55 protein-coding genes and 1 pseudogene (1 of these 56 cut by a window edge) are annotated in these 55,360 nt (G+C 73.2%); 22 read left to right on the forward strand and 34 right to left on the reverse strand.

Going from position 1 to position 55,360, the window contains the following annotated elements; all coding sequences use genetic code 11:
- The 3 genes from ACIO5D_RS18570 to ACIO5D_RS18580 form a co-directional block, all read right to left on the reverse strand.
- Positions 1-167: ATP-binding cassette domain-containing protein (locus ACIO5D_RS18570; protein ID WP_400796656.1), on the reverse strand; the 167-nt coding region annotated here is incomplete at its 3' end.
- Positions 168-357: 190 nt separating this feature from the next.
- Positions 358-2,526 carry a restriction endonuclease gene (locus ACIO5D_RS18575; protein WP_400796390.1) on the reverse strand — a complete coding sequence of 723 codons (2,169 nt, stop codon included), beginning with the start codon at positions 2,524-2,526 and terminating at the stop codon, positions 358-360.
- Between the two features lie 166 nt (positions 2,527-2,692).
- Entirely contained in the window at positions 2,693-3,364 is a 672-nt protein-coding gene (locus tag ACIO5D_RS18580; RefSeq protein WP_400796392.1) for a hypothetical protein, read from the reverse strand.
- Between the two features lie 179 nt (positions 3,365-3,543).
- On the opposite strand from ACIO5D_RS18580, the gene ACIO5D_RS18585 reads away from it, so the two are divergent.
- Positions 3,544-4,539: a hypothetical protein gene (locus ACIO5D_RS18585; RefSeq protein WP_400796395.1), complete on the forward strand. Its 996-nt coding sequence runs from the start codon at positions 3,544-3,546 to the stop codon at positions 4,537-4,539.
- 66 nt (positions 4,540-4,605) lie between these two features.
- Here ACIO5D_RS18585 and ACIO5D_RS18590 read toward each other — a convergent pair whose 3' ends face one another.
- Positions 4,606-4,917, reverse strand: coding sequence for a hypothetical protein (locus ACIO5D_RS18590; RefSeq protein ID WP_363612672.1), 312 nt, complete (start codon positions 4,915-4,917; stop codon positions 4,606-4,608).
- Between the two features lie 330 nt (positions 4,918-5,247).
- Complete coding sequence (locus tag ACIO5D_RS18595; protein WP_363612674.1) at positions 5,248-6,225, reverse strand: formylglycine-generating enzyme family protein; 978 nt, start codon at positions 6,223-6,225, stop codon at positions 5,248-5,250.
- Positions 6,226-6,319: 94 nt separating this feature from the next.
- Between ACIO5D_RS18595 and ACIO5D_RS18600 the strand changes: the two genes are divergently transcribed.
- Entirely contained in the window at positions 6,320-6,955 is a 636-nt protein-coding gene (locus tag ACIO5D_RS18600; RefSeq protein ID WP_400796399.1) for a PadR family transcriptional regulator, read from the forward strand.
- On the forward strand, positions 6,952-8,775 hold the full coding sequence (locus ACIO5D_RS18605) for a sulfatase (protein WP_400796402.1): 1,824 nt from the start codon (positions 6,952-6,954) through the stop codon (positions 8,773-8,775). The genes ACIO5D_RS18600 and ACIO5D_RS18605 overlap by 4 nt, the downstream gene beginning before the upstream one ends.
- A gap of 50 nt (positions 8,776-8,825) precedes the next feature.
- Here ACIO5D_RS18605 and ACIO5D_RS18610 read toward each other — a convergent pair whose 3' ends face one another.
- The 3 genes from ACIO5D_RS18610 to ACIO5D_RS18620 are packed head-to-tail and all read right to left on the reverse strand — an operon-like array spanning position 8,826 to position 12,207.
- Positions 8,826-9,563, reverse strand: coding sequence for a succinate dehydrogenase/fumarate reductase iron-sulfur subunit (locus tag ACIO5D_RS18610; protein WP_400796405.1), 738 nt, complete (start codon positions 9,561-9,563; stop codon positions 8,826-8,828).
- Positions 9,560-11,506: a fumarate reductase/succinate dehydrogenase flavoprotein subunit gene (locus ACIO5D_RS18615; protein ID WP_363612682.1), complete on the reverse strand. Its 1,947-nt coding sequence runs from the start codon at positions 11,504-11,506 to the stop codon at positions 9,560-9,562. The genes ACIO5D_RS18610 and ACIO5D_RS18615 overlap by 4 nt, the downstream gene beginning before the upstream one ends.
- Positions 11,503-12,207, reverse strand: a complete 705-nt coding sequence (locus ACIO5D_RS18620) for a succinate dehydrogenase cytochrome b subunit (RefSeq protein WP_363612684.1) — start codon at positions 12,205-12,207, stop codon at positions 11,503-11,505. The genes ACIO5D_RS18615 and ACIO5D_RS18620 overlap by 4 nt, the downstream gene beginning before the upstream one ends.
- A 96-nt stretch (positions 12,208-12,303) precedes the next feature.
- On the opposite strand from ACIO5D_RS18620, the gene ACIO5D_RS18625 reads away from it, so the two are divergent.
- On the forward strand, positions 12,304-13,242 hold the full coding sequence (locus tag ACIO5D_RS18625; protein ID WP_400796408.1) for a LysR family transcriptional regulator: 939 nt from the start codon (positions 12,304-12,306) through the stop codon (positions 13,240-13,242).
- A 75-nt stretch (positions 13,243-13,317) separates the two neighbouring features.
- Here ACIO5D_RS18625 and ACIO5D_RS18630 read toward each other — a convergent pair whose 3' ends face one another.
- The 4 genes from ACIO5D_RS18630 to ACIO5D_RS18645 form a co-directional block, all read right to left on the reverse strand.
- On the reverse strand, positions 13,318-13,806 hold the full coding sequence (locus ACIO5D_RS18630; RefSeq protein WP_363612688.1) for a glutathione peroxidase: 489 nt from the start codon (positions 13,804-13,806) through the stop codon (positions 13,318-13,320).
- 171 nt (positions 13,807-13,977) lie between these two features.
- Positions 13,978-14,997: an acetamidase/formamidase family protein gene (locus ACIO5D_RS18635; protein WP_400652775.1), complete on the reverse strand. Its 1,020-nt coding sequence runs from the start codon at positions 14,995-14,997 to the stop codon at positions 13,978-13,980.
- Positions 14,994-16,445, reverse strand: a complete 1,452-nt coding sequence (locus tag ACIO5D_RS18640; RefSeq protein ID WP_400652777.1) for an APC family permease — start codon at positions 16,443-16,445, stop codon at positions 14,994-14,996. The genes ACIO5D_RS18635 and ACIO5D_RS18640 overlap by 4 nt, the downstream gene beginning before the upstream one ends.
- Before the next feature lie 161 nt (positions 16,446-16,606).
- On the reverse strand, positions 16,607-17,719 hold the full coding sequence (locus ACIO5D_RS18645; protein ID WP_400796411.1) for an ABC transporter substrate-binding protein: 1,113 nt from the start codon (positions 17,717-17,719) through the stop codon (positions 16,607-16,609).
- Between the two features lie 59 nt (positions 17,720-17,778).
- Here ACIO5D_RS18645 and ACIO5D_RS18650 point away from each other — a divergent pair, with 59 nt between their 5' ends.
- Positions 17,779-18,240 carry a MarR family transcriptional regulator gene (locus ACIO5D_RS18650; protein ID WP_363612696.1) on the forward strand — a complete coding sequence of 154 codons (462 nt, stop codon included), beginning with the start codon at positions 17,779-17,781 and terminating at the stop codon, positions 18,238-18,240.
- Between the two features lie 64 nt (positions 18,241-18,304).
- Here the strand turns inward: ACIO5D_RS18650 and ACIO5D_RS18655 are convergent, their stop codons facing one another.
- Positions 18,305-18,793: a pyridoxamine 5'-phosphate oxidase family protein gene (locus tag ACIO5D_RS18655; protein ID WP_363612698.1), complete on the reverse strand. Its 489-nt coding sequence runs from the start codon at positions 18,791-18,793 to the stop codon at positions 18,305-18,307.
- 974 nt (positions 18,794-19,767) lie between these two features.
- Between ACIO5D_RS18655 and ACIO5D_RS18660 the strand changes: the two genes are divergently transcribed.
- Positions 19,768-21,288 carry a SulP family inorganic anion transporter gene (locus ACIO5D_RS18660; protein WP_400653037.1) on the forward strand — a complete coding sequence of 507 codons (1,521 nt, stop codon included), beginning with the start codon at positions 19,768-19,770 and terminating at the stop codon, positions 21,286-21,288.
- A gap of 158 nt (positions 21,289-21,446) precedes the next feature.
- Here ACIO5D_RS18660 and ACIO5D_RS18665 read toward each other — a convergent pair whose 3' ends face one another.
- Positions 21,447-21,935 carry a DoxX family protein gene (locus ACIO5D_RS18665; protein WP_400796414.1) on the reverse strand — a complete coding sequence of 163 codons (489 nt, stop codon included), beginning with the start codon at positions 21,933-21,935 and terminating at the stop codon, positions 21,447-21,449.
- Positions 21,936-22,191: 256 nt separating this feature from the next.
- On the opposite strand from ACIO5D_RS18665, the gene ACIO5D_RS18670 reads away from it, so the two are divergent.
- The gene (locus ACIO5D_RS18670; RefSeq protein ID WP_363612702.1) at positions 22,192-22,773 is read left to right on the forward strand and encodes a TetR family transcriptional regulator C-terminal domain-containing protein; all 582 of its coding nucleotides are present in this window, start codon (positions 22,192-22,194) and stop codon (positions 22,771-22,773) included.
- A gap of 198 nt (positions 22,774-22,971) precedes the next feature.
- Complete coding sequence (locus ACIO5D_RS18675; protein ID WP_400652783.1) at positions 22,972-23,733, forward strand: SDR family NAD(P)-dependent oxidoreductase; 762 nt, start codon at positions 22,972-22,974, stop codon at positions 23,731-23,733.
- Positions 23,734-23,831: 98 nt separating this feature from the next.
- Here ACIO5D_RS18675 and ACIO5D_RS18680 read toward each other — a convergent pair whose 3' ends face one another.
- Positions 23,832-24,101, reverse strand: coding sequence for a helix-turn-helix transcriptional regulator (locus tag ACIO5D_RS18680; RefSeq protein ID WP_363612706.1), 270 nt, complete (start codon positions 24,099-24,101; stop codon positions 23,832-23,834).
- A gap of 126 nt (positions 24,102-24,227) precedes the next feature.
- Here ACIO5D_RS18680 and map point away from each other — a divergent pair, with 126 nt between their 5' ends.
- The gene (map, locus tag ACIO5D_RS18685; RefSeq protein WP_363612762.1) at positions 24,228-24,995 is read left to right on the forward strand and encodes a type I methionyl aminopeptidase; all 768 of its coding nucleotides are present in this window, start codon (positions 24,228-24,230) and stop codon (positions 24,993-24,995) included.
- Between the two features lie 51 nt (positions 24,996-25,046).
- On the opposite strand, the gene ACIO5D_RS18690 is transcribed toward map, so the two are convergent.
- Positions 25,047-25,946: a hypothetical protein gene (locus tag ACIO5D_RS18690; protein WP_363612708.1), complete on the reverse strand. Its 900-nt coding sequence runs from the start codon at positions 25,944-25,946 to the stop codon at positions 25,047-25,049.
- Positions 25,943-26,992 (reverse strand): SPFH domain-containing protein, encoded by a 1,050-nt coding sequence (locus ACIO5D_RS18695; protein ID WP_400652788.1) that lies wholly within the window; start codon positions 26,990-26,992, stop codon positions 25,943-25,945. The genes ACIO5D_RS18690 and ACIO5D_RS18695 overlap by 4 nt, the downstream gene beginning before the upstream one ends.
- Before the next feature lie 131 nt (positions 26,993-27,123).
- Here ACIO5D_RS18695 and ACIO5D_RS18700 point away from each other — a divergent pair, with 131 nt between their 5' ends.
- From ACIO5D_RS18700 to ACIO5D_RS18710, 3 genes are all read left to right on the forward strand, one after another.
- On the forward strand, positions 27,124-28,185 hold the full coding sequence (locus ACIO5D_RS18700) for a hypothetical protein (protein WP_400796417.1): 1,062 nt from the start codon (positions 27,124-27,126) through the stop codon (positions 28,183-28,185).
- Between the two features lie 75 nt (positions 28,186-28,260).
- Complete coding sequence (locus ACIO5D_RS18705; RefSeq protein WP_400796420.1) at positions 28,261-28,764, forward strand: alpha/beta hydrolase; 504 nt, start codon at positions 28,261-28,263, stop codon at positions 28,762-28,764.
- Positions 28,765-28,821: 57 nt separating this feature from the next.
- Complete coding sequence (locus tag ACIO5D_RS18710; RefSeq protein ID WP_400796423.1) at positions 28,822-31,098, forward strand: transglycosylase domain-containing protein; 2,277 nt, start codon at positions 28,822-28,824, stop codon at positions 31,096-31,098.
- Positions 31,099-31,162: 64 nt separating this feature from the next.
- On the opposite strand, the gene ACIO5D_RS18715 is transcribed toward ACIO5D_RS18710, so the two are convergent.
- The 3 genes from ACIO5D_RS18715 to ACIO5D_RS18725 form a co-directional block, all read right to left on the reverse strand.
- The gene (locus ACIO5D_RS18715; protein WP_400796426.1) at positions 31,163-32,452 is read right to left on the reverse strand and encodes a glycerophosphodiester phosphodiesterase; all 1,290 of its coding nucleotides are present in this window, start codon (positions 32,450-32,452) and stop codon (positions 31,163-31,165) included.
- 214 nt (positions 32,453-32,666) lie between these two features.
- Positions 32,667-33,254: a hypothetical protein gene (locus ACIO5D_RS18720; RefSeq protein ID WP_400796429.1), complete on the reverse strand. Its 588-nt coding sequence runs from the start codon at positions 33,252-33,254 to the stop codon at positions 32,667-32,669.
- 32 nt (positions 33,255-33,286) lie between these two features.
- The gene (locus ACIO5D_RS18725) at positions 33,287-33,835 is read right to left on the reverse strand and encodes an RBBP9/YdeN family alpha/beta hydrolase (RefSeq protein WP_400796432.1); all 549 of its coding nucleotides are present in this window, start codon (positions 33,833-33,835) and stop codon (positions 33,287-33,289) included.
- A gap of 239 nt (positions 33,836-34,074) precedes the next feature.
- Between ACIO5D_RS18725 and ACIO5D_RS18730 the strand changes: the two genes are divergently transcribed.
- Together ACIO5D_RS18730 and ACIO5D_RS18735 are read left to right on the forward strand one after the other, a co-directional pair.
- On the forward strand, positions 34,075-34,641 hold the full coding sequence (locus tag ACIO5D_RS18730) for a DJ-1/PfpI family protein (protein ID WP_363612722.1): 567 nt from the start codon (positions 34,075-34,077) through the stop codon (positions 34,639-34,641).
- 210 nt (positions 34,642-34,851) lie between these two features.
- Complete coding sequence (locus tag ACIO5D_RS18735) at positions 34,852-36,210, forward strand: serine hydrolase domain-containing protein (protein WP_400759325.1); 1,359 nt, start codon at positions 34,852-34,854, stop codon at positions 36,208-36,210.
- Between the two features lie 43 nt (positions 36,211-36,253).
- Here the strand turns inward: ACIO5D_RS18735 and ACIO5D_RS18740 are convergent, their stop codons facing one another.
- Positions 36,254-37,510, reverse strand: a complete 1,257-nt coding sequence (locus ACIO5D_RS18740) for an MFS transporter (RefSeq protein ID WP_363612726.1) — start codon at positions 37,508-37,510, stop codon at positions 36,254-36,256.
- A gap of 197 nt (positions 37,511-37,707) precedes the next feature.
- Here ACIO5D_RS18740 and ACIO5D_RS18745 point away from each other — a divergent pair, with 197 nt between their 5' ends.
- From ACIO5D_RS18745 to ACIO5D_RS18760, 4 genes are all read left to right on the forward strand, one after another.
- A complete protein-coding gene (locus ACIO5D_RS18745) occupies positions 37,708-37,956 on the forward strand; it encodes a DUF2277 domain-containing protein (protein WP_363612728.1) in 249 nt (82 codons plus the stop codon).
- 33 nt (positions 37,957-37,989) lie between these two features.
- Positions 37,990-38,226, forward strand: coding sequence for a DUF6296 family protein (locus ACIO5D_RS18750; protein WP_363612730.1), 237 nt, complete (start codon positions 37,990-37,992; stop codon positions 38,224-38,226).
- A gap of 69 nt (positions 38,227-38,295) precedes the next feature.
- The gene (locus ACIO5D_RS18755) at positions 38,296-38,580 is read left to right on the forward strand and encodes a DUF427 domain-containing protein (RefSeq protein WP_363612732.1); all 285 of its coding nucleotides are present in this window, start codon (positions 38,296-38,298) and stop codon (positions 38,578-38,580) included.
- Positions 38,581-38,616: 36 nt separating this feature from the next.
- Positions 38,617-39,522 carry a hypothetical protein gene (locus tag ACIO5D_RS18760; RefSeq protein ID WP_400796434.1) on the forward strand — a complete coding sequence of 302 codons (906 nt, stop codon included), beginning with the start codon at positions 38,617-38,619 and terminating at the stop codon, positions 39,520-39,522.
- 73 nt (positions 39,523-39,595) lie between these two features.
- On the opposite strand, the gene ACIO5D_RS18765 is transcribed toward ACIO5D_RS18760, so the two are convergent.
- The 8 genes from ACIO5D_RS18765 to ACIO5D_RS18800 form a co-directional block, all read right to left on the reverse strand.
- A complete protein-coding gene (locus ACIO5D_RS18765) occupies positions 39,596-39,949 on the reverse strand; it encodes a hypothetical protein (protein ID WP_363612736.1) in 354 nt (117 codons plus the stop codon).
- A gap of 108 nt (positions 39,950-40,057) precedes the next feature.
- Positions 40,058-40,210 carry a hypothetical protein gene (locus tag ACIO5D_RS18770; protein WP_363612738.1) on the reverse strand — a complete coding sequence of 51 codons (153 nt, stop codon included), beginning with the start codon at positions 40,208-40,210 and terminating at the stop codon, positions 40,058-40,060.
- Between the two features lie 207 nt (positions 40,211-40,417).
- Positions 40,418-41,632, reverse strand: a complete 1,215-nt coding sequence (locus tag ACIO5D_RS18775) for a cytochrome P450 (protein ID WP_400652801.1) — start codon at positions 41,630-41,632, stop codon at positions 40,418-40,420.
- 176 nt (positions 41,633-41,808) lie between these two features.
- Positions 41,809-42,039 (reverse strand): ferredoxin, encoded by a 231-nt coding sequence (locus ACIO5D_RS18780; protein ID WP_400796436.1) that lies wholly within the window; start codon positions 42,037-42,039, stop codon positions 41,809-41,811.
- Positions 42,040-42,240: 201 nt separating this feature from the next.
- Positions 42,241-43,782 (reverse strand): ATP-dependent DNA ligase, encoded by a 1,542-nt coding sequence (locus ACIO5D_RS18785; RefSeq protein ID WP_400796440.1) that lies wholly within the window; start codon positions 43,780-43,782, stop codon positions 42,241-42,243.
- A 396-nt stretch (positions 43,783-44,178) separates the two neighbouring features.
- A complete protein-coding gene (locus ACIO5D_RS18790; RefSeq protein ID WP_400652805.1) occupies positions 44,179-44,502 on the reverse strand; it encodes a hypothetical protein in 324 nt (107 codons plus the stop codon).
- Positions 44,502-45,254, reverse strand: coding sequence for an SDR family oxidoreductase (locus tag ACIO5D_RS18795; protein WP_400652807.1), 753 nt, complete (start codon positions 45,252-45,254; stop codon positions 44,502-44,504). Before ACIO5D_RS18795 ends, ACIO5D_RS18790 begins: the two co-directional genes overlap by 1 nt.
- Positions 45,255-45,496: 242 nt before the next feature.
- Positions 45,497-46,078, reverse strand: a complete 582-nt coding sequence (locus tag ACIO5D_RS18800) for a TetR/AcrR family transcriptional regulator (RefSeq protein ID WP_400652808.1) — start codon at positions 46,076-46,078, stop codon at positions 45,497-45,499.
- Between the two features lie 516 nt (positions 46,079-46,594).
- On the opposite strand from ACIO5D_RS18800, the pseudogene ACIO5D_RS18805 reads away from it, so the two are divergent.
- A pseudogene (locus ACIO5D_RS18805) lies at positions 46,595-46,825 on the forward strand (Tn3 family transposase); the annotation flags it as partial.
- A gap of 202 nt (positions 46,826-47,027) precedes the next feature.
- Here the strand turns inward: ACIO5D_RS18805 and ACIO5D_RS18810 are convergent.
- Entirely contained in the window at positions 47,028-47,720 is a 693-nt protein-coding gene (locus ACIO5D_RS18810; RefSeq protein ID WP_400796659.1) for a TetR/AcrR family transcriptional regulator, read from the reverse strand.
- 53 nt (positions 47,721-47,773) lie between these two features.
- On the opposite strand from ACIO5D_RS18810, the gene ACIO5D_RS18815 reads away from it, so the two are divergent.
- Positions 47,774-48,892, forward strand: coding sequence for an FAD-dependent oxidoreductase (locus tag ACIO5D_RS18815; protein ID WP_400796442.1), 1,119 nt, complete (start codon positions 47,774-47,776; stop codon positions 48,890-48,892).
- Between the two features lie 98 nt (positions 48,893-48,990).
- Here ACIO5D_RS18815 and ACIO5D_RS18820 read toward each other — a convergent pair whose 3' ends face one another.
- The 3 genes from ACIO5D_RS18820 to ACIO5D_RS18830 all read right to left on the reverse strand — a co-directional run bounded on the left by ACIO5D_RS18820 (position 48,991) and on the right by ACIO5D_RS18830 (position 51,661).
- Complete coding sequence (locus tag ACIO5D_RS18820) at positions 48,991-49,530, reverse strand: winged helix-turn-helix domain-containing protein (protein WP_400796444.1); 540 nt, start codon at positions 49,528-49,530, stop codon at positions 48,991-48,993.
- An 87-nt stretch (positions 49,531-49,617) separates the two neighbouring features.
- Positions 49,618-50,958, reverse strand: a complete 1,341-nt coding sequence (locus ACIO5D_RS18825; RefSeq protein WP_363612756.1) for an RICIN domain-containing protein — start codon at positions 50,956-50,958, stop codon at positions 49,618-49,620.
- 100 nt (positions 50,959-51,058) lie between these two features.
- Entirely contained in the window at positions 51,059-51,661 is a 603-nt protein-coding gene (locus tag ACIO5D_RS18830; RefSeq protein ID WP_400796662.1) for a recombinase family protein, read from the reverse strand.
- 352 nt (positions 51,662-52,013) lie between these two features.
- Between ACIO5D_RS18830 and ACIO5D_RS18835 the strand changes: the two genes are divergently transcribed.
- The gene (locus ACIO5D_RS18835) at positions 52,014-53,264 is read left to right on the forward strand and encodes an MFS transporter (protein ID WP_400652813.1); all 1,251 of its coding nucleotides are present in this window, start codon (positions 52,014-52,016) and stop codon (positions 53,262-53,264) included.
- Positions 53,265-53,354: 90 nt separating this feature from the next.
- Here the strand turns inward: ACIO5D_RS18835 and ACIO5D_RS18840 are convergent, their stop codons facing one another.
- Entirely contained in the window at positions 53,355-54,374 is a 1,020-nt protein-coding gene (locus ACIO5D_RS18840) for a DUF4158 domain-containing protein (protein WP_400796447.1), read from the reverse strand.
- A gap of 369 nt (positions 54,375-54,743) precedes the next feature.
- Between ACIO5D_RS18840 and ACIO5D_RS18845 the strand changes: the two genes are divergently transcribed.
- A protein-coding gene (locus ACIO5D_RS18845) for a hypothetical protein (protein WP_400796449.1) crosses the window boundary here: on the forward strand, positions 54,744-55,360 show its 5' portion. The gene runs 118 nt beyond the window's last position; the window shows 617 of its 735 coding nt (coding positions 1-617); it begins with the start codon at positions 54,744-54,746; its stop codon lies beyond the right edge, outside the window.

Below are 55,360 nucleotides of genomic sequence, written 5' to 3' on the forward strand. Positions count from 1 at the left end.
GACTTGCCGGAGCCGGAGGGGCCCATGATGGCGGTGAACTCGCCCTGCGGGAAGGTGACGCTGACGTTGTCGAGGGCGACGACGCGGGTCTCCCCCTCCCCGTAGACCTTGTTCAGACCGGTGGCGCGGGCGGCCGCCCGGCCGGTACGGACGGCGGTTGCGGGCATCGTCACGGGGGGACTCCTGGGGACGGGAACGGATGATCTTCTTCCGTTCAATCCTCCCAATCGGTTCGGGCGCGATGTGTCGGTCGCGGGGACGGTGACCCCCCGCCGTCCCGGCGGGTCGGCGGGGGTCCTTCTCATCCTCAGGTATGACATCCGCCCCTGAGAGGGGTCGCGGCGTCCGCCCCGGCCGCTACTCGACCGCGACGCCCCAGTGCACCGCCAGCCCGGCCAGGCCGCCGGTCACCGCGGTGCCGGACGGCGTGAACTGCCAGGACCCGCCGGTCCGCCGGAACGAGCCCAGCAGCATCGCGCTGTCCGGCATTCCGCCGGTGGCGGCCGTCCAGCTCTCCGGCCCGGCGGCGCCCGGCCCGTACGCCGCCGTCAGGGCGAGGCCGTGCACATAGCCGAGCGGCACCGCGGGCGGCTCCTCCTCCTCGGTGGAGGCGGCGAGCACCACCTCGTCCACCCCCGGCGCCAGCCGGCCCAGCTCCAGGGTGACGCGGGCGGCCCGGGCCGGCTCGCCGGGCACCGACCGGGTGGGGTGCAGCCGGACGGCACCGTCCGGATCCTGCGGGTTGTTGAAGAAGACGAAGTGCTCGTCGCTGACCACCCGTCCGGAGGCGCAGAGGAACGCCGAGACGTCCAGCTCCACCGCGTCCCCGCCGGCGGTGCGGCTGCGCCAGGTCAGCTCCACGCTGGTCCGGTGGTCCGCCGCCGCGCCGTCGGCCGGCTCGGCGGGGGCCGCTGCCCCGGCCGCGGCCGGCCCGCCGCCGTTGGTGCGGTCCCCGCCCAGCCGGCCGCGCAGCCCCTGCTCGGCCAGCAGCTCGACCAGCTCCGGCCCGCTCACCAGCGTCAGCGGCTTGTTGCGGATGTAGTCGTACGAGCCCGGCCCGAATCCGGCCGTGGTCACCAGGATGCCCTTGATCGCACCGTGGTGGCGCACGGTGGAATCGAGGTCCCGGACGGCGGTGGGGGAGACCGTCGACCGGTAGCGCTTGGCCTGGATGACGATCCGTCCGCCGGTCACCGGGTCGAGGTCCTCGGCGACCACGTCCACCCCGGCGTCCCCGCTGCGGGCCGTGGTCATCACCCGGAAGCCGCGCAGCCGGAACAGTTCGGCGATCAGCTCCTCGAACTCGATCGGGTCCATCTCGAAGAGGTCCGGCTCGTCCTCGCCGCCCTGCCCGGCCAGACTGCCGCCGACCGTCTCCGGCAGGCGGTCCGGCCGCACCTCGTCCAGCCGCTCCGGGCGCGCCGACAGGGTGCCGCCGAGCCCCTGGAAGCACTCCACGGCCGCCACCCGGTCCAGCGCCAGCGCCGCGAACTCCGCCCGGGAGACCGTCACCGTCGACAGGAACCGCTCCGCCTCCCGGCCGGTGGCCGGGTCGATGCCCCGGACGAAGCCGTTCAGCACCACCGAGTCCAGCAGCCCGTCCCGGTCCGCCCGGAACAGCTCCGCGACCACCCGCAGCGCGCTCTGTGCCAGCACCTCCCGGTACAGCGCCTTGCGCTCGGTGGCCGGCCGGGCCACCTCCGCCTCCCGGTCGTCCGTCTTGACGTAGCGCACCCGCGAACTCGCCGGGACGATGTCCGGGCCCGGCAGCTCCCAGTTCACCACCAGCTGGCGGGTCGACACCTCCCAGGCCGCCACGAGACGGTGCGGGAACCCCTCCGGCCAGGCCGCCGAGGCGTACAGCCCGGCGGTGAAGTACTCCTGCACGGCCTCCGCCTCGCCGGAGCGCAGCCGCCGCAGCAGCTCCTCCGTCCGGGCGGCGCGGTCCTCGTCCTGCCGGCGGTGCTGGGCGACCCAGTCCAGGTACTGCTGGTGGTAGTCGGCCAGCCTCCGCTGCCGGTCCGCCTCGGCCGCCTGCGCCGCGTACCAGTCCTGCTCGAACCGGGCCCGGGCCTGCGCCACGTACTGCTCGTACTGCCGCCAGACCCCGGGGTTGCGGGCCTGGACCTGGTCCGGCGGCGGCACCTGGTAGTGCGCCTGGTCCGGCATCGGCACCGGCTCGCCGAGCCGGCCCGGCTCGAACGGCGGCTGCGCCTGCGGCGCCAGCAGCGCCTGCGGGCTGAACGCGGGCTGCCGCAGACCGGCGGGCAGCAGCCCGCGCAACTCCTCGACCCGAGCGTCCAGTTCGGCCGTCCGCCGGGCTACCTCCGCCTCCCGCGTCTGCTGGTACGCCCGCAGCGCCTCACGCTCGCCCCGGGTCGCCGCCCGCTGGGCCTCGCGCGACTCGCGCTCGCGCCGCCGCTGCTCGGCCGTCTGGGCGCGCCACTGGGCCTCCTCCCGGCGCTGCTGCTGCCGCTGCGCCTCCGCCCAGACCGCCAGCACCCCGTTGTTCCGCCGCCCCGCCACCGTCCACCCCTTCGTTCCGCACCCGGCCCCGGCGCGCCGCCTCCCGGCCGCGCCACCACCGCGCCCGCCACAATAGAACGTGGACGGGCGAACCGCCCAAGCGCCCACGGCCTGCGGCGGCCTCCGCGGGCGGGGGCGCCGTCACCGACCTCCGTGGTCAGTGCACCTACCGCCCCGCGGACGGTACTTCCGCGTACCAGCGCCAGTCGGTGCGACGCGGGCGCCCGGGCGTCCCGGCCCGGCCGGTGGCCCAGAGCAGCGTCTGCCAGGGGTCGGCGCCCTGGCCGAGGGGGACGTCCGGGAAGAGCCGGGCCAGGGTGCGCCGGCAGGGGCCGGCCGGGGGCTGCCAGGGCAGACCGAGGCCCTGGGCGACGTCGTGCACGTGGACCAGCGTCTCCACCAGGCTCATCGCCGTGAACCCGGCCGGGTCCGAGACGCCCCACGGGTGGTACGCGCGGGTCCCGGGCGCGGCGGTGCGGGCCATCGCGACCATCAGCGCACCGCTCGCCTCCAGCACCTGGAGCAGTCCGGCCGGGCCCGCGTCGCGCTCGGCGTGGACGAAGCCGTTCGGCGCGCCGGGGGCGTGGCGCACCGTCAGGAACGGCACGTAGCGGTCGAGCGGCGGGGCCCCCGGCCCGAGCTGGGCCGCGTAGGAGAGCAGATCGTCGGCCAGGTGCTCGACGGTGGCCCAGCAGTCCCACGCCAGCGCTCCGGCGGGCCGGGACCAGTCGGCGCCCTCGGGAGCGCCGCGCAGCGCGGCCGTGGCGAGGCGCAGGGTGAGCGCCAGGTCGTCGGCGGTGACGGGCCCGGGGGCCTCCGGGGCGGTTTCTTCGATCATGGCGGGACGGTACCAACGGCCGGCCGGGCCGCCGAGCGGATTTCCGGGGCGCGTGAACGGCCTGCTCACCGGCCCCGACGGCGGGGCGTCGCCCCGGTGGCGCCCGCTGTCCCGGCGGCCGCCCGGCGGGACTGTCCGGGGCAGCGGGTAACCTCGCTGTTTCGTACGGGAGGACGAGCGTGAACCCACAGCAGCGGCCGGAGCGGCCCACCGGCTGGATCTCCACCGGCCTGCACTGGAAGGACGGCCGGCCGGTGCTCAGCGCCGTCAACGGCGGCCGGGTGCACGAACGCGCCGCCGCGCCCGGCACCGAGGTCGGCTGGCTGCTCACCGGGCCGCGCCGCTGCACCGGCGCGTGGATCGCCGGCATGCCCGAGCGCACCCCCTGCCCCCACCGGGCCACCATCGACCCGGACGGCGGCGCCGTCCAGTGCGCCGCCTGCCAGAGCGTCGACCGCGGCCTCGCCCTCGCCCGGGACCAGATCCTCGACGACGGCCGCACCTACCTGCTCTACCTCGCCTGGTTCGGCGACGGCCTGCTGAAGGTCGGTCTCACGGCCGAGCAGCGCGGCACCAGCCGGCTGCTCGAACAGGGCGCCCTGGCCTACACCTTCGCCGCCCGGGGCGGACTGCCCGCCGTCCGGCGTGCCGAACTGACCGTGGCCGCCGCGGGCCTGGCCCGGGAGCGCTTCACCAGCCGGGTCAAGCTCGACCACTGGTGGCGGCACGGCGACGCGGACGGGCGCCGGGCGATCCTGTCCGACGCCCGGGGCCGGGCCCACCGGCTGCTCCACGGCCACGCGGTGGAGCTCCTGCCCGCCCGCCCGGTCACCGACCACATCGACCTGTTCGGCCTGGCCGGAGGCGCCCCCGCCGCCTACCGGCAGGTCACCGGGCTCGCCTCCGGCGCCGTCGTCGCGGGCACGCTGCGGCCGCCCATCGGCCGTCACCTCTTCCTCGACCCGCCGGAGGCCCAGGAGATCCAGGGGACCCAGGGGCGCCCGGAGACCCCGGGGGGAGCGGCGGACGCCGCCGAGAGTACGCCGTTGCTGCTGGACACCCGGCTGCTCACCGGGTGGACCCTCACCCCGGTGACCGGGCGCCGGCCCGAGGGCCTGGCCCTGCGTGCCCGGGTGCGGCCGAGGGAGGAGGACGCCCAGGAGGCGCTCTTCTGACCCGCCCCGGCCCCCGCGCGGAGAGCCCCCACGCCGAGGGCGAGGGCCCCGCTCAGAGGGCCCCGCTCAGAGCAGCTTGCTGCGTACCCCGCCAGGGCCGGACCGCGCCCGGCGGGAAAGCGGCGGCCGCGAGGGCCGGACATCCGGCCGGGCGGGCTCGGCGCTCTCCGGGGGGCACACCGCGCGGGTGGCGACCGAGGCCCGCGCGGCGGCGAGCGCCAGCCGCGCCAGCAGCCGGTCCTCGCCGATCCCCGCCGCCCGCTTCGCCTCCTGGCAGCGCGAGCACCAGAGCGGGGACGCGGGCCCGTCCGGATACGTCATGCTCTCGGGCGGCAGGTAATGGCCGCCGCACTCGACGCACTCGAAGACCAGCCTCATCCGACGATCACCGTTCCGGATCCGTGGCACCGGCCGCACGGCGACCAGAAGGTGTGGATCTCCGGCACCATGTTCCTCTCCTCGTCCAGCCCGACCGTGGCCTCGGTCTTCTCGGTCCCTCCGGACCCGCCACACCCGGAACAGGACTGAACCTCGGGCATATGCAACCCTCCGTAGCGCGGGAACCACCGTAGCGCGAATTCCGGGTGTGCAGCACCGGCGCTGACGAAGCACCACTCCTGCGGGGCGCGTGCGACCGTCCGGCGTGCGCCCCCATATCTACTGCGCACTCCGTGCACGTCCCGCGCGCGCCCCGGTGCCCCGCGCGCCTCAGCGGGTCGGGACGCCGTCGGCCACCGTCCGGAAGCCGCAGTTGCCGCTGGTGGAGTCCGGGGTGTTGCCGGTCCGCGCGGCCACCCGGTAGCGGTTGCAGTACGAGTCGTGGCACAGGTAGGAGCCGCCGCGCAGCACCCGCCGCCCCCGCCCGTCCCGGTCCTCCCGCGGTCCGCGCGGGTCGTACCGGGGCGAACGGGTGTACCAGTCGGGGTCGAAGCGGTCGGCGCACCACTCCCAGACGTTCCCGGCCACGTCGTACAGACCGAAGTCGTTGGGCGGGTAGTCGCCCACCGGCGAGGTGGCGTACCAGCCGTCCTCGCCGCTGGGGAGATCCGGGAACCGGCCCTGCCAGATCCGGCAGCGGTGCGCGCCGTCCGGGCGCAGTTCGTCGCCCCACGGGTAGCGCAGCCCGGGGTGCGGGCCGCGGGCGGCGTACTCCCACTCGGCCTCGGTGGGCAGCCGGCGCCCGGCCCAGCGGCAGTACGCCAGCGCGTCGTGGTGGCTGATGTGCACCACCGGGTGGTCGGCCAGGTCGGCGGTGTCGCTGAGCGGGCCGTACGGGTGCCGCCAGTCGGCGCCGCGCACCTCGGTCCACCAGGGCGCGGCGGGGGAGCGGCCGAGGACGTCGGCCGGTTCGGCGACGACGAACAGGTGGAAGACGGCCGAGGAGCCGGCCCGTTCGGCGTCGGTGCGGTGGCCGGTGGCCTCGGCGAAGGCGGCGAACATCGCCGTGGTGACGGGCGTCGCGTCGATCGCGAACGGCGGCAGCTCCACGGTGTGCACCGGCGTCTCGCCGTCCGCCGGGTAGCCCTCGCCGAACGCGTCGCCCATCGCGAAGGCGCCGCCGGGCAGTTCGATCTGCCGGTGCCCGGGCCGCAGTGCGGCGGGTGACGGCGGGGGCTCCGGCGGCCGGACGGGGGTGGCCGGCCGGTCCGGCAGACAGCACGCCTTCCTCGGCGGGGGTTGACTCATGGCCTCAAGCTATAGCATTTTTCACCTAGGTGACTATTCATCTAGGTGGGCGGAGCCGTCCGTCCGCCGGACGACGGAAGAGAGCGACCCGCCCGTGAAGTTCGACCATGTCCTGCTGGGCCTGCTGGCCCTCCATCCGCGCAGCGGCTGGGACCTGCGCCACTGGCTGGCGAGCGAGGGCCGCTTCGTCCGCTCCAACGTCCACCAGAGCCAGATCTACCGGCTGCTCAACCGGATGAACGAGAAGGGCTGGGTCGAGTTCGAGGTCGACCCGCGCGACGGCCGCCCGGACGCCAAGGTCTACCGCCTCACCGAGGCCGGCCGGGCCGAGCTGCTGGCCGAGGCCCGCTCGCCCTACCGGCCGACCAGCCGGTTCCAGGACCCGGACTTCATGACCCGGTTCTTCTTCGCCGGGATGCTCGCCCCCGACGTCCTGCCCGGCCTGATCGACACCGAACTCGCCTACCGCCGCCACCAGGTCGCCACCTCGCGCGGCCGCGACCGCGGCATCGCCTTCCCCGAGGGCACCCCGGAGGCCGACGCCTACCGGATCCGCCTGATCCGCGAGCTCTCCCACCAGTACGGCACCTCCGCCGTCGACGCCTGGATCGACTGGCTGGAGCGCACCCGAAGGCTGCTCCAGGACGCCCAGGGCGCCGACGGCACCCCGCTGAACCCCGTCCGCACGTCCGCGGCCCCGCCGCCCACCGAAGGAGACGACACCCGGTGAAAGCCGTCATGGTCATGTTCGACAGCCTCAACCGGCGGTTCCTGCCGCCCTACGGCTGCGACTGGACCCTCGCCCCGAACTTCAGCCGGCTCGCCGAGCGCGCCGCCACCTTCGACAACTGCTACGGCGGCAGCATGCCCTGCATGCCCGCCCGCCGCGAGATGCACACCGGGCGCTACAACTTCCTGCACCGCTCCTGGGGCCCGCTGGAGCCCTTCGACGACTCCGTCCCCGACCTGCTCGGCCGCTCCGGCGTCTACACCCACCTGGTCACCGACCACCAGCACTACTGGGAGGACGGCGGCGCCACCTACCACAACCGCTACGACAGCTACGAGTTCTTCCGCGGCCAGGAGGGCGACAAGTGGAAGGGCCACGTCGCCGACCCGGACATCCCCGAGACGCTGTCCTGGCGCGACGGCCCGATGTGGCGCCAGGACTGGGTCAACCGCCAGTACCTGGCCGACCTCGCCGACCACCCCCAGACCCGCACCTTCGACGCCGGGCTGGAGTTCATCGCCACCAACCGCGACGCCGACCGCTGGTTCCTGCAGATCGAGTGCTTCGACCCGCACGAGCCGTTCTACTCCTACGAGCAGCACAAGAAGCACTACCCGCACGACTGGGACGGCCCGCACTTCGACTGGCCGGACTACAAGCGCGTCACCGAGACCCCCGAGGCGGTCGAGCACGCCCGCAACGAGTACGCCGCGCTGCTCACCATGTGCGACGACTCCCTCGGCCGGGTCCTCGACGCCTTCGACGAGCACGGTCTCTGGGACGACACCCTGCTGATCGTCTGCACCGACCACGGGCTGCTGCTCGGCGAGCGCGGCTGGTGGGGCAAGAACATCCAGCCCTGGTACGACGAGAACATCCACACCCCGCTGTTCATCTGGGACCCGCGCACCCGCGCCACCGGCCGCCGGGCCGCCCTCGTCCAGACCATCGACCTCGGCCCCACCCTGCTGGAGTTCTTCGGCGTCCACCGCACCCCCGACATGCAGGGCCGGCCGCTCGCCGACACCGTCGCCCACGACACCCCCGTCCGGCCGCACGGCCTGTTCGGCGTCTTCGGGGGCCACGTCAGCATCACCGACGGCCGCTACGTCTACATGCGGGCCTGCAAGGACCCGTCGAACCGGCCGCTCCACGAGCACACCCTGATGCCCACCCACATGCGCGGCCACTTCAGCCCGCAGGAGCTGGCCGCCGCCACCCTCGAACCGCCGCTGCCCTTCACCAAGGGCGTCCCCGTGCTCCGGTTGCCCGCCCAGTCCTTCGGCAACCCGTACGCCTTCGGCACCCTGCTGTTCGACCTCGACACCGACCCCGGGCAGGAGAACCCGCTGGTCGACGACGAACTCGAACTCCGGCTGGCGGCCCTGCTCACCCAGGCCCTGCGGGACAGCGACGCCCCGGCGGACCAGTTCGAACGCCTCGGGCTGCCCGCCGAGGGGCCGGTCACCGCGGAGCACCTGCTCGCCCGCGCCCAGCAGCCGCAGGCCCGCGCCGCCGCCGAACCCCTCCCCGACCCGGCCGAGTTCCCCGAGACCCCGCTCTCCGTCCACACCCCGCTGCGCGTCCTGCTCCAGGACGACCGGGCGCGCGCCGCCGTCCTCGACCAGCTGCCGATGCTCGCCGCCCCCGGCCTCCGGGCGATGCTCGGCGCGCTGAGCCCGCTGCGCCTGGCGGCCATGGGCCCCTCCGTCCGCCCCGCCCAGCTGCGCCTCCTCGCGGACGCCCTCGCCGTCCCGCCCGCCGACGGGAGCGCTGACGGGGCCGCTGACGGGACCGCCGACGGGGCCGCCCGGGGCTGAGCACGCCGAGGGCCCCCGCCACCCGGTGGCGAGGGCCCTCGGCCGGCCGGTCAGCCCGTCGCGCTGCGGAGGAACTCGCGGTTCATCGCCGCGATGCTGGGCAGCGGGATGCCCTTCGGGCAGGCGGTGGCGCACTCGCCGGTGTTGGTGCAGCCGCCGAAGCCCTCGGCGTCCATCGCGGCGACCATGGACCGCACCCGGGACTTCCGCTCGGGCGCGCCCTGCGGCAGGACGTTGAGGTGGACGACCTTGGCGGAGGTGAAGAGCATCGCCGAGCCGTTGGGGCAGGCGGCGACACAGGCGCCGCAGCCGATGCACTCGGCGTGCTCGAAGGCCGTGTCGGCGGCCGCCTTGGGCACGGGGGTGGCGTGGGCGTCGGGGGCGCTGCCGGTGGGGGCGGTGATGTAGCCGCCGGAGCCGATGATGCGGTCGAACGCCGAGCGGTCCACCACGAGGTCCCTGACCACCGGGAAGGCGGAGGCCCGCCACGGCTCGATGTCGATGGTGTCGCCGTCGGTGAAGTGCCGCATGTGGAGCTGGCAGGTGGTGGTCCGCTCGGGGCCGTGGGCCTGGCCGTTGATGACCATGCCGCAGGCGCCGCAGATGCCCTCGCGGCAGTCGTGGTCGAAGGCCACCGGGGTGTCGCCCCGGGTGATCAGCTCCTCGTTGAGGGTGTCGAGCATCTCCAGGAAGGACATGTCGGGACTGATCCCGCTGACCTGGTAGGTGGTCATCGAGCCCGGTGCCTCCGGGCCCGTCTGGCGCCAGATGCGCAGGGTGAGGTTCACGCGTAGCTCCGCTGGGTGGGGTGGACGTGCTCGAAGTCGAGGTGTTCGCGGTGCAGGACGGGGGCCGTGCCGGTGCCGGTGAACTCCCAGGCGGCGGCGTAGGAGAACTCCTCGTCGCGGCGGGCCGCCTCGCCGTCCTCGGTCTGGCTCTCGACCCGGAAGTGACCGCCGCAGGACTCCGCGCGGTGCAGGGCGTCCAGGCACATCAGCTCGGCCAGCTCGAAGTAGTCGACCAGGCGGTTGGCCTTCTCCAGCGACTGGTTGAGCTCCTGCCCGGTGCCGGGGACCTTGATCCGACGCCAGAACTCCTCGCGCAGCAGCGGGATCCGGGCGAGGGCGCGGCGCAGGCCGGCCTCGTCGCGGGCCATCCCGCACTCGTCCCAGAGGAGTTCGCCCAGTTCGCGGTGGAAGGAGTCGGGCGTCCGGTCGCCGTCCACCGCCAGGATCAGGTTCAGGCGGTCCGTCACATCGGCCTCGGCCGTGGCGATTTCCGGGTGGTCGTCCGGAACGGCCGGCAGCGGGTTGCGGGCGAGGTAGTCGTTGACGGTCGGCGGGAGGACGAAGTAGCCGTCCGCGAGCCCCTGCATCAGCGCGCTGGCGCCGAGCCGGTTGGCGCCGTGGTCGGAGAAGTTGGCCTCGCCGACCGCGAACAGGCCGGGGACGGTGGTCTGCAGGTCGTAGTCGACCCAGAGCCCGCCCATGGTGTAGTGGATCGCGGGGTAGATCCGCATCGGCACCCGGTACGGGTCCTCGGCGGTGATCCGCTCGTACATCTCGAACAGGTTGCCGTACTTGGCGGCCACGGCGTCCCGGCCCAGCCGGCGGATGGCGTCACCGAAGTCCAGGTAGACGCCCTGCCCGCCGGGGCCGACACCGCGGCCCTCGTCGCAGACGTTCTTGGCGGCCCGGGAGGCGATGTCGCGCGGGACGAGGTTGCCGAACGACGGGTAGATCCGCTCCAGGTAGTAGTCGCGCTCGGCCTCGGGGATCTCGGCCGGCGGCCGGGTGTCGCCCTTGGCCGAGGGCACCCAGATCCGGCCGTCGTTGCGCAGCGACTCGCTCATCAGGGTCAGCTTCGACTGGTGCTCGCCGGAGCGCGGGATGCAGGTGGGGTGGATCTGGGTGAAGCACGGGTTGGCGAAGTAGGCGCCGCGCCGGTGGGCCCGCCAGACGGCCGTGGCGTTGGAGTTCTTGGCGTTGGTGGAGAGGTAGAAGACGTTGCCGTAGCCGCCGCTGGCCAGCACCACCGCGTCGGCGGTGTAGGTCGAGACCGCGCCGGTCACCAGGTCCCTGGCGACGATGCCGCGCGCCCGTCCGTCGATCACCAGCAGGTCGAGCATCTCGGTGCGCGGGTGCATCTCGACGTTCCCGGCCGCGATCTGGCGCGACAGCGCCTGGTAGGCGCCGAGCAGCAGCTGCTGGCCGGTCTGGCCGCGGGCGTAGAAGGTGCGGGACACCTGGACGCCGCCGAAGGAGCGGGTGTCCAGCAGGCCGCCGTACTCGCGGGCGAACGGGACGCCCTGGGCCACGCACTGGTCGATGATCTCCACCGACACCTGGGCGAGCCGGTGCACGTTGGACTCGCGGGCGCGGAAGTCGCCGCCCTTGACGGTGTCGTAGAAGAGCCGGCGGATCGAGTCGCCGTCGTTGCGGTAGTTCTTGGCGGCGTTGATGCCGCCCTGGGCGGCGATCGAGTGGGCCCGTCGGGGGGAGTCCTGGAAGCAGAACTGCACCACGTGGTAGCCCTGTTCGGCGAGGGTGGCACCGGCCGCGCCGCCGGCCAGGCCGGTGCCGACCACGATCACGGTGTGCTTGCGCCGGTTGGCCGGGTTGACCAGCTTGGCGTCGAACCGCCGCTGGTCCCAGCGCTGTTCGATCGGCCCGGCGGGGGCCCTGGTGTCGGCGATCGGCTCGCCGACGCGGTAGTCGCTGTAGGCGCTCAACTCACCACTCCGGTCATCACGGCCACGGGGACGGACAGGAAGCCGACGGTCAGCACCAGGGCCAGGCCGTTGGCGGTCAGCTTCAACGCCCGGTCCCGGCGGGCGTTGTTGGCACCGAGGGTCTGCGCGGCGCTCCAGAAGCCGTGCCGGATGTGCAGACCGACGGCCAGCATCGCGACGACGTAGATCACGCAGCTGTACCAGTTCGAGAAGGAGGCCACGATGTTCTGGTACGGGTGGCCGTGTTCGGCGGCCGGGTTCACGGTGAGCGTGGTGAGGTCCAGGATGTGCCAGACGATGAACAGCGCCAGGATCACCCCGCCCCAGCGCATCGTGCGGGTCGCGTAACTGGCCCGCCGCCGCTGGTGCACGTACTTGCTCGGCCGGGCCGCGAGGTCGCGCCGGCTGAGCTGGTACGCGGCCACGCCGTGCAGCAGGACGGCGGCGAGCAGGCCGGCCCGGGCGATCCAGAGGAACCACTCGTGGCCGAGGAAGGGCTGGCCGAGGGTGCGCAGCCACGCCGCGTAGCCGTTGATGTCGTCCGGGCCGAAGAAGACCTTGAGGTTGCCCAGCATGTGTGCGACCAGGTACAGCAGCATGACCAGTCCGCTGACGGCCATGACCGCCTTCTTGCCGACGGTCGACCGCCAGAGGGTCGCCAGGGTGGACGGATGCCGGCCCGTCCGAGTCGCGGTTGTCATGGCGACAACGGTAGGGACGGCCGGGTGGGTGCGTCCAAGACATGATGCGGCTCACGACGATAGCCGGTGCCTATCGAGTGTGCCTATCCTGGCCGGGTGCAGCTCCAGCAACTCCGCTACTTCCTCGCCGTCGCCGAGACCCGGCACTTCACCCGGGCGGCCGAGGCGGCCCATGTCGCCCAGCCCTCGCTCTCGCAGCAGATCCGCGCACTGGAGCGGGAGCTGGGTGCCGAACTGTTCCATCGCACCCGCGGCAACATCGCCCTCACCGACGCCGGCGACGCGCTGCTGCCACTCGCCCGGCGCATCCTCGCGGACACCGAGAGCGCCCGGCTGGCCGTCCAGGAGACGGTGCAGCTGCGCCGCGGCCGGGTCCGGCTGGGGGCGCCGCCGAGCCTCTGCACCAGCCTGGTGCCGGATGTCCTGCGGCTCTTCCGGGACCGCTACCCGGGGGTGGCACTGGTGGTCCGGGAGGGCGGCTCGCGGGACCTGGTCCGGACCCTGGCGGCGGGGGAACTGGACGTCGCGTTGATCATCACACCGCCGAGCGGTGAGGCGGCGCCCGCGCTGGCGGTCACCGAGCTGCTGCACGAGGAGCTGGTGCTGGTCTCCGCCGAAGCCGAAGCCGAAGCCGGGCCGCGCCGCCGGGCGCGGGTGGCGGAGCTGCGCGGGCGGCCGCTGGTGATGTTCCGCGAGGGCTACGACCTCCGGGAGGCGACGCTGGCGGCCTGCCGGGAGGCCGGGTTCGAGCCGGAGTTCGCGGTGGAGGGCGGCGAGATGGACGCGGTGCTCGGCTTCGTCCGGGCGGGGCTGGGGCCCGCCGTGCTGCCGGGCATGGTCGCGGCCCGCTCGGGGCTCGTCGTCACCCCGTTCGCCGGCCCGGGCCTCGGGCGGACCATCGCCGTCGCGCACGGCCACGAGGTCCCGCTGACCAGGGCGGCGGCCGCCCTGCGCGAGACACTGCTCTCCCATCTGCGCGGCGCGGCCCGCGACGGCGAGCTGCCGCCGGGGACGCGGCTGCTGCTGGGGCCGTGACAGGCGAGGGGCCCGGGACCACCGCGTGGTCCCGGGCCCCTCGCCCCGCCGTCGGACGGGCCGTTCGACGGGCCGTCAGGCCGGCAGCACGGCCTCGATCGCGGCGGTCACCTCGTCGGACTCCGGCTCGGTGCGCGGCCGGATCCGGGCGGCGACGGTGCCGTCCGGCGCGATGACGAACTTCTCGAAGTTCCAGGTGATGTCCCCGGCCTGGCCCTCGGCGTCGGCGCTCCGGGTCAGTTCGGCGTAGAGCGGGTGGCGGTCCTCACCGTTGACGTCGGTCTTCTCGAACAGCGGGAAGGTGACGCCGTAGGTGGTGGAGCAGAAGGTCCGGATCTCCCCGGCGCTGCCCGGCTCCTGACCGGCGAACTGGTTGGACGGGAAGCCCAGCACGGTGAAACCGCGCCCGGCGTACCGCTCCTGGAGCCGCTCCAGGCCCGCGTACTGCGGCGTCAGACCGCACTTGGAGGCGACGTTGACGATCAGCAGGGCCTTGCCCCGGTAGTCGCCCAGCGAGGCGGCCTCGCCGGACAGCGTGCGCAGCGGGATGTCGTACAGGCTCACGTAGGTCCCCTTCGGGATGGTCGGGTGTCGGGACGGGACTCGTCTCGGTACGGTAGCCGCCCCCGAGGCCGTCGCCCACGACCGGGTGGGCCCGGTCCGGGCGGTGTCCTGCCCGGTGGCCCGGTGACCACGGGCCACCGGGCAGGGCGCCCGGCGGTCCCGGCGCCGCCGTCAGCGGTGCCGCAGGTAGGCGGTGGCCGTCGCGCGCAGCCGCTCGTGCAGGCCGTCGTACGCGTGGGCGCGGCCCAGCAGGGACTTGGGCAGCTTGGCGGCCATCGTGTAGTTGGTGTCGCAGACGTTGGCCGCCGGGGCCAGCCCGGCCTGGCTGACCAGCTGGTAGGCGTCCAGCTCGTCCAGGCCCAGCAGGGCGCGCGTCCAGCCGACCAGGTCGTGCTGGCTGATCCGGAAGGCGTCCTCCAGTGGCCGCGCCGAGCCGGTGGAGATCAGGTACCGGTCGTTCTCCAGCCGGGGCCAGGCCGGTCCGCCGCCCTTGACCAGGTCGATCACCACCGTGGTGCGCATCGCCGTCTCCACCGCCGTCCCGCACACCTCGCCCTCGCCCTGGCGGGCGTGGCCGTCGCCGAGGGCCAGCAGTCCGCCGGGCACGTTGACGCCGAAGTAGGCGGTGGTGCCGGCCCGCATCTCCGGGGTGTCGAGGTTGCCGCCGTGCGCGCCCGGGGTGATCGACATCAGGGTCTCGCCGGCCGCCGGGGCGACGCCCACCGTGCCGTGCATCGGGTCCAGCGGCAGCTCGGCGGTGAAGTCGCTGTTCCGGGCCCGGAACCGGCAGACCCCGGCCGCCGTGTCCAGCTCGTAGATCCATACCCGTTCCTCCAGCGGCGGGTGCAGCAGCGCGGTGGTGTGGGTGCCGGTCAGCGCGCCGAAGTGCGGGAAGGTGCTGGAGACGCCCCAGTCCCGGGCGGGGGTGATCTCCACGAAGTGCACCGCGAGGGTGTCGCCCGGTTCGGCGCCGGCCACCGCGATCGGGCCGGTCACGGGGTTCAGGTAGGGGAAGTCGCAGACCTGGCTGGGCAGGTCGCCGAAGCCGCGTACCCGCCCGCCGAAGCAGTCCTCGGTGGTGAGTTCGACGACGGTGCCGGGCTGGACGGTCACCAGCGGCGCACGGCCGCCGAAGGTGTACGCGTACTCCTCCGGGCCGGGCGTGAGGGAGACGATGTCGGGCAGGTTCACTGGTTCTCCTTCGGGAGGGGGCCGGCGGCGGTCCTGGGAGTGGTATCGGCATCGGCGCCGGTGCCCGGGTCGGCGACCGCCAGACGCGGGCGGCGTCCGGTGGCGACCAGCCCGGTCAGCACCAGCAGGCCGAGCGCCAGCCAGACGAAGCCCAGCCGCTGGGCGGCGATGTCGGCGTTGACGACCACGTACGCCAGGATCACGAAGCCGATGGCCGGGGCGACGAGGTGGCGCCAGTAGTCGCGGCTGCGCGAGCGGATCAGGTAGTGCACCACCACCGACACGTGCAGCACCAGGAAGGTGGTCAGCGCCCCGAAGTTCACCAGGGTGCTGAGCAGTGTGATGCCGTCCTCGCGGGAGGCCGTGTAGAGGCCGAGCAGCAGCGAGACCCCGGCGGTCAGCAGGGTGGCGTTGACCGGGACGCGGTGGCGCGGGTGGACCTTGGCGAGGAAGGCGGGCAACTGCCGGTCGCGGGCCATCGCGTACAGCAGCCGCGAGGTGGCCGCCTGGGCCACCAGGGAGTTGGCGAAGCCCCAGGCGACGGCGGTGGCGGCGGCCGTCAGGGTGGCGAGCCAGCCGCCGGCGGCGGTGCGGGCCGCGTCGTAGAAGGCGGTGCCGTTCGGGTCGCCCTGGCCGATCAGTGCCTCCGGGTCTGGCACCAGGAGGGAGGCGATCCAGGTCTGGGCGATGAACAGCGACCCGGCCAGCAGCAGTGCGGCGATCATCGAGCGGCCGATCGCGCGGGCGGAGTCCCGGTTCTCCTCCGAGAGGGTGGAGATCCCGTCGAAGCCGAGGAAGCTCAGCACCGCGATCGACACCGCCCCGAACACCAGGCTCCAGGAGAAGGTGTGCGGGTTGTACAGCGGGGTGAGGTCGAAGCCCCGGCCCTTGCCGGAGGCGAGGGCGGCCAGGCCGACGGCGATGAAGACGGCCAGCACCACCAGTTCGCCGATCAGCATCGCCTTGTTGACCCGGGCGGTCATCTCGACGCCCAGGTAGTTGACGGCGGTGTTGAGCAGCACGAAGCCGACCAGCCAGAGCCAGACCGGCACCGCGGGCACCAGCGAGTTCATCGCCACGCCGGCGATCAGGTAGAGCAGGCCGGGCACCAGCACGTAGTCCAGCAGGATCATCCACCCGGACAGGAACCCGATCGGCGCCGCGATGCCCCGGCCCGCGTAGGTGTACACCGAGCCTGCCATCGGGAAGGCCCGCGACATCTGCGCGTACGAGAGGGCGGTGAACATCATCGCCACCATCCCGAGCACGTAGGCCAGGGCGACCATGCCGCCCGAGCCCTGGAAGACGCTGCCGAAGATGCCGAACGGGGCGATCGGCACCATGAACACCAGACCGTAGACCAGCAGGTCGGTGAAGCGGAGTGAGCGGCGCAGCTCCTGTCGGTAGCCGTAGTTCTCGATGTTCTGGGGCGCGGGTGCTTCGGACATGGGGGCTCTCTCCCGTGACGACCCTGGGGTGGTGGGGGAGAGAGTAGAGGCAGTTATTTCCAAATGGAAGAGTTTCGGCCCGGGTGAGGTGCCGGGCGTGGCGCCGGGCGGGCGGGCGCCCCCCGGGCCGCCGGACCCGCCGGGGCCTCCGCGGACGCCCGTCAGGACAGCACGGTGAAGCCCAGCCCCTCCGCCCGCGCCAGGTGCACCCGCTCCCGCGCCGGGCCCAGCGGTGCCCGTGCCCAGGCCCGCCGGGTCGCCGCGTCCTCCCCGTGCAGCAGCCGCAGCGCCGCCCCCGCGAGCCCGTCCGGCACCAGCTCGCCGCGCGCCGCGAGCGCCGCCAGCAGGTGCAGTCCGTCGTAGAGGCCCACCGCGTACGCGTCCAGCACCGGCGCGTACGGTCCGAACACCGCCCGGTGCTGCTCCGCCAGCCGCAGCCGCCGCTCCTCCGTGAGGTTCGCGAACGACGGCATCGACGCGTACAGCGTCCCGGTGTCGTCGCCGCCGTACGCCAGCAGGCTGTTCTCCTCCAGCGCGCCGGAGAGCCGCACCAGCCGGCGGTCCAGGCCGCTGCGGCGCAGCGCCCGGTTGAACCGCACCAGGTCCCGGCCGATCAGGCTCAGCAGCAGCGCGTCGGCCCGGGCGGCGCGGACCGCGTCGAGCAGTGGCTCCAGCGCCCGTTCCGTCGCCCCGAACGGCAGGTGACGCGCCAGCACCACCCGGGCCGGGGTGCGGGCGATCGCCGCCCCGGCCGCCCGGTGCACCGCGCGCGGCCAGATGTAGTCGTTGCCGACCAGCGCCCAGCGGCGAATCTGGTGACTGGTAGTCAACTGCTCGATGGTGGCGTGCAGTTGATGGTCCGGGGTGGCGCCGGTGCAGACCACCCCGGCCAGCCGGGTGCCGCCCTCGTGTGGCGGGGTGAACACGTACGCGGTCCGCCCGGCCGTCACCGTCTCCACAGCCCGGTGCACGTCGCTGGAGTGGCAGCCGGCCACCGCGTCCACCGCGCCCGCGGCCAGCAGCAGCGCCACTTCGCCCGCCACCGCGGCCGGCTCCGCCCCGCCGTCCACCAGCACCAGCTCCAGTGGCACCCCGCGTACCCCGCCGCCCGCGTTCACCTCGTGCGCGGCCAGCAGGGCACCGTCCAGCGCGGACGGGCCGGTCAGCCCGAGCGGCCCGGACTGCGGCACGACCAGGCCCACCCGAAGCGCCGGTGCCTCCCGGGGGGAGTGCAGCGCGTCGAGCGATTCGAACAACTTCACGTCGGCGCTCATCGCTTGCGAGTATGGTCATGGCAGCGATTCCGGCAAGCGGTGGGGAAAGAGGCAAGGCGATGACGACAGACACCTCCGCCGCCGCCGAGACCCTTTCCGCCGCTCCGGCCGGTCCTGCCGCCGGTGAGCCGCTGCTGATCGAACTCCTCACCGTCGCCCAGCGCCGTCTCGCCCGCGGCCTCGCCGCCCAGCTGGAGGCGGAGGGCTGCACCCTCGACCAGTGGCGGGTCATGCGCGCCCTCGCCGACGGCGACGGCCACTCCATGGGCGACCTCGCCCACGCCCTGCTCATCCCGCAGGCCAGCCTCAGCCGCGTGGTCGACGCCCTCGCCGACGCCGGCTGGGTCTACCGCCGCCAGGACGACCGCGACCGCCGCCGCATCACCGCCCACCTCTCCCGCCGCGGCCACACCCGGCTCACCCGCCTCGACGCGCTCGCCGCCGCCCACGACGCCGCCGTCCGCACCGCCTGCGGCTCCGCCGACCCGGGGCCCCTGCTGCGCCACCTCACCGGCGCCTGAGCGGTCACGGCCGCCCCGGGACCGACCCGGGCGCCCTCTCCGGGAGTCCTCGTGCGGACAAGCCCTACCGGTGTTCCACCGGTGGCGTGCCACTCCCGTCCAGGCGCGCGGCGACGGCGGCGAAGTCGGCGCTGTACCAGTGCTCGGGGCGCATCCGGATGGCTATGTCGGCGGTCAGCTGCTCGGTGGTGGCGGCCAGGTAGGCGCGGGCGGTGGCGGGCGGCATGTAGCGGTGGGCCAGGGCGGCGCGCTCGGCGGGATCGAGCCGGTCCTCGATCTCCACCACCGGGCCCTCCACGCTGACGTAGCGGCACGGCGGCTCCTCCTGCTGGGCACAGAGCGCGAACCGGCCGGCGGCCCTGATCCGGCGGGCCTTGGCGGAGTGGCGGCCGGTGAGGATGGTGAGTACGCCACCGGGTCGGTAGGAGTACCAGATCGGGACGGCGAGGACGCCCCGGTCCGGTTCGATGCCCTCGTCGGCGATGGCGAGGACGCCGACGTGGACGGCGGCCAGAAAGCTCTCGCGCTCGGTGGCGCTCATGCTGAAGGACATGGCGTGGGCCTCCCGGGGTGCGGAAGCCCCGCGCGCAGCGGGCGCGCGCGGGCGGCTCCTGCTACGTACCCGCACAGTCGCCGCCCCGAACGCGTACCCCGAACTCCGGCCTGACCCGGAAGCCGATGCCGAAGTTCCGCCGCGCCCGGTGGGTCGGGCCCAGGCGCGGTGTGTCGACCGGCACGTGCACAGGCGGGATCCGGTGCCGCGCGCCGGCGATCCGGGTGGGGCCGGTGCGGGGCGGCTCGGTGCGGGCTCTGTTCGTGCACCTGTCCGGCCGCCGAACTGGTGTGCCCAGCCGGAGGTCCGATCCGGGCCGGAAAGCGCGTCCGGTGTGTGGCGGGCGTGAAGGGACGGTGTGCGAGGTTGGCCCGCTCCGGCTTCCTGGGTACCGTCGGTGGCACGCCGGGCCTGTCATGGTTGCCATGTTCAACTTGGGCTTCTCCCAAGGGTGTTGCCGCATGCGAGGCAGGAGCCTCACACGCGGCGGGACCGGGGGAACCGCCCCGGGGTTGCGGCAGGGGGGGATGGGGGTCGGCCCGGGGGCGGGGGAAGCCCCGGCCGTCGTGTCCCGTTCAGGACCAGCGCGCCCGGTACGCCCTTACCCGATCGAGGGACGCCCTCCCCTGACCGCAGCCGACCCGACTCGACCCGACACGACGCCCACCGCCGCCACCCGGCCCGCCCGGTCGGCCGCCGCACCGATGTCGTCTCCGCCGTCCGGTCCACCACCGCGCCCCCTGGTCCGCCACGCCGCGACCAGCAGCAGCGCGCCCGCAGCGGCGGGCGCGCGGAAGGAACGTACCCATGACCCGCCACGCCTGCTGTCTCCCTGCCCGCCCCACCCCCGGCCTCGCCCGCACCGCCCGCCTTCGGGCGGTGGCCCGGTGAGCGCGCTGCCCCGCCGGCCCAAGAGCCCGCCGGGCCGCCCCCGCAAGAACGCCCCGCCGGGCAGCGCCCGCCCCCGCCGCTCGCTGCGCCACCGCACCCCCGTCCGCGCGCTGCGGGCCGTCCCCTGGCGGTACGACCTGCCTGCCTCGCTGGTGGTCTTCCTGGTCGCCCTGCCGCTCTGCGTCGGCGTCGCGGTGGCCTCCGGCGTCCCGGCCGAACTCGGGCTGGTCACCGGGATCGTCGGCGGCCTGGTGGTCGGCGCGCTGCCCGGCAGCAGCCTCCAGGTCAGCGGACCGGCCGCCGGGCTGACCGTCCTGGTCTACGAGGCGGTCAGGGAGTACGGCGCCGGTGCGCTCGGTGTGCTGGTGCTCGCCACCGGGCTGCTCCAACTGGCCATGGGCGCCTTACGCCTGGGCCGCTGGTTCCGCGCCATGTCCGCCTCCGTGGTGCACGGCATGCTGGCCGGCATCGGCCTGACCCTGCTCTTCGGCCAGCTGTACGCGCTCGCCGACCGCAGGGCGCCCGCGACCGGGCCCGAGAAGATCGCCGGCCTGCCCGCGCTGCTGCGCGACGCCGTCACCGGCGCGGCCACCCCGAGCGCGGTCGCCCTCGGCGTGGCGACCCTGCTGGTCCTGTCCTTCTGGAAGTACCTGCCGGCCCGGGTGGCCCAGGCCGTGCCGGCGCCGCTGGCCGCCGTCGGCCTCGCCGCCGCCGTCACGGCCGCCGCCGACCTGCCGGTGGCCCGGGTCCGGGTCTCCGGCCTGCTCGACGTGGTCCATCTGCCGGAGCGCGGGGCGCTCGGCGCACTGGCCGGCACGGCGGGCCTCGGCACCGTCCTCGCCTTCACCCTGATCGCCTCCGCCGAGACCCTGTTCAGCGCGGCCGCCGTCGACCGGATGCACCACGGCCCGCGCACCGACTACGACCGGGAGCTGACCGCCCAGGGCGTCGGCAACACGCTCTGCGGGCTGCTCGGCGCGCTCCCGATGACGGCGGTGATCGTGCGCAGCGCGGCCAACGTCCAGGCGGGCGCCCGGACCAAGGTCTCGCGCACCCTGCACGGGCTCTGGCTGCTGCTGTTCACCGCGTTCCTGCCCGGCGTGCTCGGCCTCGTCCCGCTGACGGCGCTGGCCGCCGTGCTGGTACACGCGGGTGCCAAGCTCGTCCCGGTCCGCCGGATCGTCGGGCTCTGCCGGGAGCACCGGGGGGAGGCGGTGGTCCTGGGGGTGACGGCGGTGGCGATCATCACCACGGATCTGTTCGAGGGGGTGCTGATCGGGATCGGCCTGGCGGTGGTCAAGTCGGCCTGGCAGACCTCCCACCTGCAGATCGGCGTCGAGGACCTGCCCGGGGGGCCCGGGGAGGAACCGGGGGAGCGCCCGTTGCGGGTGCGGCTGAGCGGCAATGCCACCTTCCTGCGGCTGCCCCGGCTGCTGGACACGCTGGAGAAGCTGCCGGCGGACCGCCCGGTCGAACTCGACTGGTCGGGGCTGCGCCATCTCGACCACGCCTGTGCGGTGGCGCTCGCCGCCTGGGCCGCGCAGCACCGGGCGCGCAGCTCCGCGCCGCTGGCGGTGGAGCCGCCGTTGCCCACCGTGGTCTGACGGGCGGCGACGGAGCCGAGCCGGCCGCCCTTCGGAAGATCCGTCGGGCGGCCGGGGCGGTTGGGCGTTCGTCGGTCCGGTTCGGTTCCGCCCGGTTCGGTTTCGACCGGGCGGGTTTCAGCCTGGCCGGCCGGTCAGCCGGTCAGCCGGTCAGCCGGTCAGCCGGTCGGCGTCGGCTGCGAGCCGTGCCGGGTGCGATCGGTCCCTTCCCCGGCTCGGGCTCCCCGGCGGCCGACCCGTCGGGGCAGCAGGCGGTCCAGCGCGAACGGACCCGGGCCGAGCACGGCGATCGCGAGGAACGCCCAGCAGAACATCACCGAGGCCTCGCCGCCGTTCTGGATCGGGAGCAGGGCGTGCTCCTGGTGGACGGTGAAGTAGGCGTAGGCCATGGAGCCGGAGCAGAGCAGCGCGGCGGCCCTGGTGCCGAGACCGGCCAGGACCAGTCCGCCACCGACGAGTTGGATCAGCGCGGCCCACCAGCCGGGCCACTGGCCGGCCGGGACGGAGCCGCCGCCCTTGACACCGCCGAGCACGCCGAACAGCGAGGCGGCTCCGTGGCAGGCGAAGAGCAGTCCGACGACGATCCGGAAGGCCGTCAGAACGAGGGGTCGGGCGGTGTCCACCGCGTGTCGGGGGTGTACTGACATGGGGAAGCGCCTCCTGTGGGGGGAGGAGGAATGGTGGAGCAAAGCTAGCGGTGGTCTAGTCCATTTGACAATGTGTCGTCAATTAACTGTTGCTTATGCCGGGTTGTCGCGAGCCCGGGGCGGATCGGGGTCCGAAGCGGTGCGCCGGGGCGCGCCGGTGGGTGCCGGGGAGCGTCGGATCGCGCGGGGCGCGAAGAGCGGTGAGTGGCTGCGGCCTTTCTTGACCGATCGATCTAGATAGGGATAGCGTTCAGGCATGGCGCGTACCAAGGAATTCGACCCCGACGCGGTGCTCCAGTCGGCTCTTGAGCTGTTCTGGCGGCGCGGCTACGAGGCCACCTCGATGGCCGACCTGGTCGAGGAGCTCGGGATCGCCCGTGCCAGCATCTACGCCACCTTCGGCAGCAAGTGCGAGCTCTATCTGCGCGCGCTGGAGCGCTACGGCGAGCAGAACGAGCCGGTGCTGCTGGCCGAGCTGTCCCAGCCCGGGCCGGTGCTGCCGGCCGTCCGCGCGCTGGTCCGCCGCTATGCGCGGGAGGCCGCCGAGGACGATCTCAGGCGCGGCTGTTTCGTCACCAACACGGCGGTCGAACTCGCCCCGCACGAACCGGCCGCGGCTCGCCGGGTGGAGGCGAGCCTCGGCCACCTGGAGACGGTGCTCGCCGCCGCCCTGGTTCGCGCGCAGGCGCAGGGGGAGCTGCCCGGCGGCCGTGATCCGCGGGCGCTGGCGCGGATGCTGCTGGTGCTGATGCAGGGCATGCGCGTGATCGGCAAGGTCGGCGACGGCGCGGCCCGGCTGCACGACGCGGCCGAGCTGGCGCTGGCGCTGCTGGACTGAGGGTTTCGCGGTGCCGGCCGGGGTGTGCCCGGTCGGCGTCCCGTCGCCGGTCCTCTTCGTGGACCGGCCATTTTTCTGGCTCAATACTGGACCGAACGATCAATATATCTGGGGTCTGTGCGACCTCCTGGGCGGGCGTCGCCGCCGTTCCCGGATCCGCATCCGCCCCTTCCCTAGGGTTGCCAAGGAGCACTTCTCATGACCACGCGATTCGCCGACCAGTCCGTCCTCGTCACCGGTGGCGGCAGCGGCATCGGCCGCGCCATCGCCCTCGCCTTCGCCCGGGAGGGCGCCCGGGTCGCCGTCGCGGGCCGCACCGGGAGCTCGCTCGTTGAGACGGTCGGCCTGGTCGAGCGGGAGGGCGGCAAGGCCGTCGCCCTGGTCGCCGATGTGACGAACAGTCAGGACGCCGCCCGTCTGGTCCGGGAGACCGTCGAGCACTTCGGCGGTCTGGACGTCGCCGTCAACAACGCCGGGATCCTCGGTACCCCCGCACCCGTCGCGGACCTGGAGGAGGACGAATGGCGGCGCGTCCTGGACACCAACCTGACCGGCACCTGGCTCGCCATGAAGTACGAGATAGCCCACATGCGGGCCAACGGTGGCGGCGCCATCGTCAACATCGCCTCCAACCTCGGAGTTCACCTGCGGCTGCCCGGCCTCGGTGCCTACGCCGTCTCCAAGGCGGCCATCAGCACCCTCACCCGCAGTGCGGCCCGTGACCACATCGGCGACGGCGTGCGGATCAACTCGGTCAGCCCCGGCCCGGTCGAGACCGCCATGTCCACCCGCCCCGGCGAGGGCGCCGCCGAGAAGGCCGACCGGATGAAGGTCCAGGTCCCCGTCGGCCGCTCCGGCGCCGTCGAGGAGATCGCCGCCGCCGTCCTCCATCTCGCCTCCCCCGAGGCGGGCTTCACCGTCGGCGCCGACCTCGTCCTGGACGGCGGCATCACGGCCTGAGCCCTGAGCCCTGAGCCCTGAGCCCTGAGCCCCGGCCCCGAACGGCCCCGGACGGTCGAGTGGCGGCATCCGCCGCCGTCCGGCCGTCCGGCCGTGCTCTACGCGGACAGCGCCTGCCCGTCGTCGGTGAGGGCACAGGCGGCGGCGAGTTCGTCGAGGGAGAGGTCGAGGGCGAAGGCCAGGGCGGCGATGGTGAAGAAGGCGGGAGTGGGGGCGCGGCCCGTCTCGATCTTGCGCAGGGTCTCCGCGGAGACGCCGGCGGCCGCCGCGACCTCGACCATGCTGCGCTCGCCGCGCGCCTCGCGCAGCAGCGCGCCGAAGCGCTCGCCGCGCTCGCGCTCCCAGGGTGTCAGTGGAGTCCTCACCATGGTTTCGATAGTAGGGGGTGCGGCGGGGGAGACGGAGCGAGGTGCTGGCGGGCCGGAGTGGGGAGGGCCGGGGAGCGTGATACAAATACCGGTATAAGAATTGGGTTGATGAGGGGAGTCGAAACCATGGTGGAGCTCAAGTCGGATCCGGCGCTCGCCGCGATGCGCGAGGCCGGGCGGGTGGTGGCCGACGCCCTGGCCGCCGTGGAGGGCGCGGCGGCGGTGGGCGTCAGCCTGCTGGAGCTGGACGAGGTGGCGCGCGGGGTGCTGCGCGACGCCGGGGCGACCTCGCCCTTCCTCGGGTACCGGCCGTCGTTCGCGCCGGTGCCGTTCCCCGCGGTGATCTGCGCCTCCGTCAACGACGCCGTGGTGCACGGAATCCCGGACGGCTACCGGTTGCGCGACGGCGACCTGGTCAGCATCGACTGCGGCGCGGTGCTGGACGGCTGGGCGGGCGACGCCGCCGTCAGCTTCAGCGTCGGCCTCCCGAGGCCGGGCGACCGGGAGCTGATCGACGCCACCCGGCGGGCACTGGAGGCCGGGATCGCCGCGGCCGTCGTCGGCAACCGGACCGGCGACATCGCGCACGCGATCGCCGGCGTCGCGCGCGGCGCCCGTTACGGCCTGCCGGAGGGCTTCGGCGGCCACGGGATCGGGCGGCGGATGCACGAGGACCCGCACGTGCCCAACGAGGGCCGCCCGGGCCGGGGTTACCCGCTCAGGCCCGGGCTGGTGCTCGCCATCGAGCCGATGCTCACGGCCGGCGGCCGGGACGACTACTGCACCGACCCGGACGGCTGGACGCTGCGCACCACCGACGGCAGCCGGGCCGCGCACATCGAGCACACCGTGGCGATCACCGAGGACGGCCCGCGCGTCCTGACCCTGCCGTAGGGCCGCCCCGGCGCCGGGAGCCCCGGTGCCGAGCGGCCGCAGCCGACGCCGTCACACCAGCAGCCGCAGCCGGGACGCGGCGACGCCCACCCGGATGCTCTGGCCCCAGGTCAGCTCCAGCGCGTCCGCCTCGATGCCGTCCCCGAAGGCGACCAGCCGCTCGGACTCGACCGTCAGCACCAGCTCCCGGCCGCCGTCGAGCACCCCGTGCACCCGGCTGGTGCCGGTCGCGGGGGAGGGCCACGCCTCGCGGACGAACCAGGCGAGCGCCGGCGCGACCGCCTCCGGCAGCTGGACCGGGCCGCCGCGCTCCAGCCAGGCCGAGCGGCACCAGCCGGTGGCGCCGGTCCCGGTGCCGACCAACACGCCCGACGAGGCCTGCGGCTCCGCCTCGCCGCCGCTCACCGCCAGGCGGTAGCGCGCCGTCTGGTGGCCCGGCTGCCCGAGGTACACCTCGTTCAGGGCCAGCAGCCGCTGGGTGTCGTCCGCGACCGCCTCGACCATGGTGCGCTCCTCCAGGTGCCGGGCGCCGGTGCGGCTGACGGCGGCCGGGAGCAGGGCGGAGAGCGCGGAGGCGCGGTGCCGGACCAGCACGCCGGGGTTGCGGCCGGGGTCGCCGTCCACCCCGATCACCGGCTGCCCGTCCAGGTACTTGGCGACGTTGGCGACCAGTCCGTCCTGGCCGACCACGACCACCACGTCCTCCGGCTCGAACAGGAAGCGCGGCAGGTCGGTCCGCTCCACCCGGGTGCGCCGCCAGTCCAGCGGCACGGCGGCCGCGGCCCTGCCCAGCGCCTCGGTCTGCCGGCGGTGGCGCTGTTCCACCTCCTCGGCGGACCGGCCCCGGGAGGAGAGGAAGAACGCGGCCTGGCCGGGCGTGCCGTGGTGGGCGAGCAGTTCGTCGTACTCGGTGCGGCGGTGCACCAGGACCGCCCTCGGTGCGAGGCTCACCGTCCGGCCCCGCCGCCGTTGCCCCCGCTGGGACCGCCGCCCTGGGCGCCCGCCGGTGCGCCGAGCCTGGCCAGCAGCCCGGTGAGCACGTCCGGGGTGAGGGTGACGCTGTCGATCCGGGGCAGGTGCTCCGCCAGCCGCATCAGGGCGAGCGCCCGCAGGACGCCCGGGTCGGCCTGCTGGTGGGCGGTCAGCCAGGCCGCCTCGGCGGCGGCGCGGGCGTCGCCGAGGGCGCGGGCGGCGTCGGCCTCGGCGGTGGCGAGCCGGGTGCGGCGCTCGGCCTCGGCCTCGGTGCGGACCTTGTCGGCGACCGCCTCCTCCTCCGCCTGGAGCCGGCTGTTGGCGCCCTGCTGGGCGAGCAACTGTTCCTCCCGGCGGGCCAGTTCGATCCGGTTGGCGAGTTCGTTCTCGGCGATGCCGCGCTCGTGCTCCACGGCGACGGCCCGCCGCTCGAAGGTGGCCCGGTCGGCCTCCTGCTGGACCAGTTCGCGGGCGGGGGTGCGCAGCGCGCGCTCCACCTCCGGCTCGGGGCGCAGCGCGACCACCCGGACGGCGATCACGGCGAGCCCGGTCTCGGTGATCCGGGGCTCGGCGGCGAGCCCGGCGGCCATCCGCTCGCGGACCGCGCTGACACCGTCGACCAGCGCGGTGGCGAGCGGGGTGCGGGCGAGCAGGCCGAGGGCGTGCTGCTGGGCGGTCTCGGTGAGCAGGGTGGCGAGCTGGTCGAGCGGGGCGGCGCGCCAGGCGCCGGTGTCCGGGTCGATGCCGAAGTCCACGCGGGTGGCCGCGGTGGCCGGTTCGGTGATCCGGTAGGTGAGCGTGGCCTGGACGGTGACGTCCTGGAAGTCGGAGGTGCGGGCGTGGAAGAGCATGGCGAGTTCGCGGTCGTCCACCGGCACCTCGGAGAGGGCGGCGGTGAGCGGGCGGAACCAGAAGGCCAGCCCGGTGCCCTCGTGGGCGATCTCCCCTCGGTTCAGGTGGCGGATGTGGGCGGTGGGGACGGCGCGCAGATGGCGCAGTCCGAAGCGCTTGCTGATGTCGGCCATGAGTTACTCCCTCTTTTCGTCACTAGGACGATATTGCGGAGTCCGCAATCTCGTCAAGGTGACGAAAAGGGGTGGGCGGAGCCCGAGCCCCCCGGCGCGGGCCCTCGTGGGAGGATCGCCGGGTGCTGAGGATGCGAACGGACACGGCGCGGGAGCGGTACCGGGGGGCGGTGCGCGCCTCGGCGGTGCTGCTCGCGGCCGCCTGCGCGGTCGGGGCGGGTGGCGGGCCCGCCCGCGCGGCCGACGGCGCCGGCGAGCTGTTCACCCTCACCGACCCGCGCATCACCGAGTCCAGCGGCCTCGCCGCCAGCCAGGCCCACCCGGGCGTCTACTGGACGCACAACGACAGCGACGACGGCCCCTACGTCTACGCCGTCGACAGCGAGGGCCGCACCGTCGCCACCGTCACCCTGCGCGGCGTCAAGCCGCGCGACGTCGAGGCGATCTCGCTCGGCCCCGACGGACGGCTCTGCCTCGGCGACATCGGGGACAACCTCGGCGGCACCTGGCCCGAGGTCTGGATCTACGCCTTCGCCGAACCCGCCGAGCTGCGCGACCAGACCGTGGACGCCGTCCGCTACCGGGTGCGCTACGAGGACGGGCCGCGCGACGCCGAGGCACTGATGGTCCACCCGGTGACCGGCCGGGCCTACATCGCCAGCAAGAAGCAGGGCGGCGGCGGCCTCTACCAGGGCCCCGAGAAGCTGTCGGCCACCGGCGTCAACACCTTCCGCCGGATCGGCGACGCCCCCTGGACCACGGACGGCGCCTTCTCGCCGGACGGCACCCGGCTCGTCCTGCGCGGCTACTTCTCCGCCACCCTCTACCGCTGGCAGGACGGTGCACCCGGTCAGCCCACGCCGCTCAGCGCGCCGTTGCAGCGCCAGGGCGAGTCGGTCACCTTCACCGCGGACGGCCGGGCGCTGCTCTACGGCAGCGAGGGAAAGGGCAGTCCGGTCTGGCGCTCACCGCTCGGCGACGGCCAACTCCCGGACACCGTGCAGCCGGTACCGTCCACCTCGCCGTCCTCGCCCCCTGCGACCGCACCCGCCCCGCCGCCCTCCGGGGCGCCCGCCGCCGCCTCCGCCGGCGACTCGTCCGGCGGGCCGTCGAACGGCGCCCTCGGCCTGCTGGTGGTGATCGCCGCCGTGGCCGCCGCGGCCGGCCTGCGCAGGAAACGCCGCTCCGGCTGAGGCGGTGTCGGGGCAGGGAACTCCCCACCCCGCAAAGGCCGGTTGACCGGATGGGGCGGGCGGCCCGCCGGCATCATGCCCTGTGCCTTCCGGCCGTACGCGCCCGCCGAGCCGCCGGTGCGGGGCACCGACCGGGGCCCGTCCACCATCCTGCTCGCCCGGAACCTGCGGGATCCGGCCACGCCCTACCAGGGCGCCCTCCGCCTCCGCGAGGCGTTCGGCACGCGGGCCCGGATGGTGGTCGTCGGCTCGGGCGGCCACGATGCCCACGTCGCCAACGGGAGCGCCTGCGGGGGCGCGGTGGTGACGGACTTCCTGGTCACCGGCCACCGCACCGCCGGGGACACCCGCCGCCCGGCCGTCCGGCCGGGGCCCCGGACCGGCCCGCCGTCCGTGCCCCGGGTCTCCGTCCGCCCCGCGTCACCGCGGCCGGCGCGGGGCCGGGCAGGGCGGTCGCCGCCGGAGCCGAACCGCCCGCGGTGGGACGGGCCGTGGGCGAACGGCCCGCTCGGCGCGGGGCCTCCCCGGCGGGCCTGCGCCGAGCGATCCGAACGTGGCGAATCTGTCGCAGATTTGTAACCTGGCTTGGCGAACACCCGCCCCACGCACGGTTTTCGTGGACGTAGTGTTCCAGCTATGCCACCGAAGAGCCGCATACCTTCCCCGGACCCGGGCGACACGTGGGTGCCGCGACCCCGGCGCCGCGCCACCCCGCTCGCCCTGGCCGGCCACGCGGCGAAGTTCCTCGGCTACAGCACGCTGGGCGGCGTCCTGCTGGCGGGTCTGGTGCTGCCCGCGGCGGGGGCGCTCGGCCTCGGTGCGAAGAGCGGTGTCGAGAGCTTCGAGAACATTCCGGACGACTTCAAGGCCCCGCCGCTCACCCAGGCCACCCAGATCTTCGACGCCAAGGGCGGCCTGATCGCCAAGGTCTTCGAGCGTGACCGCACGGTGATCACCGCCGACCGGATGTCCCCCCTGATACGCCAGGCCCAGGTGGACATCGAGGACGCCCGCTTCTACGAGCACGGCGCGGTCGACCTCAAGGGTGTCCTCCGGGCCATCACCAAGAACGCGGAGAGCGGCGCCACCGTGCAGGGCGCCTCGACCCTGACCCAGCAGTACGTGAAGAACGTCAACGTCGAGAAGGCCGGCGACGACCAGGCCGCCGTCCTGGAGGCGCAGCGCAAGACGCTGGGCCGCAAGATCCAGGAGCTCAAGTACGCCATCAAGCTGGAAGAGGACCTGACGAAGGATCAGATCCTCACCAACTACCTGAACATCACCTTCTACGGGCACCAGGCGTACGGCATCCAGGCGGCCTCCCAGCGGTACTTCAGCAAGGACGCCATCGACCTGACGCTCCCCGAGGCGGCCACGCTCGCGGGCCTGGTGCAGAACCCCTCCCAGTACGACCCGAAGCTGCACCCGGTGGCCGCGCAGAAGCGCCGGGACACCGTCATCGACAAGATGGTGGAGAACAAGCACATCACCGCCGAGCAGGCGCGGGACGCCAAGGCCGCCCCGCTCGGCCTCCGCTACAAGGACCCGCAGAGCGGCTGCATCATGGCCAACGCGGGCATGGGCTTCTTCTGCGACTACGTCCGGCACGTGGTCAGGCAGGACCCGGTGTTCGGCAAGACCGCCGCCGAGCGCAAGAAGCTGTGGGACCAGGGCGGGCTGAACATCTACACCACCCTGGACCCGGACAAGCAGGCCGCCGCCCAGAACGCGGTGACCAAGCGGGTCTACGTCACCGACCCGGTCTCGGCGGCCGTGACCATGGTCGAGCCGGGCAGCGGCAAGATCCTGGCGATGGCCCAGACCCGCCCCTACGGGCTGGACCCGAACAAGAACGAGACCGTCGTCAACTACAACGTGGACGCGGCGATGGGCGGCGGCAACGGCTTCCAGCCCGGCTCCAACTTCAAGCCGATCGTGGCCGCCGCCGCCCTGGAGGCCGGGCTGCCGGCCACCCAGTCGTACCCGTCGCCGAACCGGATGGACTGGCCGACGATCAAGACCTGCGACGGCACCTGGAAGAACCTGGAGAAGGGCAAGAAGGGCGGCTCGATCCCCAACGAGTCCTCCAGTGAGGAGGGTCCGTACGACCTGAAGCAGGCGATGGCCCTCTCGGTGAACACCTACTTCGTGCAGATGGAGCAGGAGATCGGCCTCTGCGCGGTCAAGCAGATGGCCAACAAGCTGGGTGTCGCGGGCAAGGCGAGCGGTGATCCGCTCCAGGAGCTGCCCGCGCTGGGCCTCGGCACCCAGGAGGTGAGCCCGCTGGTGATGGCGAACGTCTACGCCACCTTCGCCGCCGGGGGCACCCACTGCGCGCCGCTGGCGATCAGCGGGATCACCACGATGGACGGCAAGGACGTGCCGGTGAGCCCCGCCAAGTGCGAGCGGGTGATGTCCGAGAACACCGCGGACGTCATCAACACCGTCCTGCTCGGGGTGACCGAGAAGGGCGGCACCGCGCGCGACCTCGGCCTGGACGACGGCCGGCAGATCGCGGGCAAGACCGGCACCACCGACGAGAAGAAGTCGGCCTGGTTCAGCGGCTACACCGCCAACCTGGCCGCCTCGGTCTGGCTCGGCGGCCCGTCCAAGGGCGTGCCGATGAAGAACATCCGGATCGGCGGCAGGTACTACCCGGAGATCTTCGGCGCCACCGGCCCGGGCCCGATCTGGCAGCTGGCCATGAACCAGGCGCTGAGGAACATGCCGGAGGAGACCTTCGACACCGTCTACATCCCGGACCCGCCGCCCAAGCGCGACCCGTCCACGAGCCCGACCGGCCCCGGCACCAACGCGCCCGGCAGCGGCCAGCCGTCGTCCGGGGGCGGTAGCGCGGGATCAGGCCGGCCGCACACCACGCGCCCGAGCCAGCCGCCCGCCGACGACCAGTGACACCGCCGTGCCCCGGACCGCGTCGAACGGTCCGGGGCACGGGCGTGTCACCGTGCGGGCGGGGTCAGTTGACGCCCTTGGCGGCCCAGAAGTCCTGCCGGGCCAGCACGGTGGTGTCGGTCTGGTCGGTGAAGAAGCCGTCCACGCCCAGCTCGTACAGGTACCGGGCCCAGCCGATCGCGTCCCCGTACGCGTTGGGGTCGGTGCCGCGCCGGTAGTCCACCGGCAGGAAGCTGTTCTCGTTGCGCACCGTGTACGGGTGCAGCAGCAGGTCGGCCGCGTGCGCGTCGCGGACCAGGGTGGTCGGCGGCAGCAGCTTCCCGGCCGCGTCCACCGGGGCGATCAGCTGGGTGGTCGGGCCGATGCCGTGCGCGAAGGAGGCGATCCAGCGCAGGCCCGCCGGGGTGACCAGATCGGCCACCGTGCGCTTGTCGCCGGAGAGCACGAAGTCGTACGGCTGGCTGGTCAGGCCACTCAGCAGCTGGATCCGCGGGTTGTCGACCAGCTTGGCCAGCCGCTGCAGGCTGCTCGGTTCGAAGGACTGCAGGATCGCCCGCCCGCGCTTGCCGGCCAGGCCCGCCCGGCGCAGCTCGTCTGCCAGCCGCTCCTCCAGCGGCAGGCCGATCGAGCGGAAGTAGCTCGGGTGCTTGGTCTCCGGGTAGAGCCAGACCTCGCGGCCGAGCTCGCGCGAGCGCTTACGGGCGAAGTCGGCCAGCTCACGGAAGGTGAGGATCTGCCACCGGCCGTCGTACAGGGTGTTGCGCTGGCGCTGCTGCGGCAGGCGCTCCTTGGCACGCAGGGTGCGCAGCTCGGCGAGCGTGAAGTCCTCGGTGAACCAGCCGGTGAGCTGCTGGCCGTCGATGTTCTTGGTCGCCTTGCGGCTCGCGAACTCGGGGTGGTCGGCGACGTCGGTGGTCTCCGCGATGTTGTTCTCGTGCCGGACGACCAGGTGGCCGTCCCTGGTCGGGACGAGGTCCGGCTCGATGACGTCCGCGCCGAGCTCCAGGGCCAGCTCGTACGAGCCCAGGGTCTCCTCGGGCCGGTAGCCGGGGGCGCCCCGGTGGCCGATGATCAGCGGGTGCGGCAGCCGGTCCAGGCCGGTGCCGGTGCGCACCGGCGTGCGGGTGCCGGTGGGGCGGGCGGCGGCGGCACCGCGCTCGTCGGAGGCGTCGGGCTGGTCGTCGGCCGGGGCCGCGAGCGCCTCACCGGCGCCGGCGGCGGCGAAGGCGGTGCCGAGACCGACCACGCCGGTCGCGCGCAGGAACCGGCGCCGTGAGGAGGCGGCCCCCGCCTCGCCGCCCGCGTCCTGGGCGTCGTGAGCCGGGCTGCTGCCGTCGAGCGGACGGTACGTCATGGATGCTCCTTGCTCGCACTGTTGTCGTGGCGGTGCTGGTCGTCGCCCGCAGACTAGGAGCAGCGGCGCCCCGCCGGGTGGCCGTCGGGCGAACTGCGGGCGAATCTCCGCCCGCGCGCCGGGCGGTGTGGGTACCCGTACTCAGGTGCCCGGCCGCCGTCGGGCGGACGACGGCCCGGGTGCGCGGCTTCGATGGCCCGGGTACGCCGGGCGGCTACCGCGCCTCCACCGGCTCGCCGGTGTCCGGGTCCACGTTGAAGACGCGACGGTGCGTGTCGGTGACCACGGTGACCTGGTCGGGGCCGGTCCAGGTGGCCGCCAGGAAGGCGCCCTCGCCGGGGAACCTCCCGTCGACGGTACCGAGCGACCAGCGCCGTCCGGACCAGCCGGAGCCGGTCTCCAGCAGGATCTGCCAGCTGTTGGCCTCGGTCTCCGAGCCGTACGAGCGGTGCACCACGACCAGCGTCCGCTCCGGCCGGGTCGGGGCGTCCTGACGGCTGCGCGTCTCGTCCGCCGCGGACACGTGGACGGCGAGCACCCCGATCAGGAAGAGCACGCCGGCGGTCACCGCGACGGCCCGGACCGCGGTCCGGGTGGCCGTGCGGCGCCCGCCGAGCCAGGCGGCGGTGATCAGCGCGGCGAGCGCCGAGCCGAGCAGTGGCTCGGGCCGGTTCAGCAGGTCCGCCACCAGCATCCGGCCGCCGGAACGGCTCTCCCACTGGCCCTCGGTGTAGAGGACCACGGACAGCAGCCCGGCGACGGTCAGCAGCCGCCGCACCGCCCCGCGATGCGCTGCCGGCATTGTCGTACCCCCTGCCTCCTGGCGTGGATGTCTCAGAGCTCCAGGAGCAGGTTCCGCCCCGCCGGCCAGTCGCCCAGGCCGGATTCGGCGTTGAGGTGACCGTACGCGCCGGGCTCGACGTACCGGGCGCCCCACGCCCGGGCGAACGCCCGGGCGCGGTCCGGGGCGACCCAGGGGTCGTCGGTGCTGGACACCACCACCGACGGGAACGGGAACGGCCGCAGGGCCACCGGGCGGAAACCCGTCAGCTCCTGGACGTCCGCGTGGTCGACGTCGGCGGGCGCGACCAGCAGCGCGCCCCGGACGGCGGCGGTCCGGCCGGCCGGAGCGGCGGCGACCCAGCGGGCCACCGTCACACAGCCCAGACTGTGGGCCACCAGGACCACCGGACCGTCGGCGGCCGCGTCCACGACCGCCGCGTCCAGCCGGGCCACCCAGGACTCCGGATCCGGGTGGTCCCAGTCCTCCTGCCGGACCCGCCGGAACGCCGCCGGCTCCGCGGCCTCCCAGCGGCTCTGCCAGTGCTCGGGCCCCGAGTTCTGGTAGCCGGGCAGGACGAGGTAGGTGGTGCGGTCCGACATCGGAACGGAGTCCCTCCGGGAGAGCGGGCGCGGGCAGCAGGAGTCTAGGGGGCGCCCAGCCCCGGAGCCCCGCCCGGTCCGAGGGGGGCGCGCGCGACCGCTCACGCGCTGTTCTGCACCCGGTGCGCCCTGTTGCGCCGGAGACGCCCGGTGCGGGAGGTTGTTCCAGGCCCTGCCGGACACCACCGGCCCGGGCCCGCACCATGTCTGACGGTCGATCATATGGAGGGATGTCCGCGATGGCATCGAAGATCCTGCTCGTCACCGGTGATGCCGCGGAGTCGCTGGAGGTGTTCTACCCCTACCAGCGGCTGCGCGAGGAGGGCTACCAGGTCGACATCGCGGCGCCGACCAGGAAGCGGCTCCAGTTCGTCGTCCACGACTTCGTCGACGGTTTCGACACCTACACCGAGAAGCCCGGCTACACCTGGCCGGCCGATCTCGCCCTCGCCGACGTGGACCCGGCCGACTACGTCGCGCTGGTCGTCCCCGGCGGCCGCGCCCCCGAGTACCTGCGCAACAACGCCGACGTGAAGCGGATCGTCCGGCACTTCTTCGAGGCCGACAAGCCCGTCGCGCAGATCTGCCACGGCCCGCTGATCACCGCCGCCGCCGGGGTGCTCACCGGCCGCCGCAGCGCCGCCTACCCGGCGCTGGAGCCCGATGTGGCCGCCGCCGGCGCCGAGTACGTGGACGGCGAGGCGGTCGTGGACGGAGTGGTCGTCTCGGCCCGCGCCTGGCCCGACCACCCGGCGTGGATCCGGGCGTTCGTCGAGGTGCTGCGGGTCAAGGCGCCGCTCGCCTGACCTCGGCCGCCGGACGTGCCCCCGAGGGGGTGTCAGGGTCGGTGCCCGACCTGAGGCGTAGCGACTCGGCCGGAGAGGATGGGACCTGGGTCGGATGCGCACCAGGCCCTGGGGCTGACGACCGGGGTGCGGGCCGGCTGTCAGAGTGTCAGCTGTCGTGACCGGGGCGGGTGTTGTGCGGATCCGCCCGTTCGAACGCGGGAGGCTGGCATGGCAGGGGCACTGAACAGCGGGGCGAACGACCGGGCGGACCGGGCGGACGGCGTGGACGTCGCCGGGCGGGGGCGGCAGCGACGACGGAGCGCGCTGGCCGCCCGGGCGGCGGTCGTCGTGATCGCGGGCGCGGGTCTGCTGGGCACCCTCGCCCCGGCCGCCGGCGCGCAGGGCACCTCGCCCTACCGGCCGGCGGCCCCCGGTACCGGTCCGGCCGCCGCCGGGCCCGCGCTGCGCGTGGACCGGTCGGCGCTCGACGACGCCGTGCGCGGCATGGTGAAGGCGGGCGGCGCCTCGGCCACACTCGCGGCGGTGCGCGAGGACTACCGCATCACGTGGCAGCGCGCGGCCGGCACCGCCGACCTCGCCACCGGCGCGCCCGCCACCGCCGACGGCCGGTTCCGGATCGGCAGCGTGACCAAGACCTTCGTCTCGACGGTGATCCTCCAACTCGCCGCCGAGCACCGGATCCGGCTGGACGACTCCGTCGAGACGATCCTGCCCGGCGCGGTGCCGAACGGCTCGGGGATCACCGTCCGCCAGCTGCTCAACCACACCAGCGGCCTCTTCAACTACACCGAGGACGCCTCCTTCGACCTCTCGGACCCCGCCAGGCTCCAGGCGTGGCTCAGCGGCGGCCGCTACACGTCGTACCAGCCGCAGCAGCTCGTCGACCTCGCCAACACCCACCCGCCGTACTTCGCCCCCGGCCAGGGCTGGCACTACTCCAACACCAACTACATCCTGGCCGGGATGATGATCGAGCGGGTCACCGGCCGGAGCTGGGCCGACGAGGTCGAGCGCCGGATCATCCAGCCCCTCGGCCTGACCGGCACCTCGATGCCGATCAACTCGCCCGTCATTCCCGGCCCGCACGCCAACGGTTACTACCAGGTCGCCGGCGGCCCGGAGGACGTCACCTCGCTCGACCCGTCCATGGCCGGCTCGGCCGGGGCCGGTATCTCCACCACCGCCGACCTCACCACGTTCATCTCCGCCCTGCTCGGCGGGCGGCTGCTCGGCCCGGCCGAACTCCGCGAGATGAAGCGGACCAGCGCCTACGGCGAGGGCACCACCTACGGCCTGGGCCTCCAGCGGAAGGACGGCCCCTGTGGCGAGTACTGGGGCCACGGCGGAGGCATCCCCGGCTACAGCACCATGATGCTCGGCGAGGTCCACGGACAGCGCCAGTTCGCCGCCTCCATCAACCCCTATGACGTCTCCAACGGGCCCGCCGCCAACGCCGCCTTCGACAACCTGGTCGCCACCGGGATGTGCGGCGGCCGCCCGCCGGCCGCGGCGGCAGCCGCCCCGCCGGCGGCCGGGCTCCCGGAGAGCGCCGGGCGGATCGGCTGACCGGCCCGGCCCGCCGTGGAGTGGTCCGGGCGTCCGGGGCCGCTCAGCCGGGCAGCCCCGCCCCGGTGCACGGCTCGCCGTCCGGCACCGGGGCACGCCCGCCCGGCACCGGGGAAGCCGCGGGAAGCTCCGTCGCCCCCGGCACCGGCCGGTGCCGGGGGCGACGGTCGGCGGCCCAGGCGATCACCGCGATCACCGCGCCCGAGGCGGCCAGCCCGGCGCCGACCAGCGTGGGCGAGGTCCAGCCGAGCCCGGCGTCCAGGGCAAGGCCGCCGAAGTACGCCCCCTGGGCGTTGGCCAGGTTGAACGCGCCCTGCACGGTCGCCGAGGCCAGGGTCGGCGCGCTGCGCGCCTTCTGCATCACCAGGGTCTGCACGGCGGGCACGATCGCGAAGCCGAACATCCCCACCAGCACCACCGTGACGGCGGCCGACCACTCGGTGCGGGCGGTCACCGCGAACAGGGCGAGGGTCGCGGCGAGCAGCAGGAAGGCGACGCAGACGGTCGGGCGCAGCGCCCGGTCGGCCGCGAAGCCGCCCAGCACGTTGCCGATCGTCATCCCGACGCCGAACAGCGCCAGCACCAGGGTCACCGACCCGGTGGCGTATCCGGAGACCTCGGTGAGCAGCGGCGCGATGTAGCTGTAGCAGGCGAAGAAGCCGCCGCAGCCGAACACCACGGTGGCCAGCGCCAGCCATAGCTGCCCGTCGCGGAACGTGCGCAGCTCGTGCCGCAGCCCGGACTGCGCGGGGGAGGGCAGTTGGGGTACCAGACGGGCGATGGCGAGCGTTCCGGCGGCCCCGATCACGACCACCACCAGCATGGTCGCCCGCCAGCCGAGGTGCTGGCCGAGCAGGGTGGCGACCGGCACGCCGACGATGTTGGCGACGGTCAGACCGGAGAACATCACGGCGACCGCCCTGGCCCGTCGCTGCGGGGCGACCAGCTCGGCGGCGGCCACCGCCCCGGCGCCGAAGAACGCGCCGTGCGGCAGCCCGGTGACCAGCCGCGCCGCGGCCAGCGACCAGAAGTCGGGGGCGAGCGCGCAGAGCAGGTTGCCGGTCGCGAACAGGCCGGCCAGGGCGACCAGGACCGCCTTGCGCGGCCGCCCGGCCGCGAGGGCGGTGAGCAGCGGGGCGCCGATCACCACTCCGATGGCGTACGCGGAGATCAGCCAGCCGGCCTGCGGGATGGAGACGTCGAGGCTGTCGGCCACCTGGGGGAGCAGCCCCATGGCGGCGAATTCGGTGGTGCCGATGGCGAACGCGGTGACGGCCAGGGCAACCAGCGCGAGTGGCAAGGGGGTACTCCGGAGTGACGCCCGCACGCGGGGGCGGCGGGAGGAAGGGGCCGCGCGAGGACAGCACGGGACAGGGCGGGGGTGACGGGTTCGTGCGGAATCCTAGCCGGGCCGGATGGCGCCCCCGTGTGGAGCTCATGGCAAGACGGTGACGCACGGGGGTCGCCAGGCGGGCGCCCAGGCGCGAGACTGGGGTCATGTGCCGCAATATCAAGACACTGCGACCGCCCGTGACGCCCGACGCCGGAACGGAGGACTTCCACGCGGCCGCCCTGCAGTACGTGCGGAAGGTGTCCGGTTTCCGAGCCCCGGCGGCCCACAACCAGGAGGCCTTCGACCGGGCCGTCGAGGCGGTCGCCGAGGCCACCGCCCGGCTGCTCGCCGAGCTCGAGGTACGCGGCGCCCCCGCCCGTGCCGACCACGCCACCGCCGACGCGACCGTCTAGACCGGCGGCGGAACAGGGACCAGGAGGCCGGTGATGAACCCCGCCCATCGTTATGTGCTCACGTTCCCGGGCACCCCCGGCACCCAGGCCCCGCAGGATGTCGTGGTGGTCAGCCGCACGGCGACGGTCGGTCCCGGCGGGCACCCCGTGTACGAGGACGACAGCGGCATCGTCCGGGCCGAGATCAGTGAGGCGGGGGAGGTCCGGATCCTCGCCAGCGGGGGCCACCAGTCCGTGCATCTCCCCGTCCACGCCGAGCCGCTGCCGTAGTCGGCGACCGCCTGCCGCGGGCCGGCCGACCCGGCGGTTGTCGGCCCGCGAGCCGGGCAGAATCGACACATGACCACAGCGCGCTGGCAGGGCCAGGTCATCGCCGAGAGCGATGACACCACCGTCGTCGAGGGCAACCACTACTTCCCGGCCGATTCGGTCCGCGCGGAGTACCTGAGCCCGTCCGACACCACCACCGTCTGTAGCTGGAAGGGCACCGCGGAGTACTACACGCTGACCGTGGACGGCCGGACCAACCCGGACGCGGCCTGGTACTACGCCGACCCGAAGCCCGAGGCGGAGCACGTCCGGGGCCGGGTGGCCTTCTGGCGCGGGGTGGAGATCACCGAGTAGCGCGTACCGCCGCGCCGCACCGGGTACCGGCAGAGCATGGCACTCTTCAGGAAACCGGGGCTCAGGAAACCGGGGCGCCGCGGGCCTGCCGAGCCCACCCCGGAACACGTCGCCGACGAGCTGGCCGGACTGGTCGAGGAACTGGAGCGGCCCACCCCCGGGGCGCCCGCGGGCGCCCCGGCCCGGCGGGTCACCGGGGACCGGGCCGAGCGCGCCCGGCGCCGGGGCGCGGCTCTGGTCGCCTCCGTCGCCCGGCTGCTCGGCAGCGGCGGCCGGGTCGCCGCCAAGGGCGCCGCGTACGGCGGCCGGGCCCTCGCCGACCAACTGGTGCAGGCCGCACCGCGAATCCCGGTGCGTGATCTGGCCACCCTGCGGGCCCAGCATCCCGGTGCCGCCGACCCGGACCGGCTGGCCGACCTGCTGATCACCGGCGCCTGCCGCGCCTCGGGCGCGCTCGGCGCCGGGGTCGGCGCGGCGGCGATGCTGCCCGTACCGCCCGCGATGCCGGTGGAGATCGCCGCCGAGACGCTCGCCGTGGCGGCCGTGGAGATCAAGCTGATCGCGGAGCTGCACGAGGTGTACGGCGTCCCGGCCCAGGGGACGGCCACCCAGCGGGCCTTCGCCTACCTCGGGGCCTGGGCCAACCGCCGGGGCGTCGACGGGGCGGCCCTGGTCAGACCGGCCGGGTTCGCCGCGATGGCCCTCGGCTCCGAGGTGCGCCAGCAGGTCCGCAAACGGCTCACCCGCAGCTCGCTGCGCCGCCTGCCCTCGCTGACCCCGCTGCTGGTCGGCGCCGGCATCGGCGCGAACGTGAACCGGCGCGACACCCGCAGGCTCGCCCGTGAGGTGCGCGCGGACCTGCGCTCCCGCGGCCCGGCCGTCCCCGCCTACTGGTCCGCCGCGGCCCCGGCGGTCCCGGGCGAGGCCGAGCCGCATGACTGACGGAGACCCGGGCCCGGGACCGGGCGGCCGCAGGGCCTCCACCGCGGCCGTCCGGTGATGCCGGACGGAGCCCCTACGTGCCCGGTGCCTCCGGGGCGCTCGCGCCCCGTCCGGCCTTGACGCCGTTGACCATCGCCTGGTGGACCGCCCGGGCGACGGCCTCGTCCGGGGCCGGCACGGGACTGCCCGCCACCGTGTACCAGTCCAACGCGCCCGTGTACTGCACGGTCAGCCGGGCCTCGCCGTCCGCCCAGGTGGTGTGCAGGGTCAGGTCGCCGGATATCGGGCCCACTTCGGCGGTGGTGACCCCGCCGGGCCCGCTGATGATCGACTGGGTGGTCCAGGTCGCCCAGGATGCCCGCGGATCCCCGGGCGGGTCCGCCTGCTGCCCGCGCTGCGCCTCCGTGCCGTGCTGCTGTTCGCTCATGCGTCGATCCTTCCTCGCAGGTCTGCCGCCGCTGCGGCAGCGACATCGCGGTCGCTGAGGCCGCCCGTACGCCGGGCGGCCTCGTGGCAACTCGTTCGTCGTGGACGGTCAGCTACCCGCCACGGGCTCTTCCATGGGGGCGCCTTCCGCCTGCGAGGTGTCCTGCGCGTGCTGGTTCTGCATCGAGGTGATGCCCTCCTCGGGGTCGGCCGCGCGGATGTCCTCCTCGCGGTCGGCGCTCACCTCGGACCGTGCGCTCATGTCGGTCATCGTGGGCTCCGTCTCCTCGGCCGACCGGGGCGTGCCGCAGGTCGCAGGTCGCAGGTCGCGGGACGCCGGGGCGCCCCGCGGCGCCGGGCGGCCGCCGGGCCGGGTTTCTCTGCCCCTCAAGCCTGCCTCCGCAGCCGCCGTACGGCCAACCGGGGCCCGCGCCGGGGCCGACCGGGCCGCCCGGCCGCCCGCGCGGTGTCACCAGGTGACCGGCACCGACTCCACTCCGAAGACGACCGCGTCCGTGCGGAAGGACAGCTCGCTCTCGGGTACCGCGAGCCGCAGCCCGGGCAGCCGGCGGAACAGCGTGGCCAGGGCGATCTGCAGCTCGGCCCGGGCCAGCGGCTGGCCCAGGCACTGGTGCACGCCGAAGCCGAAGGCGACGTGGCGGCGGGCGTCCCGGTCCAGGTCCAGCTCGTCCGCGGGCAGGTGGCCGGGGGTGGCGAACACCGCGTCGTCCCGGTTGGCGGTGGAGAGCATCGCGATCACCCCGTCGCCGGCCCGGACCAGGGTGCCGCCCAGCTCGACGTCCTCCAGGGCCAGCCGGGGCAGGCCGGTGTGGACGATGCTGAGGTGGCGCAGCAGCTCCTCCACCGCGCCGGGTACCGCCGAGGGGTCGGCCAGCCGGGCGGCCTGTTCGGGGCGGCGGAGCAGGAGAACGGTGGAGAGGGCCGTCATGTTGGCGGTGGTCTCGTGCCCGGCGACCAGCAGCAACAGGCCGGTCGAGGCGATCTCCCGGAGGGAGAGGTCGTCGCGGGCGGCGAGCCGGCTGAGGATGTCCTGGCCGGGGCTGCGGCGCTTCCGGGCGGCCAGGCCGCCGAGGTAGTCCAGCAGCTCGGCCTGGGCCCGGGCGACCTCCGCCTCCTCGGCGGTGGTGCTGATGATCACGCGGCTGAGGGCCTGGAACAGCTCGCGGTCCTCGTACGGGACGCCGAGCAGCAGGCAGATCACCAGCGAGGGCACCGGCAGCGCGAAGCCGGTGACCAGGTCGGCGGGGGAGCCGCTCGCGATCATCCGGTCGATCGCCTCGTCGACGATCTGCTGGATCTCCGGGCGCAGCGCCTCGACCCGCTTGACCAGGAAGTCCCCGGTGACCATGCGGCGCAGCCGGGAGTGCTCGGGGTCGTCGAGGCGGATGAAGCTGGGATCGGCGGCGGCGATCTCGCGCCGGCCGGGGGTGACGAAGGGGAACTCGGGCCGACGGGCGTCCGCGCTGAACCGGCGGTCGGAGAGCACGGTACGGACTTCGCGGTAGCCGGTCACCAGCCAGCAGGAGGAGCCGTCCAGCAGCTCGGCGCGGGTGACGGAGCCCTCGTGCGCGGCCTCGGTGTAGGCGGGCGGCGGGCTGAACGGGCACCCGCCGACGCGCGGGGCGGGCAACAGGCGGGCGGGGGCGGTGGGCGTGCTCGTCAAGGTGGATTCTCCTCGCGTGGCAAGTGACGGAAAGCGGGTGGCGAGTGGACGGTGGCGGCCGGTCGGCGGTGGGCCGCCCGGGTACCCGCGGCGCGCACCCGGTATGGGGCACCGGGCAGGGGCGCCGGGCCTCGACGGGGCGTGGGGGACAGGGGGCCCCGCGCCCCACCCGTCGGTCACGACGCCCGGTCGTCCCCGGCGTCTCCCGCCTCTCCCGCGTCCTCGGTGACGGTGATCGCACCGCCCGGGCAGAGCTCCGAGGCGAGTCTCACATCGTCGAACCGCGTTGGTGTCACAAGAGTCTGACGAAGACTCACAATCCCGTCCGAGTCGCCCTGTTCGAAGATCTCCGGCGCGGTCAGAACGCACTGGCCGGAGCTGCAGCAGCGGTCCTGGTCGATGCTCACCTGCATGTACGGACACCTCTCGGTGGTGTGGCACCGGATCATCCGGGCCGGCTGCCCCCGCTATCGGTGTCAACCTAACCGTCGCTCTGTCGCACACGAAGAGTGCGGAGGCGGTATCGCACAGAATGGCCGAATCTGTTCTCGCATCGAACAGCCATGAAACGGAAGGGATTTGAGTGAACGTCATACCTGGGGCGGGTGTCAGAGCCCCTCGGCCGCGGCGATCCGGCGGACGGTGGCGACGGTGTCCGCCTCGTCGGCGCTCTTGTCCGTCCGGTAGCGCAGTACCCGGGCGAACCGGAGGGCCAGCCCGGCGGGGTAGCGTGGGCTGCGCTGGACGCCGTCGAAGGCGATCTCCACGACGAGTTCCGGCCGTACCCTCACGATGTACGCATCTCGTTCGACCTCGCGGGCGAGCAGTTCGCCGGTCTGCCAGGCGAGGATTTCGTCGGTCAGGCCCTTGAAGGTCTTGCCGAGCATCACCCACGGCCCGAGGCCGGGCTCGCCCGCGGCCCGGGCCCCCAGGTGCAGATTGCTGAGGAAGCCGCGCCGTCGGCCGCTGCCCCATTCGGCGGCCAGCACCACGAGGTCCAGGGTGTGCCGGGGCTTCACCTTGATCCAGCCCGCGCCGCGCCGCCCGGCCGCGTAGCCGGCCGCCGGGTCCTTGACCAGGACGCCCTCGTGGCCGAGCGCCAGGGTCTCGCGGAAGAACGCCAGTGCCCGCGCGCGGTCCCCGGTCTCGACGCGCGCCACCCGTAGCCCGGCCGGCGCGGACTCGGCCAGGGCGGACCAGCGTTCCCGCCCCGGACGGTCCACCAGGTCGTCGCCGTCCCGGTGCAGCAGGTCGAAGAAGTAGGCGCTGAGCGGGACTTCGGTGCGCAGCCGGTCCGGGTCCCGGCGGGAGGCGGTCCGCGCGGCGGTCTCCTGGAACGGGCGCGGACGGCCGTCGGGGGCGAGCGCGATCGCCTCGCCGTCCAGCACCGCCGAACGGACGGGCAGGCTGAGCGCGGCCTCCGCCACCTCGGGCACCCGGGCGGTGATGTCCTCCAGACCGCGGGTGAACACCGCGACGTCCTGGCCGTCCCGGTGCACCTGCACCCGGATGCCGTCCAGTTTCCACTCCAGCGCGGCCGGTCCGGTCCGGTCGAGCGCCGAGGCCACGTCCGGTGCGGAGGCGGCCAGCATCGGCCGTACCGGGCGGCCCACCTCCAGCCGGAAGGCGTCCAGGGCCGGCACCCCGCCGGTGAGCGCCGCCTCGGCGACCGCGCGGGCCGAGCCCCGGAACATCAGCGCCCGGCGCACCGCTGCCGCCGGTACTCCGGTGGCCTGCGCCACCGCGTCCGCGACGACGGCGTCCAGCGCGCCCTGGCGCAGTTCGCCGATCAGGACCGCGCGCAGGAACCCCTGCTCGGCCTCGGTGGCCCGCTCGAACAGTCCGGCCAGCAGCCGGCGCCGCTCGGCCTGCGCGCCCGCGCCGTGCACCTCGGCGATCCGTTCCAGGGCCCGTTCGGTCTCCCGGACGCCGAGCGAAGGCCCGGCGGCGGCCGACGGGAGATCCCGGAGACTCGCGGGCCCGATGCCGGTGCGCAGCCGGTGCGACTCGCCGGAGAGCAGCGAGACCGCCGCCGGGGCCTCGGCCGGGCCGAGCTCGCGCAGGAGGTCCGCCAGCAGGGCGGTCTTGGCCCGGCGACCGGGCTCGTCCGCCACGGCACGGGAGACCAGGGCCAGGTGTCGGAGCAGCATACGGGGCTCCTCGGGTGCGGGTGCGGGTGTCGGCCGGGAGGTCCAGGATCGGCGACCGGGCCCGGCCCGGGCCGCAGGACACGCTTCGGCGGTCTCGCCGGCGGCGCGATGGACGGTGGGGTGGACGGCGGGTGGACGCACTGCCCGCCCGGGGGCCGCTCGCCGCCGGGCGCGGCCGGAACGCGATCGGGGGTTGGTACTGGTGTGCTCTCGTAATCAACTGTCGCCAGTTCCTTGTGGAACCCAGCCTGCTGGTGACCGTGTGTGGTCTCCAGTGGCGTATCGGCTCCAGGTCCCGCCGGTCTCCTTGAGCAGGCGGGTGGTCTTGTCGTGGTAGCCGAGAGCGTCCGCGACGACGGGGGCGGGCACCTCCAGGAGTTGCTGTCGGATGGCGGCTCAGCCGGGGAGTTCTTCGCTGTCCGGCAGAAGTCGTCGGAGTCCATCGACGGTCTGACGTCGGTGGAACGGGTTCTCTGGAACTGAGGGGAGCACGCTGATCGGCATCTTGAGCGTCGCCAGCTCGGTGTCGGTGACGGCTCGCGGGGTCTGCCCGTCCGGCAAGTCACGAATGATCTGGTCGGAGGCGCCGAGGTTGGTCAGGCCGATGCGGGTGCGGGAGTCCGCTGCGGGGTCTCCGGCGGTTGCGGGCCATGCCAGCGCCAGTCTTGCGATCCAGAGGCCGCCATGGATCAGGAGGACTGCGGAGTTGTCCGTGTCCATCAGCGCCAATGGAGATCTCCGATCATCGCAACTTCCGCGCCTCCGTCGGCGAATACGACCTGACCGGTAACGAAACGGTTGTCCGCGCCGGCAAGCCAGCAGATGAGCTCGCCAACCCACTCCGGCCGCCCAGGAAAGCCGCCGAACGGTTGCGGTGAGGCGGTCTCGACGGCGGTGCGGATGTCTTCGCTCGCGAAGATCCAGGAGGCGGCAGGTGTGTCGACGACGCCGGGTGCGACGGCGTTGAGGGCGATGCCGGCTCCCGCCCATTCTGGTGTTGAGGCAACCCTGCGCACCCAACGATTCAGCGCACGCTTGGCGGCGCCGTAGGCGCCCGCGGCACCAACTAGAGATGGCTCAGCGTTGGCAAGAGCCACGGCAGCGGCTTCGTCGCCGTCGAGGCATGCCTGCAAGACGCGCTCGTCCGCGGGCGCCAGCGAAGAGGTCGACGACACGGCCACAGCTCGAGGCGCATCGCTCTGCGCCAGCAGCGGCCGCAAGCCTTCGAGCGTCGCGACGGCACCGAAGTAGTTCGTCTCGAGGAGCCCGGTCCTGCCACCACCCGCGACGGCGAGCACTGCGTCGATGGGCCCACGCTCGGCCACCTGGTCGACCAGTGCCTGTCGGCCCCGGGGCGTGGACAAGTCTGCCTGGATGTCGGCGTCGTTGAGGTCACACCCGATGACCTGGGCGCCGCGCTCGCGAAGCAGCGTCGCGGTGGCAGCGCCGATGCCGGACGCCGAGCCGGTCACGACGTACGTCCGCCCGACGATTCCTGTATATGGCATTGCTTCCTTCCGTGTTCCCGTCCTGGACGGCGGTGGCGTTTCAGGACCGCAGAATCTGCGTTCCCTCACACTGCTTCCTGCGATTTCAGGCACTCGACGCCCGCCTCAAGGGGAGGCCGGGACCCCGCGCCGTCGGTAGTGACAAGGGCTGCCTGCGACCGAGGTCCGGCTTGGCGCGGCTGGTTCACCGGGGACCTGCGGACCATCTATGGCTGCTCACGCGTGCCGCGGTCGAAGAGTTCGATGAGCTCGTTTGCGCACAGGTCGGGGTCGAGGCCGGCGGACAGGAGCGGGGCCGCGTTGTCGATCGAGGCTCGCAGCGCCGCCGCCATGACCTGCGGATCGAAGGAGCGGAAGGCTCCGGTGCGCTGCCCGGTGGCGAACAGGCTGGCCAGCCGGTTCTGCGATTCGATGTGGTGTCGTTCCCAGCCGCCCAGACCGCCGTTGAGAAGGATCTGTTGGAGCGCCCGCATGTGCGCCGAGTGGCCGGCGATGAACCCCACGTTCGCCCGGATGGCGGCGGCGAGCAGTTCGCGAGTGCCCGTGGCGGCCTCAAGGGCGGGCCGCATGTACGTTTCAACGTCGGCGACGATCTGGTCGGCGACGGCTGCAAACAGTTCGTCTTTGCTGGAGAAGTGGTAGGTGATCAGCCGCTTGCTGCTGAGCCCGGCCTCCTTGCAGATGGCCTCGAAGGTGGTGGCCTGGTAGCCGCGCTCGCCCAGCAAGGCGATTGCGGCACGAGTGATCTGTTCCTTGCGGGCCGCAGTCGCTGCATGACGGGTAGTCATGATGGTGCGCTTACTTGTCTGATTGGGGGTAGGCCCACGGGGACGGCCTTGCGGCCCGCCACGACCGCCACCACGGCCAGAGATTTATCCATACGGATAAAGTTATCCGCACGGATAACGTATGGCAAGTCGTATTGGATCGCCACTGGAAGATCTCGGGCCTGACGGCTTCCCAGCGCGATGGTGAGCTGTCATCAGTGTTCCCGTCTTGCGGTGCGTTGGCTGATGTCAGCGGCGTAGGTGGTCCAGTCGCCGGCTGCGGCTCGCTGCCATTGGACGGCGACGCTGATGTGGATGCCGAGCATGCGTGCCAGTGGTGCGGCTGGGAGTTCCTCGGCGAGTTGGAACAGGGCCGCAGTGCGGGATCGGCCGGGGAGGACGCCGATGGCGCGGAGTCGCTCGGAGAGCCGGAACGAACTGATCGGGTGTCCTGGTCGTCCGCCAGGGAACAGCCACGGCGACGTGTCGGGGGGCTCCGAGTGACGCGTGCCCCTGGCGATCCGCGGCCACGTGGTGCAGGCCAACCTCCAGGAGGGCCGCCACGCGCTCGCCCGGAAGATCTTCCACGGTCGGGCCGGACAGCTCTACCAGCGCTACCAGGACGGCATGGAGGATCAGACCGGCGCTCTCGGACTGGTCCTCAACGCCCTGGTGTTCTTCGACACCAGGCACATGGACGCCGCCGTCACGCAGCTGCGCGAGGACGGCTTCGACGTCCGCGACGAGGACGTGGCCCGCCGCTCCCCCTGGCGGCGGTCGTCAGCGGCGCAGGACGCCGACGACCCGTTCCCCGCCGAGGATGGGAGCGTCCTCGCACGCGGCGGGCGTGACCAGGCAGGGGCCCACCCACTTGAGGGCGGCACCAACGTTATGAAGTGGTGGCGGCGCAAGCCCGCACGGCCCGGGGACACCGGCCCCGACCTCGCTCGCACTCGGCAAGAGCTGAGCGTCACACCGGCGGCCGGGTGAGTTTGGCGGCCACGGCGTCGAGGACCCAGTCCAGGCCGGTCGCGAAGGATGCCTCGGCGTCCACGTCCGTGCCGTCGTACACGGCCTTGGTCAGCGCCGGGAAGCGGCCCGTGGCCAGCATTCTCATCACATGCGGGCCGGAGGCGCGCTGCCAGTCGTGCTTGGACAGCCCCGTGGCGCGTTCGGCCCGAAGGTTCGCGATCTCGCGTCTGATCGCGCCGGTGAAGTAGGCGCTGACAGTCTCCACGGCGCGCATGACGGTGTCGATGTCGGCGAGGCCGTCGAGGGCGGCCAGCGTGGCCTCGGTCACGGCGAGGCCGTTCGGGCCCAGGGTCGGGCGGCCGCCGAGCAGGTCGGCCAGCCATTCGTGACGGAGAGCGGCCTGCCTGGTGCGGTGGGCGAGGATGCGCAGGGCCTCCCGCCAGTCACCGGACTGCTCCTCGGGGAGAATCTCGGCGTGGACCTCGTCCACCATGAGGTCGAACAGCTCCTCCTTGGTGGAGATGTATCCGTACAGCCGCATCGGGCCGGCGTCCAGCCGGGCGGCGACCTTGCGCAACGACACCGCCCCCAGCCCGCCCTCGTCGGCCAGCGCGATGGCGGCGGCGACGATCCGCTCCCGGTCGAGCGGCACGGGGCGAGTCGGCGGCTCCGGCCGGTCCCACACAGTCATGGTCACGCCGTTCTGTTGCGATGCGTCGTCATGGGGAAATACGGTGTATCGACATGAGACATCGTATCGCTGTGGTCGGGAGCGGCCCTGCCGGCCTTGCCTTCGCCCGTGTCCTGCACCGCCATGACTACCCCGTCGCCGTCCTCGAACGCGATCCCGCCCCCGAGGCCCGCCCCCCGGGCGGCACACTGGACCTGCACGAAGGGCTGGGCCAGCTCGCGCTGGACAAGGCGGGGCTGCTGGCGGAATTCCGGGCGCTGTCTCGTCCCGAGGGGCAGGCCATGCGCATCCTGGACCCGGACGGGACCGTCCTGCGCGACTGGCGACCCCGTTCAGATGACCGGGCCAATCCCGAGATCGACCGCGGGCAACTCCGTGACCTGCTGCTCGGCCCTCTCGACGTCCGGTGGGGGCGGGGCGTGACGCAGGTGGTGCCGGGGACCCGGGATGGCGTACTGGTCCATTTCGCGGACGGGCGCCAGGAGACGTTCGACCTCGTGGTCGGCGCGGACGGCGCCTGGTCCCGGATCCGCCCGGCAGTCTCGTCGGTGACGCCGCACTACACCGGCGTCACCTCGGTCGAGACCTCCCTCGACGACGTCGACACCCGCCACCCCGACCTCGCCCGGTTGATCGGCGACGGCTCCGTGGCTGTGTACGGCGTGAACCGAGCTCTCGTCGCCCAGCGCAACAGCGGCGGCCACGTCAAGGTGTACGCCCAGTTCCGCGCGCCGCTGGACTGGCACACGAACCTGGACCTGGCCGACGTCGAGGCCGTGCGATCGAGTCTGCTGGCTCTGTTCGACGGCTGGGCCGCTCCCGTCCTCGACCTCCTCCGCCACGGCACCGCTTTCGTCCACCGCCCCCTCTACGTCCTGCCCGTGTCCCACACCTGGACCCACGTCTCCGGGGTGACGCTACTGGGCGACGCCGCCCATCTGATGCCCCCATTGGGGGCGGGCGCGAACCTCGCGATGCTGGAAGGCGCCGAACTCGCCGAGTCCATCGCCACCGGCCCTGGAGATCTGGACGAGGCCGTCCGTGCCTTCGAGGAACAGATGTGGGCACGGGCCGGCAGGTGGGCGAAGATCACGATGGCCGGGCTGGAACGCCTCGTGAGCCCGGACCCCGCCGAAGCCCTCGCCCTCTTCGACCAAGTCCAGCCATCCTGACCGCCAAGCGCGAGAGTACCAGCACTGACAGCTCGCCACGGCTTCACGGACCACCGGCGTGCACCCGATGCGGCCCCAGGTCCTGGCGCGCGGCGGTCTCATGGTCTGCCCGGCTTCGTCCTCGAAGACGAGCCAGGCTCCCCGAGCCGCCGCGGCGCTTTTACCCGGGGCCACACCTCCTTCTTCCACAACTCGACCGCCTGGTCGTCCCGTTCGATGGCCCGGCGGGTCGGCTGCTGCCAGGACCAGCCGTGGCGCTTGAGCAGTGCCCAGGTCCCCTCGACGGTATAGCCGACGTGGAACAGCCGGCCGATCAGCGTCTTCACCCGCGCGAGCGTCCACCGCTGGTCCTCCCAGCCATGGGCGAGCGGACCACGCTCCAACTCGCGCTCCAGCCTGCCGATTTGCTTCTCGCCGAGCCTCGGGCGACCGGGTGAGCCCTTCGAGAGGACCCCGGCCTCGCCGCGCTCACGCCACTGCCGGCGCCATCGCTCCACCGACCGCTCGCTCACCCGCAGCGCGGTGGCGATCTCCCGGTTCTTCTCCCCGCCCTCGAAGCGTTCCATGGCCTGCAGCCGGATCCGCTCCCGCGCGGCCCTCTCGGTGTCGGTCAACCCGCCGCCCTGCGCGTATCTCACAGGCTCAGGGCTACCGGACCCACCCGACAGCTGTCAGGCGAACCGCCCCGACATCACGCTTTCAGGTTCAGTAGCGGTCCGACGAGGTCAGACCATGCGCCAGTCGAAGTACTGCGAAGGGCTGCCGTTGCAGTCCCAGAGCTGCAGCTTCGTCCCTGACGCGATGATCCCATTGGTGACGTCCAGGCACATGTTCGTCCCCAGGTTGCGCAGCCTGTTGCCGGTGCCCTCGTGGACCCAGCGCTGCGCGACCGTGCCGTTGCAGCCGTAGGTCTGGATCTTGGTGCCCTTGGCCGCGATGCCGCCCGCCACGTCGAGGCACTGGCCCAGGGCGCGGAGCTCGAACCCGTCCAGGGCGTCGTCGATGGGCACGCGCCGCCATGCCTGCGAGTTGGACCAGTTGCACCCGTACAACTGGACGGGGGTGCGGTCCTCGGTACGTCCGCCCTCGACGTCGAGGCACAGGTTGGTGCTCCCGACGTTCCAGCCGACCGCCCGGTTGGTGTCGTTGACGAACCGCTCGGCATCGCGGTTGCTGTAGCCGATCCAGTCCGTCGAGATCATGTTCGGCATCCGGCCGAGCGTCTTCGGCTCGCACGCCTTCACCGAGCGGTAGAAGTCGTCGTACGAACGCGCGGAGAAGTTGTTGTTGAAGAACAGCTTCTGGAACGCGCGGGCGTTGGTGTTGGCATGGCTGTTGGGGCCGTCACCATTGGCCCAGGTCGCCTTTCCCAGCTGGGTGGAGATCCCGTCGCCCTTGCGGTCGTTGCAGGCGCCGACGCCGTCGTCGTAGTGGTTCTGTACGGTCCACTCCTTCATGGGGAAGACGTTCAGATCCTGCTTGTCGTACCTCCCCGACAGCATCAGCAGGCGCTTGTTCGTGTTCACCATGTCCTCGACCCTGGGCCAGCCCTTGTTCCAGACGTCCCACGCGTTGGGGTTGAACGCCAGGTCCTGCAGGCCCGGCACCAGATCGAACTCCCGCTGGAGCTGAGCGGTGTCGGTGTAGTCCTCGAAGGTGAGGACGAAGATCTCGTGGGGATTGTTGCGGAGGAAGTCCACGATGGTCTGCATGTGCAGGAACAGCCGCTTGCCCCCGGTCAAGTCGGGGGCTCCGTGCTCGACCCACACCCCGTTGCCGGTACCCCAGATGTCGAGCTCCGTCGCCCGTACGTTCAGGCTGTTCAGCTGGTCGCGCAGGGAGTAGCTCTGGTTCTGCGCGAAGTTGACGCCGTCGGCGCTGTTGGAGAATCCGTTGTGGCTGCCCAGCAGAGTGATCTCGTCGAGATGGCGGTTGTTCCAGCCGTCCGGCGGAGCGGCCTGGGCGGGCGTGGGAGCCAGTACGGCCCCGAAGGCGAGCAGGAACGCCACCATCGCCCAGGCCACGGCCGGCAGCCCCTGCCGTCGGCCTCTTGCAATCGTCTGCATGTGATGCGACTCCTTGTCCCCCTCGTCCGCCCCGTTTCGCCGCGGGTGCGGCGTGGGCGGCAAGGACTCGAAGAGCATGCAAAGCGGAGATCAACGTTCATTAAACGGACGCATGCCGAGCCGCGCCGGACCCGGAGCTCCGGCCGTCAGCAGGGGCTGGAAGAAGCCGGATGCCTCCGGAGCGTGCCAGGTGGGCGCCTCGAAACCGGTCTCCGTGACGAACTCCGAGAGGCGGGACTGGGAGAGGTGGAGCGGGTCGGGCCCGTGGGTCAGGGTCTCTTCGGGGCATGACCCAGATACGCCGGAAACCCGCCACGGGATGATCTTGCAGACCGGAGGACTCGCTACAGGGTGTTGCTCGCGAGGGCGGCGACGCGGTTCTCGTACTCGCGGTGCGCCTTGCGCTGAGCTGGGATCGCTGGGGCGCCCGGGGTGCCGTCGAGGGACTGGCAGCGGATGAGGAGCTGGGGTCCATGGCGGAGAACGCGCCGTCGTGGATGCGCAGCGCGACTTGGTCGCGGTGGAGGACGTCGAGCACGTCGAGGATGTGCCCGGTGCCGCGTACGAGGCGGAACATCTCGGAGATGTGCACGGTGTCGCCCGGCCGGGCGTAGGCGAGCAGTTCGCCGAACTTCGGCCGCTCAAGGGGGTGGAGGCGGCTGGAGGTGCCGGCCTGTTCCTCGAGGACGACCGGGTCTTCGATCCCGGCCTTCGGTTAGGACGAGGTTTTGCCGGTCGGTCGACTGCTGGTCCGTCGACACCCGTTTGTAGACCAGGTTGGCCATGCCGCTCCCCGCTCTCGGTGGTCGCATTCGACCCCAGCTGTCAGCAAACCCTGTCATCATCCGCCATCGGATCTGATTGGATCGGCGCCGCCGTCGGGTCCCGGAAAGTCTGGGTTCATTGGACGCCCGGCGCGCCAGTCGTCATTCGTTCGTTTGCCGACACCGGCCTTCAGGGGATGGAACACGCGTCGGGGCCTGCGTCGCCGTTGGGGCACGCGATCTTCTTCGTACGACTGCGGCGGGTTCTGCGGTGCTGTTAGCCTGCGGTCCATGATCAAGGGCGGTTTGGCAGGTCGAATAGGCCGGATGGCGGGGGGCAGTGGGCCGGAGCGCGTGCTGGTCGCCGCCAGTTTCGTCAACCGGGTCGGCAATGGTCTGTTCAACGCGGCGTCGGCGCTCTATTTCACCTTGGTCGTGGGCCTGCCTGCGGTGCAGGTCGGCGCCGCGCTCACCATCGCCGGAGTGATCGGCTTGTGCGCGGGGATACCTGGGGGTCATCTCGCCGACCGGCGCGGTGCACGCGTGATCATGATGCTGGCCCTCGCGGTCCAGGCGGTATCGATGGCGGCCCTCGTCCTCGTCGAGAGCTGGGCCGCGCTCACGATCATCGCGACGGTCGACCAGATCGCCGCGGCGGCCGGAGGGGCGGCGTGGGGGGCTCTGGTGGCCCGGGTCGGGGGTGAGCGACCGGCCATGTTCCGGGCGAAGCTGCGCACCTTCGTCAACCTGGGCGTCGTCCTGGGAACGGCGGGTGCCGGGCTGGCGCTGGCCGCGGACACCCGCGGCGCCTATGTCACGCTGATTCTCGGCAACGCGGCGAGCTTCGCCCTGTGCGCGGTGCTTCTGCTTCTGCTGCCCCGCTATCCGGTGCTGGCAGCGCCACCGCGGCAGCGGCGCTGGCTCGTCTTCGCGGACCGTCCGTTCCTGACGTTCACCGCCCTCTACGGGGCCATGGGACTGCAGTACCCGGTGGTCTCCCTGCTCCTGCCGATCTGGATCTCCGAGCACACCGAAACGCCGCGTTGGACGGTGGCCGCGCTGTTCGCAGTCAATTCCGCCTTCTGCGTACTGATGCAGACCAAGATCGGCTCCCGTATCGAGACCCCGTACGACGGCGGCAGGGCGTTTCGCACTGCGGGGCTGCTCTTCCTCGTCAGCTGTCCGATGATGGCGCTGGCGGCGTACGCCCCTGTCTGGGCGGCAGCAGGACTGGTCCTGGCGGCGATCTTCGTCCATAGCCTGGGAGAGGTCTGGGAGTCCTCGGCGTGCTTCGCCCTGGGTTTCGGTCTTGCCCCCGACCATGCCCAGGGCCAGTACCAAGGTGTCCTCGGCCTCGGCTTCAACGCGGGCCAGGCTCTTGCCCCTGCGATCCTCACCACGGTGGTGCTAGGCCTCGGCACGGCGGGCTGGCTGCTGCTGGCGTTGTTCTTCGCAATGCTGGGTGCTGCTGGCCCATCTCTTGCCCGCTGGGGTATGCGGACCCGGCCGCAGCCGGGCGTTGCTGCGGAAGCGACGAGATGACCAGGGAGTAGGTGCCAGGAGCCTTCCGCGTGGCATGGAACAGTGCGTGTGCATCGCGTGGCCGCTGGAGTAGCGACATGACATGGGTGATCAGGCCGCCTGACCGTAGCCGTCCGGCGCGGCCGGGGCGTCACCGCGCAGCGGGCTGAAGTCGACGTCCAGATGCGGGTCGTACGCCTCGGGCACGAGGCCGAGCTCATGGGTGGAGTACTCGCCGAAGCGGCGGACGTGCTCGTTCGCGGCCAGCGACAGCTCGTGCCCGCGCACGCCGGGGGTGTGCCGGGCAGCCTCGTAGGGGCCCATGTCGGTGCCCTTCACGAAGGTGGTGATCACGTACCGGCCGAAGGGGTCTTTCAGCTTCGGCTCGTTGCCCGAGGCGGGGCCGAAGCGACGCCACCACTCCACCCAGTACGCCGTGCGGGAGATGATCCCGAGCAGGGAGCGCTCCGGCATCCGGGCCTTGATCTCCTGCTCCAGGGCCTTCGCTGACTGCTTCAGCCTGTTGTACTTCGTGGTGCCGGAAGTGTCCTTCTCCGACAGCAGCGCCAGCAGTTGTTCCCGGTGGGCCTCGCTGAGCTGGTCGTAGACGCCCATGCAGATCGCGGCGTTCACCTCGGTGCGGACCTTCGCCGCGAGCGCGTCCAGCGTGGTGAAGCCCAGCAGCTCCAGCCCGGCCTCCACGACCTTCTCCAGCGCGATGTTGATCAGGTCCGCCGGGCGGTTCTTCGACACGGCCTCGCTCCGCATTACCGCCTCGGCGATCTTCCGGGCCTTCGCCTTGTCGTACGACAAGCCCGTCCGCTGACGTACGGCGGTTCGCTGCCGCTCCGCCGTACGGTTCGCGGCCTTCGGCACCGTGCCCTCTGGCAGGTCCACCGCGCGGCGGACGAAGTCGACCACCGTCTCCGGGATCTCGTCCAGCTTAGGGAAGCACCCCATGCGCTGGTACGACTTCAGCGCGAGCAGCTGGGCCAGGAGGTGCTCGTCGCAGTCGGTCCGGCCGGCAACCCACTCGACCTCGTCACGGCTCGGCGCGAAGAACAGATGCAGCTCATGCGCGGTGATCAGCCGCTTGAACCGCGGATACGCGGTCCTCTCGATCGAGGTCACAGCCCACCCCGCCCCTGAGGGAATCCAACATCACCACCAACGACACTGGGCTCGCACAATCGGACCTGCCAGGGACGTTGCGTTGGCAGTACTTGGGATCACGGTGGCGACTGCGCCGGCCTGGCGCGGCTCCTTCACTCCGTCGGGCGACTGAGCTGGGAAACGCCGCCGTCTCGCATCTGATGCGAAAAACTCGCGTCCAATGCGATCGACGGAGAGTGATGGCGATGGGTGAGGACGGCCTGGCACCGGGGTCTGCTCGCCTCCACCTGGTCGATGGCCTGCCGATGCTGCGGCCGGGCGAGCAGGTCTTCGAAGCGATGCTCCAGGGCTGGCGCAACCCGTGGGAAGGCCCACTACCCTGGGGCGATGCTGCTTCCCACCGTCCCGCGCATCCGCCTGCGGGCCGCCGTTCAGCCGGCTATCGACACGCCATTCGGCCCGCTGACCTTCACCACGGCCATTGGGAACACGGGCCTTCCGCTGCTGCCCGATGAGCTGTTCGAGCTGCCGGGCGGCCGCACGGTTGCCCGCTGGGTCCGTCCCGCGGCCCGCGTAGAGCTGCTGCTGACCCCGTACGATCCCGAGCTCGACCCCGAGACCTGGGGGCCGCTGACCGACTGCCGTGCGGCGGTCTGGCGGATCGACGCCTTTGCTCCGCTCGGCCGTGTGCAGTTCTCGACGGGGCTGTCGGCGCGGCTTCCGGAGGGTGCCGACGCGGGGTACGACGGGGGGCAGGCACTGGCCGCGATCACGGTGGAGGACGAGAAGACCCGGCTCACCGTCGGGGGTGACGACGCGGAGGCGATCTGCTGGGCGGCCGACGCGGGCGAGGTGCCCCGACGATGGGCGGCGCTGATCGACGAGGTGCACAACCACTCGTTCAGCACGTGGGGCGTGGACTTCGGCCACAACGGCATGTCCTGGACGCTGCCCCCGCTGGAGGCCGGTGACCACTGTGAACTGCCGGTGATCGCTGCCTGGGC

It is taken from the genome of Kitasatospora sp. NPDC087315, from assembly GCF_044744345.1.
In the GTDB taxonomy this organism is placed as follows: Bacteria; Actinomycetota; Actinomycetes; order Streptomycetales; family Streptomycetaceae; genus Kitasatospora.

Coding starts and splice junctions, on each gene's coding strand:
- ACIO5D_RS18770 (WP_363612738.1), bottom strand. CDS start 40,210: ATGAGCGCACGGTCCGAGGTGAGCGCCGACCGCGAGGAGGACATCCGC.
- ACIO5D_RS18705 (WP_400796420.1), top strand. CDS start 28,261: ATGCCCTGTGCCTTCCGGCCGTACGCGCCCGCCGAGCCGCCGGTGCGG.
- ACIO5D_RS18730 (WP_363612722.1), top strand. CDS start 34,075: ATGGCATCGAAGATCCTGCTCGTCACCGGTGATGCCGCGGAGTCGCTG.
- ACIO5D_RS18725 (WP_400796432.1), bottom strand. CDS start 33,835: ATGTCGGACCGCACCACCTACCTCGTCCTGCCCGGCTACCAGAACTCG.
- ACIO5D_RS18765 (WP_363612736.1), bottom strand. CDS start 39,949: ATGAGCGAACAGCAGCACGGCACGGAGGCGCAGCGCGGGCAGCAGGCG.
- ACIO5D_RS18815 (WP_400796442.1), top strand. CDS start 47,774: ATGAGACATCGTATCGCTGTGGTCGGGAGCGGCCCTGCCGGCCTTGCC.
- ACIO5D_RS18650 (WP_363612696.1), top strand. CDS start 17,779: ATGACGACAGACACCTCCGCCGCCGCCGAGACCCTTTCCGCCGCTCCG.
- ACIO5D_RS18760 (WP_400796434.1), top strand. CDS start 38,617: ATGGCACTCTTCAGGAAACCGGGGCTCAGGAAACCGGGGCGCCGCGGG.
- ACIO5D_RS18640 (WP_400652777.1), bottom strand. CDS start 16,445: ATGTCCGAAGCACCCGCGCCCCAGAACATCGAGAACTACGGCTACCGA.
- ACIO5D_RS18675 (WP_400652783.1), top strand. CDS start 22,972: ATGACCACGCGATTCGCCGACCAGTCCGTCCTCGTCACCGGTGGCGGC.
- ACIO5D_RS18720 (WP_400796429.1), bottom strand. CDS start 33,254: ATGCCGGCAGCGCATCGCGGGGCGGTGCGGCGGCTGCTGACCGTCGCC.
- ACIO5D_RS18665 (WP_400796414.1), bottom strand. CDS start 21,935: ATGTCAGTACACCCCCGACACGCGGTGGACACCGCCCGACCCCTCGTT.
- ACIO5D_RS18670 (WP_363612702.1), top strand. CDS start 22,192: ATGGCGCGTACCAAGGAATTCGACCCCGACGCGGTGCTCCAGTCGGCT.
- ACIO5D_RS18735 (WP_400759325.1), top strand. CDS start 34,852: ATGGCAGGGGCACTGAACAGCGGGGCGAACGACCGGGCGGACCGGGCG.
- ACIO5D_RS18655 (WP_363612698.1), bottom strand. CDS start 18,793: ATGTCCTTCAGCATGAGCGCCACCGAGCGCGAGAGCTTTCTGGCCGCC.
- ACIO5D_RS18825 (WP_363612756.1), bottom strand. CDS start 50,958: ATGCAGACGATTGCAAGAGGCCGACGGCAGGGGCTGCCGGCCGTGGCC.
- ACIO5D_RS18620 (WP_363612684.1), bottom strand. CDS start 12,207: ATGACAACCGCGACTCGGACGGGCCGGCATCCGTCCACCCTGGCGACC.
- ACIO5D_RS18835 (WP_400652813.1), top strand. CDS start 52,014: ATGATCAAGGGCGGTTTGGCAGGTCGAATAGGCCGGATGGCGGGGGGC.
- ACIO5D_RS18790 (WP_400652805.1), bottom strand. CDS start 44,502: ATGGACACGGACAACTCCGCAGTCCTCCTGATCCATGGCGGCCTCTGG.
- ACIO5D_RS18745 (WP_363612728.1), top strand. CDS start 37,708: ATGTGCCGCAATATCAAGACACTGCGACCGCCCGTGACGCCCGACGCC.
- ACIO5D_RS18810 (WP_400796659.1), bottom strand. CDS start 47,720: ATGACTGTGTGGGACCGGCCGGAGCCGCCGACTCGCCCCGTGCCGCTC.
- ACIO5D_RS18645 (WP_400796411.1), bottom strand. CDS start 17,719: ATGAGCGCCGACGTGAAGTTGTTCGAATCGCTCGACGCGCTGCACTCC.
- ACIO5D_RS18695 (WP_400652788.1), bottom strand. CDS start 26,992: ATGGCCGACATCAGCAAGCGCTTCGGACTGCGCCATCTGCGCGCCGTC.
- map (WP_363612762.1), top strand. CDS start 24,228: ATGGTGGAGCTCAAGTCGGATCCGGCGCTCGCCGCGATGCGCGAGGCC.
- ACIO5D_RS18680 (WP_363612706.1), bottom strand. CDS start 24,101: ATGGTGAGGACTCCACTGACACCCTGGGAGCGCGAGCGCGGCGAGCGC.
- ACIO5D_RS18750 (WP_363612730.1), top strand. CDS start 37,990: ATGAACCCCGCCCATCGTTATGTGCTCACGTTCCCGGGCACCCCCGGC.
- ACIO5D_RS18800 (WP_400652808.1), bottom strand. CDS start 46,078: ATGACTACCCGTCATGCAGCGACTGCGGCCCGCAAGGAACAGATCACT.
- ACIO5D_RS18595 (WP_363612674.1), bottom strand. CDS start 6,225: ATGAGTCAACCCCCGCCGAGGAAGGCGTGCTGTCTGCCGGACCGGCCG.
- ACIO5D_RS18715 (WP_400796426.1), bottom strand. CDS start 32,452: ATGACGTACCGTCCGCTCGACGGCAGCAGCCCGGCTCACGACGCCCAG.
- ACIO5D_RS18580 (WP_400796392.1), bottom strand. CDS start 3,364: ATGATCGAAGAAACCGCCCCGGAGGCCCCCGGGCCCGTCACCGCCGAC.
- ACIO5D_RS18590 (WP_363612672.1), bottom strand. CDS start 4,917: ATGAGGCTGGTCTTCGAGTGCGTCGAGTGCGGCGGCCATTACCTGCCG.
- ACIO5D_RS18785 (WP_400796440.1), bottom strand. CDS start 43,782: ATGCTGCTCCGACACCTGGCCCTGGTCTCCCGTGCCGTGGCGGACGAG.
- ACIO5D_RS18755 (WP_363612732.1), top strand. CDS start 38,296: ATGACCACAGCGCGCTGGCAGGGCCAGGTCATCGCCGAGAGCGATGAC.
- ACIO5D_RS18700 (WP_400796417.1), top strand. CDS start 27,124: ATGCGAACGGACACGGCGCGGGAGCGGTACCGGGGGGCGGTGCGCGCC.
- ACIO5D_RS18710 (WP_400796423.1), top strand. CDS start 28,822: ATGCCACCGAAGAGCCGCATACCTTCCCCGGACCCGGGCGACACGTGG.